This is a genomic window from Microcoleus sp. w1-18aA5 (assembly GCF_036701705.1).
Classification (GTDB): domain Bacteria; phylum Cyanobacteriota; class Cyanobacteriia; order Cyanobacteriales; family Microcoleaceae; genus Microcoleus.
In genome coordinates this window covers 1-57,671 of the sequence record NZ_JAUPTE010000040.1, presented here as the reverse complement: position 1 = coordinate 57,671, position 57,671 = coordinate 1, and the positions used below count along the sequence as shown (strand labels likewise).

Here is a 57,671-nt window from a genome sequence, read left to right as displayed (position 1 = left end):
GCAGTGTGGCAGTCAAACCAAGAAGATCGGTAGCGCCGTCTGTTGTTGAGTTGGGCACAGAGCGTGGTTTAGCCAAAGGTTTAATTGATTGCGATTCTGCGACTCTGGAAATCATGGAAGAGAACTGTTTTATTCCTGTGGCTAAGATGGAGTTGGTGAGCGATAAATCTCAGTTGGAGTCAAGTTTTTGGGATGGAAAAGAGTGCAGTTCTGTGGAATTTCCCACTGTGCGAATTGCGTTCGATCGCCTGAACATTAGCCAGCACCGCTGTTTGATCGAAATGCTGTACTGTCGGCCGGCCCAGTGGCAGCGCCAGGAAACTCCCGGAGAATGCCGAGCGCTGTGGCTATTGTTGAGAATTGCTTTGAAACCGAGGGCTGTTTTTGAGAGGAATAGGTCAGTTAGACCGATCGCAGTTTCGCAACTTTAGCCATATCTCGCTGTTATATCCTGATTAAAACATCACAGTATGAATATTGGGGTAACATAAAGTTAGTTATTTTTCTCTAAATTACCCAATCCATGAAACTTAACTCATCTTTGTTTTATAAAGCGGTTTTGGTGGCAAATTTGCTCCTAGCATCTGTCACCGGTGTGAGTGTCGGTGTTCAAGCCGAAACCAAAAACCATCCTGAGAATTATCGCTCTAAATGCAGTTTTTACGGACAGAATCACCGACAAGCACAAACAATAGGCCGTTCAGTCAAGCAGAATCCCAACAAAATTACAATTGTCTGGGATGATGGGTTCACAACTAATCTAAAGTTTTCAAAAGATGGTGTTTGGGAATCAATGCCATCTCGATCGAAAGCAGGAATATAGGAGTTACGCATTGACAGAATAACAAAATAGTGAATTGATAAATATATGTCGTCTACTTTCTAGGTATCGGACAATCAGAGAAATCACGCTTACCCTCCACAGCGCAATGCAATCTAGACCTATACACCTTATTTTTACTGTCAGAGCCAAAGTTTGGAGGTTGTAGCAGGTTATCAGAAATATTGGGAGACGTTTCACATTCAGGGTGTGAATCGCTTTTTATTGAGAGAGCGATATGAACCGAAAGATTTATTCAAGATAATAGAGAAAATTATTAATTTGATAGGAGGAATACTAAGTGTAGACGATACTGTTATAGAAAAGATTTACAGCGATCCGAAAAATGCCGAGTTAATCAGTTATTTTTGGTCATGAAAAGCGAATAAAACAATTATTGGCTTGAATTTAATTGCTCTATATTACAGCGATATTAATGGTAACTCAGTGCCAATAAATTATAGAACATATAACAAAAAGGAGGGGAAAACAAAAAACGATTATTTGAGAGAGATGGTAAGTGAAATAATAAGCTGGGGAGTCAAGCCAAGAATAGTGACAGGAGACAGTTGGTATTCAGGAGTAGAAAACTTAAAATTTCTAAAAAACAAGACATTGGGTTTTCTATTCGGAATGGAAAAAAACAGAACTGTCTCAAATGAGCCGCATAAGTATTGCCAAGTAAGGAATCTGGTAATTCCAGAGTCAGGATTGAGAACTCATCTGAAAGAATTTGGATTTGTCAAGTTGTTTAGGAAAGACTTTAAAAAAGAAGACTCTAGACATTCTATCTTGTATCTTCCCGATGAGGAAAAAATTAAAAATATAACTAGAAATGAATTTATGATAATTCATGATACTCATTGGGGAATTGAAACCTTTCATTGAGCCATAAAACAAGTCTGTGGAATTTGTCGGTTCATGGCTAGAGATACTCACGCAATCAAGACTCACATCTTTTGTTCCCTTCAAGCTTTTGTTAGGCTGGAGTTTATGCGCGTTGAAAAAATAATTAGCAATTGGTATGAAGTACAACGGAATCTATTTACTTTAGTTGTAAGTGAGCATATTTTTGCTAATCTTAATAGTAATGGCACGATCGGCAACTTATAGATAAGGTTTTTTGTCAATGCGTAACTCCTAGAGTCATAATAAATTATTTAATATGCTGCGTGATTACACAATCATTCTGCCTATTCAGGACGGCGAATGTCTGAGGGGTGAAACCCTCAGACATTCGCCCACAGCCTCAAAAAATCCACACTACACTGTGCTAAATTCATTAAAAACTATGAACCCTAGTCTAGGAATAAACATCGCCGGCTACATTAACGGCGAATTTGGTATAGGAGAAGGTGTCAGAGCTAATATCAGGGCTGCAGAAGCCGCCGGGATTCCCTTCGCCATAAACAATTTTACCCGCAGTCCTCACCGCAAACAAGACACTACATATCAAAACTTTAGCCAAGACAATCCCCATCCCGTAAACTTAATTCAAGTCAACGCCGATCAAGTTGCAGCCTTTATCAAACATACAGGTTCCACCTATTTTGAAAACAAATACAATATCGGCTTTTGGGCCTGGGAACTTCCCGCATTTCCCCCAGAATGGCAGCCAGCATTTAATCACTTTCACGAAATATGGACTTACAGCAACTATTGCGCCGAGGCAATTTCTGCACTTGCGCCAATTCCCGTCATCAAAATCATGCCCAGTATTGCTCTTCCCGCACCTTCCCTGAACAGAGAAGCACTGAATTTACCGAAAAATAAATTTATTTTCTTGTTTGTATTCGACTTTTCCAGTCGCATTGAGCGCAAAAATACTTTAGCGACAATTCAAGCATTTAAACAAGCTTTTGGCGAAGATGACCGCCTCTTGTTGATTATCAAATCTTCTAATTCAAACAAACACTTAGAGGAGCAAAAATTATTAAAATCGGCCATAGCTAATTCTTCAAATATCAAACATCTAGACGGGTATTTGTCCAAAAATAAACTTAACGGTTTGCTGTATAATTGCGACTGTTATGTATCCCTGCACCGCTGCGAAGGGTTTGGCTTAACAATGGCTGAAGCCATGTTTTACGGGAAACCCGTAATTGCCACCGGCTATTCATCAAATACAGAATTTATGAATGTCGGCAATAGCTATTTAGTCAAGTATAAGTTAATCCCAATTGAGCAAGATTGCGGGCCTTACAAAAAAGGCAATGTTTGGGCCGAAGCGGATGTGGAACACGCTGCTGATTTAATGCGGTACGTTTTTAACAATCACCGGGAAGCTCAACAAGTGGGAGCGATAGCCGCTGAGGAAATTAAGACTTTACTCAACCCGCAAGTTACTGGTAATAAAATTAGAAAACGTCTCGAATATATTGCCGAGATTACCGATAACTTTCAAAGCATACCTTTGTCAGGAACATCCAAAGCGAAGTCTGCCAAAATTAGGGCTAACTTGCCACAATCAAAGCAACAAAGTCAATCAAAAGGAGAGCTGCCAAACGAGCAGCCGAAGGTTAGCATTTGCATTCCGACATACAACGGAGAAGCATTTATTGGGGAAGCAATTCAAAGTGCTTTGGCCCAAACATACCCTAACATAGAACTGATCATATCCGATGACGGCTCCACAGACCGCACAATTGCGATCGCCCAATCATTCCAATTACAAACCTCAGTCGATTTCCGCATCGTACTGCACCGCAACTACGGTTTATCACAAAACTGGAATTTTTGCATCTCTCAAGCAAAAGGTCAATACATTAAATTTCTCTTTCAAGACGACTTGCTCGCACCAGAATGTATTGAAAAAATGGTCGCACTCGCCCAAGAAAATCCCAAAATAGGTATGGTTTTCTCCCCGCGTGGCATCACCATAGCTGAAGATGAATCTAACCCGATTTTGCGGAGAGCTTCCCAATCAATTAAAGATTTGCATAAAAGCTGGTCGAATTTAAAATCTATTCAGCTAGGAAAAGAATTACTGGCAGATACTAACTGCTTGAGCAACCCCATAAACAAAATTGGCGAACCGAGTACCGTCTTAATTGCCGCGCGAATCTTTGAAGAAATAGGATTATTTGATTCGGGATTATCTCAGTATGTAGACTTAGATATGTGGTGGCGAATCATGGGAAACTATCACATCGGATTTGTAGATGAAAAACTGTCCTCACTGCGGATTCATCCCGAACAACAAACTTGGAAAAACTTCGCGGCTGGGGAAAATCATAAGGATGTAGTAAGATTTTACAAAAAACTACTAAATAGTCCTGATTACAGTTTCCTGGATCAACAAATCAAACAGACAATCCGCCATAAGTTGGCATTGAGAACCCAGCCGAGTTTATCGGAATTGTCACCACTCCTTGATCAATACAATAAATTTCCCTCAAAACAGCCTCTTCTCGCGCTGCGCCCATACCGCCAGCAGCTAGCTGAATATTGGCTGAATTTGCCAGCGGAAAAATTAGAAACTGCTTACTCGAAAGACATGGGTAAAGCTCATAAATTGCTACGAGATAGCGCCCTCAAAAATGAAAGTTTAACTGAGTCAGAACAAAGTTTTGTTCAGCAGTTATCATCGAAACTTGCTGAAGGAGGAGAAATTGCCGAGAAGATGCAATATCTCCTCGCAGCGATGCTGTACCGCGACGCTTATCAGTTGCCACTTGAATATAACAATGCAGCGATTCCCAAGTGGTTTTTTGACGATTTTCTGAAATTTATATTTCAGTCTCCCGGTTATTTTAAACAAAACTGGGAAGTAGAAAGGTACTCTGAATATTTCCAGCAGTTAATCAATTACGTCGCTGCTAATATCGCCAGTTTTCCCAATTCAGAAGTTTGGCGTTATTTGGCGACTTTTATTGCGAAAAATGTTAGATTCCAAACTTTGTATTTGAGCGAGGTCAATCTGCTCAATATATTGAGTCAGCGAGCTGATATTGTGGAATTTTATTTAAAAAATATCGGCTGTCAAATAGAATGGAATTTTCCTCAGAAAGAACCTGAAAGAACTAAAATCCGAGTTGGCTTTTTGCTGGATAAAATTAGTGATGAATCCGAGACTCGTGCAGCAATTCCGAGTTTTGAATATTTAGACAGAAGCAAGTTTGAAATTATCGTGTACTATTTCCAGGTACAAGACGAGCGACTGGGGAAATATTGCGAAAATTGCGCCGACAAACTGGTGCAACTGTCAGAAGATTTGCCCAATCAAGTTCGAGAAATGCGATCGCACGATTTAGATATTCTGCTAATCTGCACCAATACTACCGACACTTCTCAACCAAGCGCCCTTCTGTGCCTGCACCGACTAGCGCGGGTGCAAATAGCTACCGGTGCATCAAACCCCGCAACCACCGGAAGCCGAAATATCGATTATTTCATTGCTGGGGATTTGACATTGCCCGCAGGTGCAGCAGCAGAGTATCGCGAAAAATTAATTACTTTAAAAGGGTCGGGAGTTTGTTTAAGCTATACTGTAGGATCAGCACCTGCCACAGTTGAACCGACTCGCAGGAGTTGGGGAGCCACTGAGGAATCTGTAGTGTTCATGTCCGGCGCTCCAGCTTTGACAATTATCCCAGAATTGAGAGAAACTTGGGCAAAAATTATTGCTGCCGTACCGAATTCTATTTTAGTTTTGTATCCCTTTAGTTCCCGCAATGGAAACTATCCGACGGTGCCTTTTTACAACCAAATTCGATCGCTCTTTGCCGAATTTGGGATTGACAAAAAGCGCTTAGTTGTGATCAAGGCGCTGCCATCTCGCACCGATTGCATAAAATGTCTGGAATTGGCTGATATATATTTAGACTCCTATCCATACAGCAGTGGCTGCTCCTTAGCAGAACCCCTGTTGGTGGGGTTGCCTGTAGTGGTAAGAAAAGGGCAAACAACTCGATCGCGACAATCAGCCGCCGTGCTCGAAGAACTGCTACTTCCGGAACTGGTAGCAGACAGCGAGAACTCTTATTTAGATCTGAGCACAGCACTGGGAACCAACCCAGAACTGCGCCGCCACTACCGCGAGCGAATCCAGCAAAAAATGGCGGCAAACCCCAAATATCTCGACATTCGCGCTTGCTCGACCCAACTCGAAACACTCTTTGAAAGACTATTCCGAGAGTGAAGGAAGAAGGAAGTTCAGCAACTAAGCAGTGTACGGGATTTAACGGATAGATGTTGAGGGAAGATTTTCCCACTCTCCCACTCTCGCATCCCGTTACCATTCTGAGCCCCGCGGGGAACCCCTCGCTAGGCAGAGCGTCAAGAAATAGACGGCAATAGCGCTAGCCCACTGACGGTCTGCTATCATCGGGAAATCGAGGGGTTAGTGGTTGTCGCTCTTTTCCTGCCACAGCTAAATTAAAAGGGGAAGCGCAAGTCAGTTGGAGATAAAAAAATGACAGGACTTTTTCAAATAGGCGATAAATTACTGCAAGCTCAGGATATGCCATCGCTCCTGAAGCGGTATCAGTTGATGCCACAATTCTTGCGGGGTGTAATAGTAGACCAAGCGATCGCATCCTTTAGTTGCAGCGACGAAGAACGCCAATCCGCCGTCCTTGACTTTCTGGCACAACACCAACTGACAGCCCCGGAAGCCAAAGAAGCTTGGCTGCGCGGTCAAAATATGACGGAAGAAGAACTTCAAGAGATGGCCGTTAGGCCCTTGCTGATCGAAAAATTTAAGCAAGCCACTTGGAGACCTAAAGTAGATAATTATTTTTTAACCCGCAAAGCCAGCCTAGACCACGTAGTCTATTCCCTGGTACGCACCAAAAATCCAGCACTGGCAAACGAACTTTACTTTCGCATCCTCGAAGGGGAACAAACCTTTGCTGAAGTGGCCCGCGACTATTCCGAAGGGCCCGAGTCCAAGTCAGGCGGCTTGTTGGGCCCAGTACCCCTCTCGCAGCCCCACCCGGCAATCAGCAAACTTTTGTCCGTCAGCCAGCCAAATCAACTCTGGACGCCGCGTCCTCTGGCAGAATGGATGGTAATTATTCGACTAGAAAAGTTCATGCCGGCCCAGCTCGATGAATCGATGCGGCTGCACTTGATTAACGAACTCTTTGAAAGCTGGCTCGCCGAACAGATATCGCAAATAGGCCCGCTACAGCCCCTCTCCTCCGTGTCTTCAATATCATGACAATCCAGCAATTGGGTCAGGGGCCCCCGGATTTATCCGTGGAGACTTGAAAAAGCGTAGCATCCTGACAAAAACCCCCTGGATTAATCTGTTGATTCAATCTAAAATCTAAAATCTAAAATCTAAAATTGGATGACTTCTTCCGCTGTTTCCCTCTCCCAAATTCAGGATTTCCTAGCTCAAACACCTCCCTTTGACCGACTGTCAGAGACGGCTCTGACAGCCTTGGTGGCTAAATGCCAACTCCTCGGCTACCGGACGGGGCAACCCCTGTTTGAACGGGAAAAAATGCCGACTCAAGTGGCAATTATCTATCAAGGCCAGGCCCGGCTGCTGGGCTTTGACCAGCGCTCGCAGCGCCACGTAAGTTTACGCTTGGTGCAGTCGAAGGAAATCCTGGGCTGGGCTGGCTTGCTCAGGGGAGTTCCCTGCGAAACGGCGATTGCTTCTACAGATGTGATCGCGATCGTCCTACCTGCTGAAGATTTCCTGAGCGTACTAGAAAAACAGCCGACCTTTGGAGAAGCCTTTCGCGAACACTGTTCGTTGAGCGAAGTATTTGAACTGTTGAGCCTGGAATTGCAGCGCCAAGCCGACGGCACTTCCAATCTCAAGGAACTCACCCTGCAAGCTTGGCAAGATGCGACAGTTGTCAACGTGCCAAACGGCAACAAAAAAACTCAAGACATCGCCAAAGAGCTAGATGCCGATCGAATTTGGCTTGTCAGCAGCGGCGTCTTGGGCGACTTTCCCACCGGCAGCCGCTTCTCTGTGGAAAACGCAGCCAAATCCTTAAAAGTAGAAGGCCGCCTCGGCGCCCGCTTGGTAGGCTTCCGGGAACCCCCAGAACCCCAACCCGAAACAGACTCATTAAATGGCTCGACAGATACAGTAGGCCCAGGGCAGAATCCGCCCAACGGAACATCGATCACGGTTATAGACGCCCCCGATCGTCCCCCAGAACCCGCAAGCGGTCAACCAAAGGATGCCGGGAGATACCCAGTTTTCCGCGCCAAAGGGCAGATTGAGGCCCCGCTTGCTTGCTTCCAAATGTTGAGCAAGTATTTCGGCCTCAAGTTTCGTCGAGATATCATCCGCAAAGTTCTAGAAAATCAGTTAAAAACCGCTGGTTCTATCAGTATGCAAGCCTGCGGGGCGATCGCCCAAAGCATCGGCCTCACGCCCCAATTGGCGCAAGTGCCCGCAGAAGCAATCAACCGCATCAAAGCCCCCGTAATGATTAAATGGCAAGATAGCTTTGCCATTATTTACAGCATCACCGAGCAAGAATTGGTGATGGCCACGCCCGAACAGGGGCTGATGCGGAAGCGGATACCTCAGTTTAAAGAAATCTGGGGCGAACAGGGAGAAGTCCTGCTCCTGCAAGCTCCGCAAGTCGAACAAAAAGAGCAGTTCAGCTTCTGGTGGTTTGTGCCGGCGCTGATGGAACACAAGACAGTGTTTTTTGAGGTGTTGCTCGCTTCGTTTTTTGTACAGTTATTTGGTCTTGCCAACCCATTAATCAGCCAAATAATTATTGATAAAGTCTTAGGTCAGCGCAGCATTGACACCTTGGATATTTTGGGAGCATTTCTGTTAGGTGTTGCCCTGTTTGAAGGACTGCTCAACGGTTTGCGTACCTTTTTGTTTATAGATACCTCAAACCGCATCGATGTCAAATTGAGTGCAGAAGTCATCGACCACTTGCTGCGGCTGCCCCAAAATTACTTTGACAATCGGCGCGTGGGAGATCTGGTTTATAAATTCAGCATGATGGGCCAGATTCGGGAATTCATGACGAGCACAGCTCTGACAGTAGTTCTTGATGCGGTATTTTCGGTGGTTTACGTCGCCGTGATGCTCTCCTACAGCGTGCAGCTAACGTTTGTATCTTTGGCAGTGGTACCGATACTGGGGCTGATGATTATTCTAATCAATCCGCTGGTGCTGCGCCTGATCAAACAAAGAAATATGCGTTTTGCTGACTCTCAATCTTATCTAGTGGAAGTAGTCAGCGGGATTCAAACTGTTAAAGCTCAAAATATTGAATTGAAATCCCGCTGGGAGTGGTCGAGCCGCTACGCAAAATACATTACAGCCAGTTTTAAAACAATTATCACGGGAACTGCGGCCGGTACTATTAGCAGCTTTTTAAACCAGGTGGGTAACTTAGCTCAGTTGTGGGTGGGAGCTTATTTGGTACTGGGAAATGAGATTACTTTGGGTCAGTTGATTGCTTTCCGAATTATTTCCGGGAACGTGACTGGTTCGCTGCTGCGTTTTGTGAGCGTCTGGCAGAGTTTCCAAGAAGTCTCGATGTCGATCGATATGCTTAAGGATGTGGTCGATACGCCGACGGAAACCAGCGATGAAGACCGGAGCAATATCCCGCTGCCGGCAATTCAAGGGCAGGTTACCTATGAGGAGGTTTCCTTCCGATTCCTGGAGAGCGGGGCACTGCAATTGGCTAATGTTAATTTGGAATTTCCCGCTGGCAGTTTTGTGGGAATTGTGGGGGGAAGCGGTTCGGGTAAAAGTACGGCGATGAAGCTGTTACAGCGTCTTTATCCGCCGTTGTCGGGCCGGATTTTTATTGACGGCTATGACATTGCCAAGGTGGAATTATATTCGCTCCGCAGCCAACTTGGGGTGGTGCTGCAAGATACTTTGCTGTTTAACTGTACTGTACAGGAAAATATTGCTCTGAGCAATCCCGATGCGAGTACGGATGAGATTGTGCGAGCTGCAAAATTAGCGGTAGCTCACGATTTTATTATGGGCTTGCCTGCTGGCTACAATACGATAGTCGGAGAGCGGGGTTCGTCGCTTTCTGGGGGTCAAAGGCAGCGTTTGGCGATCGCCCGCACGATTTTGCAAAACCCGAAACTGCTGATTTTGGACGAAGCTACAAGCGCCCTCGACTACCATTCAGAGCGCCAAGTTTGTAATAACTTAGCAGAAGCTTTCGCCGGCCGCACGGTATTTTTCATTACTCACCGCCTGACTACCATCCAAAACGCTGATGTAATTATTATGATGGATCAAGGTTCTGTAGTCGAGCGGGGAACTCATAAAGAATTAATGGCTCTTAAAGGGCGTTACTACTGCCTCTTCCAACAACAAGAGTCATCGAATACCTGATCTCTAACAACTCACAACTGATCACTAACGCTTAACAACTGAGAACTAACAAATGGCTATGAAATCGTTAATACTTTCTGAGCAACCAGTCATTCTCGAAAAACCAGCGATTTGGTCGCACTTGTTTTTGTGGATGATCATGCTGATGACCACTTCGGCTGTAGTTTGGGCTTATTTTGCTAGCGTAGAGCAAGCTGTCCCCGCTGTCGGCCAATTGGAACTCAAAGATGGTGCCAGAGACATCCAAGCACCTGCTACGGGCGCTGTGGTGAGACTTCACGTTGAAAATGGCGATCGCGTGGAAAAAAACCAGCCTCTGCTCACTTTCAACCCCCTTGCACCCAGCGCCGATTTAACATCGATACAGAAAACTAAAGAAGCTCTGGAAAAGGAAAATAAATTTTACGAAGATGTTGTCAACGGCAAAATTCAAGGCGCTGTTCCTTCTAACCTAGAATCAACAATCAAGGACAGACAGAGCCTCACGGCACAAAATCAAGTGCTGCAAGCTTTGATTGACGAACTGTACCTCAATCGGGGAGCTAGCGGAAATTTTGATGCTGCTCAGCAAGGACTTTATGTTAATTATCGATCGGAATTTCTGTCTCGCGTCGCTGCAGCTCAAGGCCAAGTTCAGGAGTTGGAAAAACAACTGAAGCAAGCTCAGGATGCTGAGAAAGCCGCCGGCGATCAAATGATAGTGGCACAGCAACAATTGGGTTTTGCCCAAAACCAATTAAATTATGCTCAGCAGCAGTTAGGTTCTTCGCAAGAGCAAGTAAAATCCGCCCTGGCTCAGAGAGATTTGGCCCAAGAACAGTTAGCGAAATCCCAACAAGTATTGAAGTCGAATCAAAACATTCTAGGCAGACTCGCCCCCCTGGTTGAGGAAGGAGCCATCGCTGAACTGCAAAAAGAACGTCAAGAACAAGATGTTTTCAGAGGCCAAAGCGACGTTCTCAAACAGCAAGATCAAATCAAGCAGCGCGAAGGTGAAATCAACTCTCGCAGGGGCGAAATTAACACGCGCCTTGGTGAAATCAATACGCGCCGAGGCGAAATTAACGCGCGTCAAGGTGACATCCAAAAAATTAGTGCTGACATACAGCGCCAGCAAGGAGAGCAAGCGCGCATTCAGGAGTCCATCGCCCGCGCCCAAGAACAGTTAAAAAACACCAAGGATTCCTGGGCAAAAGAACTTTACAGCAAAATTGCTGAAAACGAGAAACAAATTGCCAGCAGCGATTCTCAGCTAAGCCGCTTCAAAGTGGAAAACCTGAAAAAGTTGTCCGAGGTGAACGCTCAGCTAGAAAAGGCTCAACAAAACCGCGACACTCAAGTGATGAAGGCTCCGGTATCGGGGGTAATCTTTGATTTGAAGCCTTCTACGAAGGAGAAAGCTAAGTTGGATATGGCGAAAGATCCCATATGCCAATCCATTATTAATACGGTGCTGAAACCGGGCGAACCGCGCCCAGCACGCTGCGAAGAAGCTTATTACGAAGCGCAGCAAACTGAAAAGCTGCTCAAAGTTTTGGATGACGACAACGGTCTGCAAGGAGTAGTTTACCTGGAAAACAGCAATGTGGCTCTGGTATTGGATGCTTTGAGACAGAAGCGGGCAAAATTGGAGCAGTATCACGGCAAGCAATTAGACGGAGAAAAGATTGACTGCGAAATAGGTAAAAGTTGCGTTTGTCCAGAGAAGGAAGTTAACAGAGAGAAACTGGGTTTGACGAAATACCAATGCGTGCCTGTGGAAGTGAATGTAGAAGCTTTCCCGGCGATGGAGTTTGGTACTGCTGAGGGTGAAGTGATAGAGATTAGCAGCGATGCTGAGCCTCCTACTGAACTGCGGAAATACTATGCTTTCAAAACCATAATTAAGCTCAAAAATCAGAAGTTTGTTTTGAACAAGGGCAAGGCAAATGAAGTGGAGGTTAACTTGCAGTCGGGAATGTCCGTGAGTTCTAATATCAATATTGGCAAGCGGACTGTTTTGCAGATGTTTATCAACCGATTTACTGGGAAAATGGATACCTTCAAGACTATTAAGTAATTCGGTTAACCGAATTGAACGCGAGGCTTTTAGGCTGTTCGGAAACCCGGTTTCTTGAAGAAACCGGGTTTCTATGTGTTATGTTTTTCAACTTGTTTGTAGTAAGGAATGCAAGTCCCGGCTCAAACTATGAGGAGTGAAGTCTTCACTACAAACTTGATAAAAATTATTTAACCGGGTTTGATATAAAATGGTGATGGCAATCGGTGCGATCGCACTTTCATGAAAAAAATCATCTTATTTACTTTATATCTAATTCCTGTTGTCCTGTTAATCGGATTTGTAGCGAATTTTAGCGTTAACGTTCCCGTTGATGACGAGTGGAGGTTAGCTAGCCTTTTTGAGAAAATAGCTCAGGGAAATGTAACTTTTAACGATTTTTGGGCTTTGCACAGCAACCACCGCATACTTTTTCCGAAAATAATTATTGCGGTGCTGGCTTTTGCTTCCCGATGGAATATTAATTATCAGTTGTGTCTCAGCATAGGTTTGGCTGCGATAACTTTTATTGCTATGTACAAGTTATCCTCGATGCAAGTTAAGAATGTAGGGGATGATTTGTGGCATTTAGCTAATATTTTAACTTGTATTTTGATTTTCTCGCTAGTTCAGCACGAAAACTGGCTTTGGGGATTTCAATTAGCTTGGTTTTTTGTGAATTTATGTTTTGTAGCTGCGGTTTATGCGCTGGTTTCACATCACAAATTATTGCCTAATATTAGAATCTCTATTGCTGCTGTATTCTGCTTTTTTGCGAGTTTTTCGCTCGCTCAAGGCTTGCTGTCTTGGTTGGCGGCGATTCCGGCTGTGGTGGCTTTGGAAGGAAATGCAGCGCAGAAACGAAAAAGACTTATTGTCTGGATGCTGCTCTTTGTGGCAACTTGTGCTGTTTACTCAATAGATTATCATCCGAGTCGGAAAGCAAGTATTATTTCATTGTTGAATAAGCCGTTTGTGGTGATTGATTACTTTTTAAGTTTGCTGGGTTCCCCAATTGTGCGATCGCATGGAATCTCGGCATTGGTAGGATGGCTAATATTTGCAAGCTTTGTATTTTTTGTAGTTTATTTTGGGAAAAAGATTGTATCAAGTTCGGCAGATTCATCTGTGAGTACTGACTCAGAAAAGCAAGTTCAACTCCCGGCGATTCCTTCCTCCCTCGCAATGACAGATAGGAATGATATTGGTGAGAATTATGAGGCTTTACCTTGGCTGTCAATAGGTTTGTTTTCGGTTTTATCGGCTCTGTTTATTACGGCTGGTAGGGCTGAATTTGGGGCAATACAGGCGATCGAATCGTCTAGATATACGACTAATTCAATTTTGCTCTTAATTGCTGTGGTTCAGCTATGGCAATTGTTTGTCCCAGGTAATGATCCCAAAACAAAAGCAACGTTAAAACCTAACTATAAATTTATTTATCGGGTAGTAGCAGGGCTGTTAATTGCTACAATTATTGTTAACTCTCAACAGGCGATCGCCAAAACCAGATCCGCAATTATTTACAAACAAGGCGCTCAAGATTGTTTGCAGTTAATTAACTATCTGGAACCGTCTGATTTTTTCAATAATTCACCGGAAAGCTGTGTGAGGGTGCTGAGCAAAAAAACTTGGCTGGTGAGAGAAGGCGCTGCAATTATCGAAAAAATAGGTTGGCTTAAGTTCGCGAAAAATGTAGAGTTTATTTCTAATACGGAGAAAGTTTACGGTTATTTAGACAAACCTCAAACTAGCGATAAATCCTTGACTGTTAAGCAAAATGATGCTATCAAGGCTGCTGGTTGGGCGGTTTTGCCAGAAAAATTGCAACAGCCGAATATTGTACTGCTATCTGTCGGCGATAAACAATCTTTTTTTGCTAACGCTTATGTAAATTTGGACAGTCCCGACATTGCTAAGAGTTTAAAATCTGAGTTGTACAACAATGCAAGGTGGGCTGTTGATTTGTCGGATAATAATTTGCCGATCGCCCAAACGGAAATTAAAGCTTGGGTGTATAATCCTGTTGACAACAAGTTTGTCCAGTTGCGCGGAGGATGAGGAGTGAAAATTTCTGTGATTATACCGGCCCACAATGAGGAGGGCTGTTTGTACGGTACTGTGCGGGCGCTCGCCCAGACGCTCGATTTAGAAGGCATTCCGCACGAAATTTTGATAGTGAATGACAACAGTGTCGATCGAACTATTGATATTTGCCAGGAGTTGTCAGAGACTTTTCCCACAGTTAGATACATCAACAATCAACCTCCCAACGGTTTCGGATTTGCTGTGCGCCGGGGATTGGCGGAATTTGACGGAGATGCTGCAGCAATTGTGATGGCGGATGCTTCCGACGATCCGATGGATTTGGTAGCAGGATACCGCAAGCTACAAGAAGGATATGATTGCGTTTTTGGTTCCCGCTTTATCAAAGGTGGCTTTGTGGTGGATTATCCACTTCACAAGTTAGCAATTAATCGCTTAGCAAACTGGTTTGTCAAAAGTATTTTCGGCTTGCGGTACAGCGATGTCACCAATGCTTTTAAAATTTACCGAAGAGAAGCAATTGAAGGCGTACAACCGATTTTGAGCCATCATTTTAATTTGACAGTCGAACTGCCTTTAAAAGCAATCGTTCGGGGTTTTTCCTATACGGTGATTCCTCTGAGGTGGTACAACCGGACTGCTGGTATTTCTAAGCTGAAAATCAAAGAGATGGGCAGTCGATATTTGTTTATTGTCTTGTATGTATGGCTGGAAAAACATCTGTCTCGCGGCGACTACCACCGGACTAGAAAGATAGCAAAATTAAAAGTGAATGCCTGAGAGAATTTTAATTGTTGGTGGTGCCGGTTTCATCGGCAGTTGTTTGGCAATTGGCCTGAAGAAACTGCACCCGGAATGGCAAATAATTTGTTTAGATAACCTGCGTCGCCGCGGCTCGGAATTGAATCTGCCTCGGCTTAAAAGTTGCGGGATTCAGTTTGTTTACGGGGATATTCGCACAGCGGCAGATTTAGATCCAGTTGCACTCAATGCTGACTGCATTATAGATTGTGCTGCGGAGCCTTCTGTACTGGCTGGTTTTAGTTCACCTCAGTACGTTTTGCAGACGAATTTACTGGGCACTGTAAATGTTTTGGAGTTGGCGAGACAAACGGGTGCGAGTTTGCTATTTTTGTCTACCAGTCGGGTTTATCCGATCGCCAGTGTCAAATCGGTTAAGCTGTTAGAGTTGCCAAATAGATTTGCGATCGCCCCTGAGCAAACTTTACCCGGTATATCCGAGTTGGGCATATCAGAAGACTTCCCATTAAAAGGACACCGTTCGCTTTACGGAGCAACTAAATTAGCTTCGGAATTGCTGATTGAGGAATACAGGGAATCATACAATGTACCCGCAATTATTAACCGTTGTGGCTTAATTACTGGTGCTTGGCAAATGGGTAAAGTCGATCAGGGAGTTTGCGGTTTGTGGGTGGCGGCCCACTATTTTCAAAAGTCGCTGAGTTATATCGGTTTTGGCGGCAGCGGGAAGCAAGTTAGGGATTTGCTGCACGTTGAAGATTTGTTGAGGTTAGTTAATTATCAATTAGAACATTTTGCTGAATTTGACGGCGAAGTTTTTAATGTTGGCGGCGGTTTGAGCAACAGTCTTTCTTTGTTTGAGACAACTGATTTGTGCCAAAAAATTACCGGGAAATCGATTTCAATTAATCCTGTTTTGGAGGAACGCGCGGGGGATATTCCGATTTTTATTACTGATTCTTCTAGGGTGATGGAGCGCACAGGATGGCGGCCTGTTATTGGGCCGGAAGCGGCTTTGCAGGATATTTATGATTGGATTGCTGCTAATGAGGTGGTTTTAAGTTCGATTTTGTAGGGATTTTTTAACCTCAGATGCAGGGAGATGTGTTGTGCAATTTGGTAATACAACCATTTCTTCTGCGGTAGGGAAACGGCTTTTGGAGTGTCCGGTATTAGGACACGGCATTGCCATTTCCCTACATAAATTTATACATAACCCTATTTTTTAAATCGGACGAGAGCGAATTATATCTCAATTGTTGCCCGATTAAAACATGAGGAATGACCCCTCGCAGATATTGAAGGGGATTCAGCATTCATCCCCAAACTTCTGTCAAATCTAAGACAAACCCAGGCAACACATCTTCACCGGACAAACTAATAGGATTTTCCAAGACTTCTACATCTTGACTTGGCCTGTAAATCTCCACCTTTTTGTTTTTCCGATCTATCAACCAACCCAAACGAGCGCCATTGTTCATATACTCTTTCATCTTGGCTCGCAGCGGTTCCATGTTGTCAGTTTTAGAACGGAGTTCTACCACAAAATCAGGACACAAGGGAATAAAACTTTCTTTTTGTTTTGGGGTGAGCCCATCCCACCTTTCTTGACGCACCCAAGCAGCATCGGGAGAGCGATCGGCTCCATTGGGCAAGTGAAAACCAGTAGAAGAGTCAAATGTCTTTCCCAGTTTAGTTTGGCGGTTCCACAGCCAGAGTTGCCCGTTTAAATCAGAGTTTCTGTATCCTGTTTCGCCTCCGGTTGGTGGATTCACGATTAACTCTCCTTGTGCTGTTCTTTCTAATTGTAATTCTCGGTTGGCGATCGCCAATTCAACGAATTGCTCGTGGGTAACGGTAAGTATTAGTGTCGGCGGAATATTCACAGCAATGGCGCGGGATGTTTGTGTCATCATTTTTTTCCTAAAATTGATGCTTTTTTAGCAAATTTATCCTGATTTTGCCCAGCCCAAACTGCAGGAATACTTGCAATTTTTATTATAACAATTGAAATGATCTAGGGGCGGCGATCGCTTTCCCCGACCATTAATTGTTTGGTTTCGATGCTTTGACAAACATTTGCCCTCCCAAAAACCGCCACAAAAAAGGCAATTTCAAGTAAATTTTTAACAGCAAAGGCGAGGCAGGTCTGCCTTTAGTCGAAAACGGTAAAAATCTAGGTATAATTAAGTCGATTTCAAACCCGACTGTTTGTAACAGCTCTTGCAGCGATAAATGAGTAATTGGTAATTGATGATCGATAAAGTCGTAATACTCTTTGAAAGAATATTTGAAATTTGGTTGGACAACTAAGAGAGAACCCCCTGGCTTAAGGGCCTCAAAGCAAAATGACATAATTTGGATTAGTTCTTCTTTATTACGGAGATGTTCAAAAAAGTTAGAGATAAATATCCGGTCAAATCCTTCGGTAAAAGCAGGTTTATCGTCAAAAGTTAAAACATCAATGTTCAGCACTTTCACATCAGGATTGGCAAATAACTTGGAATCGGGATTGAGGTCAATTAAACATTTTTTTTTAGCACGAATTTGATTGATAAATTCGCAGTAACCGCCGCCAATATCTAAAACGGTTGAGTCTAGAGGAACATAATTTTGTAAGAATTCGTCAATTAAAACTTTCCATAGTGCCACCTTGGCTTGCAGTTGTCGGGAATCAAAGCGGTTGGCATACAACTTTTTGAGATATGTGTCAGTTTTCATAGTAAAATAGCCTAGACTGAGTATGAGTTTATCACTTTCACAGCTAACTATGAATGTTATATCTACCGAAATACCGGAAGTTCTGATCATTGAACCGAAAATTTTCGGAGACGATCGCGGTTTCTTTTTTGAGAGTTTCAATCACAAAGCTTTTGTTGAACAAACAGGCGTTACCGCAGAATTTGTTCAAGACAATCATTCCAAATCTTCTAAAAATGTGCTGCGGGGTTTGCACTACCAAATTCAGCAGCCTCAAGGCAAATTGCTGCGGGTAGTTGCGGGAGCAATATTTGATGTAGCGGTGGATATTAGAAAAAGTTCGCCGACTTTTGGGCAGTGGGTTGGCTGTTTAGTGAGTGCAGAAAATAAACGGCAATTTTGGGTGCCGGCGGGATTTGCTCACGGTTTTTTAGTGGTTTCCGAGACGGCTGAAGTTTTGTACAAAACTACAGATTATTACGCACCGGCACACGAGCGGTGTATCCTATGGAATGACCCGGATTTGGCGATCGACTGGCCGCTAGATGGTGCCCAACCAATCTTATCAGCTAAAGACCAAGCGGGACAAACTTTGAAAAAAGCTCAAGTGTTTTGATCATGAAAATTTTACTCGCAGGCGGCAGCGGACAGCTAGCTCAAGAATTGCAGCCGATTTTATTATCTGTGGGAGATGTTATTGCGCTCGATCGCACTCGCCTCGACTTATCCCAACCCGAAAGCATCCGTCAAGCAATGGCTGAAATTCAACCGGATTTAGTCATCAATTCGGGTGCTTACACTGCGGTAGACAAAGCCGAAAGTGAGCCAGAATTAGCATATGCAGTCAACGCTATTGCCCCAGGAATTTTTGCCGAAGAATGCGAAAAACAGGGAGCAAGTTTGATTCACTTTTCTACTGATTATGTATTTGATGGCAGCCACGGTTCTGCTTATCTGGAAACAGATTCTACGAATCCACTGGGAACTTACGGCAAGTCGAAATTAGCAGGCGAGGCAGCAATTCTAAAATCGGGAAACCGACATATTATTATTAGAACCGCGTGGGTTTACGGCAACGGTGGCAAAAGTAATTTTGTCAAAACCATGCTGAGGTTGGGAAAGGAAAGGGAAGAAATTCGAGTAGTAGCCGATCAGATCGGAAGTCCTACTTGGACTGGGGATTTAGGTGCGGCGACTTCACAAATTATTCCTCTCCTTGGGCCAGAAACTTTTGGAACATACCAGTACACTAACAGCGGTGTTTGTAGTTGGTACGATTTTGCGATCGCCATTTTTGAGGAAGCAGCACAACTCGGCCTTCCCCTAAAAGTTCAGCGCGTAATACCCATCACCACCGCCGAATATCCAACACCCGCAAAACGTCCGGCTTTTTCTGTCCTCTCTACGGTAAAAATATCAGCACTTCTAGGCACGTATCCTCCCCACTGGCGGCAAGGACTCAGACAAATGCTGGCAAGAGAAGTCAGTCGATTTTAGATTTTAGATTTTAGATTTTAGATTTACTTGCAGCATTGAATCTGGGAGTTTGAACTTTAGTCTAAAATTTAGGGATTCAGGACAATAGGACTTATCCACTGGTGGCCAGAAACCTGGTTTTTTACGAAAATCCTTCGCTGTAGCCTAGAGATTAAATAAAAAACCCGGTTTCTTTGTCGGGAGTGCGTCGCTAAACCTGCCCCATTAATTAAAAATACCCCATGTCTGAATCCATGAAAATCAAGCAACAATATATTTTAATTTCCGCATCAGTTCTCGGAATTCTAATACCAGCATCATATATTTTGTACTTGATATCGCAAGCGGGAGACTTGTCTAATTTTGATTATTGGTGGATGACATGGAATTTTTATTCAGTAGACGGTTTCTCTACAAATCCTTTTAATTGGATATTTCGGGCGAACGAGCATTTTGTCTTTATTCCGGCAATTATTTATGGCTTGAATATAGTTGTCACCCAAGGTTCAAATATTGGTTTGTGTTTAGTTGCCTGGTTCTTGGCTTGGATTCAGTGCCACGTATTAATTGCTCTGCTGCCGTTAAAAATGAGGCGTTTTCCGCTGCAATTTATCTCGCTACTCCTTTGCATTTCTATTTTTAATTTTACTCCGGCGGCGGCTCACAATTGGATGCGGGGATTCAGTGGCGTTCACTGGATAATTGCTAATTTATTTGTGATTTGTTCGATATTTTGTTTGCAATCCTATGTGACAGATTTATTAAAGAAAAGGGAGGCAGAGCCTGGTAACGAGTTGGTAGGGGCGGTGCCCCCGTGCCCGCCCCCGCATTTACAAAATAAGTGGGTAATTGGCAGCATTGTTTTTGGCGTTTTAGGCTGTATTAGTTACAGCACTCCTTTAGGTTTGTGGCCGATATTGTGTGCTGCTGCTGTTGTGCTGCGGTTTCCTCGGCGAATAACTTATTTGTATTTCATTGCTTCGATTGCAGTGATTGGGATTTATTTTTTAACTTATAAAACTCCATCTCATCACCCTTCTTTAACAAAAATCAACCCCCTCAAAACTCTCGAATATATTCCCACTTATCTCGGCGGAATATTTAGCGAAAATATTATTGTTGCTTCAATTATTGGTATAATTGGTTTGATTGCAGCGACGGGTTTTGTTGGTTATTGGCTATTTGTAAAAAAGGTCGATCGCCCGGATTGGCTGCCTTGGCTATCAATCCAACTTTACACGCTGCAAACCGCGTTAATGGCCGCGGTTAGCCGATCGGGATTTGGCGTCGAACAAGCCACAGCTTCCCGCTACGCCACACTCCCAGCCTTGTTTTGGATGAGCACAATTGTGCTGACAGTATTGTGGGTGCGCGAGTGGCAGCCAACACCAAGAATCCAAGGGCGTTGGCTGACACCGCTGTTTGCAGTCGCCACAGTCGCGATTATTTTAATGTACGGGGTGGGAGGCGAAACTGCAATGGCGATCGCCCGCAGAGCAACCTATCAACCGTTAGTAGCATTATCACTGCAACTAGGCATCACCGACGTAACCCTAATTAAAGACCGCGTAGGCAACAAACCCGCCGCTTTTGTCGGCTTAATCGACGCCTTAAAAACTAACAACTTAGTACCATTTAACCGAGACATCAAAAAACACAATTTCTGTGCAGCATTAGACACAAAAATCGACGCAAATTTACTGTCAGCACCCAAAGACGGAGTACCCGGATATTTTGATACAGCCACCAAACTTGCACCAACAGCAGCCAGAGTAATTGGCTGGGTAGGAGACCCCGAAAACAATGTAAAATGTATTGCCATTCTCAACCAAGAAAATGTAGTTCGAGGTTTCGCCATGTCAGGATTTCCGCGCCCAGATTTAGTTAAATTGTTTGGCCATTCCTACGAATTTGCAGCTTGGAGAGGATACATTCAAACATCACCAACAGATAAATTATTGACAGCCTATGCCTCCTTTAAAAACCGCAAAGGTTGGGTAGCCTTGCGAAACTCCCAAGTTATCAATAAAAACTAAAAAACTTCTCTTTCGCCTCATCTGCGACCTCTGCGCCCTCTGCGGTTAATAAAAAAATCTCCTTGACAACACAAATTAAATAGAATAGCCCTATGCCAAAACATCTCAGCTTCGTAATCCCAGTTCACAACGAAGAAGCCACCCTCAAATTGCTGTTTGAAAAAATTAAACTTGTCATGTTCCAAACAGAAATTGACAGTTACGAAGTCATTTTCATAGATGACGGTAGCCGCGATTATTCCTGGCAAGAAATCACAGATTTAGCCAGCCAACATCCCAAACTAATTAAAGCGATTAAAATGCGCCGCAACTTTGGCAAATCCGCCGCACTTTCAGCAGGATTTCGCAATGCAGCAGGGATAATTATCTTTACTCTCGATGCTGACCTTCAGGATGATCCCGCTGAAATTCCCAAATTTTTACATCATTTAGAATCTGGATTTGATTTAGTTTCTGGTTGGCGAAAACAGCGAAACGACCCGCTTTCTAAAACTTTACCTTCCAAGCTGTTTAATGCCGTGGCGTGTTTGCTGACTGGGGTGCAAATGCACGATATGAATTGCGGTTTTAAAGCGTATCGTAGGGAAGTTTTGCAGTCGATTAAATTGTACGGAGAATTGCACCGCTACATTCCAGCTTTAGCAAACAATTTAGGGTTTAAAATTGGCGAAGTAGTTGTGGAACATCATCCGCGAAAGCACGGAAAATCTAATTACGGCTGGGAACGTTATGCGCGGGGATTTATTGATTTGTTGACAGTATTAGCCACGACGCACTATTTGCACAAACCAGGTCATTTGTTTGGGGGTTTGGGATTGTGTTTTGGGTTGGTTGGAACTGTTTCGCTGAGTTATTTGATAGTTATTTGGTTTCTGAATTTGGCGGGGATGAATTTTGGGCCGATCGGGAATCGACCTTTGTTATTTTTTGGGATTTTGTGTACAATTCTGTCGGTGCAGTTGATTTCTCTGGGGATTTTAGCTGAGTTGATGGCACGGAATGTGGATGCTGATTATGTGGACAAGCAAATTAGCGAAATTATTGATGATTCAGGTTTTGATATTTAACCGCAGATTAAGGCTGATTAACGCTGATTAACGCTGATAAATCGGCTATTACAATTGCTTCTAGGCAAGCAAAGTCTACCTCTGCTGACTAATCTAAAAGTTAGATGGGGATTTAACAAGTTTTACCAATTACCTATTACCTAATTTTATAGAGTATCCATTTGCCTTGTTTGTCTGCGATTTCCCCTTGAATATTTGGGTGCCAGTCAGTACGAGTCAGGATATAATCTGCCTGATAGTTTCTGGCTACTTTGACTAAATCCGCACTGCTGCGGCGGATAAAAAAGTCATTTCCTCCCCAAATCATTTGCGGGTTTAAGGGGACTCCTAAAACGGTTTCCATGCGATTTTGCCATTCTTTGATGCCTTTTTCGGTAAAGGGGAAGTTCTTGAAGTTGACGACAATCGCTCTTTCGGAGAAAAACTGGAAGTTGGTAACTGAAGGTGGAATTAATACGAGTGAATCGCGGCTGCTAATTTGCGAAAATCGCATAGCTAATTTGCTTAAGTCGTCTCTGGGAACGGCATTGATATTAACTCTTGTTTGAAATACATTTAATAGAGGTTTAGGCAGAATTCCTGCTATTCCAAAAACCAAGGTGGCTGTAGTTATTAAGGCTAATGTGTGAGTTATAGTCTGTTTTATAGATTTAGCAAGGGATGTTTTTTCTAAAATGAATGGGAAGGCGAGAATGGAGAAAAGGACTGGGATGCTAATTATTCGATCGCCCATTATTTCCCATGAATCAGTCACCGGATATATCAAGCTGAAAATTACCGTTCCTGCTGTTAAAATCCACAACAATATATTATCTCGTTTAGTAAATACGTAATTTTTTGTTTGCCAAACTGATAATCCTAAGAAAATGATGCCCCTAAAAGGCAAAGTTAGTACAGCTAACAGCAACAAGCTAATAGCTATTTGTTTTTCTCGGTAAAGTTGCTCGGCCCTCAAAGCAACAGCAATAAATATAATTAATTGAGCGAAAGGTACGGTTCTAGCTAACTGTAGTTTGGCGATAAAAGCTAAAGGATAAACTTCGACAAATACGTAATTTAGAAATAATGCAAAAATTGATGTGCCAACAATTACATAAAAATTAATCTTGTCTTCTTGTGGCAATAAATCGGAATTTTTGATGCACAGCAAGCCACCAATTATGAAACATATAAAGTTGAACCAATTCCCAACATCCCAATTTGACGGGAGGATATGGTGGGGGTTTCGCACTTTCGCGTGAATGTAGACAAACTGGGCGTTGTCGATAGTGTGAGTGCTGGTAGTACCTGTTAATAACATCGGTACGTAAACGATACTTGCCATTGCTGCTAAAAGTGCGATCGCCAAAATCAATGTTTTAAACTTCCGCTGTCTTACAGAGTCAATAACTAAAACGGGAACCATCATCAATCCCGGCAACAAACCCACTAAGAATTGCAGCAAACAACCCAGCCCAAAAAATAAATATCCTGTCAGCCATTTCTGGCGCAAACTAAAGTAAATTCCCCAGATGGCGAAACCCATTGCGAAGGTACTGGGTACTGACTTGGTGGAAAATATCAGCGTGTTACCAACATCTGTAAATGAAGCGGCTATACATAAAAAAGCCATCGCTGCGGCAGGCAGTTTGGAATTAGTATAGATATTGATAATTGCGTAGCAAGCTAGGATAAATGAACCGAAGGATAGGAATTGATAAATAAAATGCGCTAGGGGAATGCTTGTTCCTAAGTTTGCGAGCAAATAAATGATATAGTAATAGTAGTATCTCGGATTGAATTTAACCATTTCCTGAACGTAATAATCATTTTTATACAGTTCAGGATTTAACATAAATTGAATGGGAGGCACTTCTGGGAAGTTGCCTCCAATCGGGAAAAGATAGCCTGTAGCCATCAGGGAACCGATGATGACAAAAGTATACAGAGATAGATTAAAATACCAGTGGGATTTTTGATGTTTTTGCATTGACGGTTCAATTTACCTACTGACAGCCAAATTGTTAATCTCCAGTCGGCATTGGTTTGATAAATCCTGTTTGCTGCTACTCAATACCTCAAGCAGCAGATAAATGGTATTTTTGCCCTCAACTAATAGATTTAAACCGATCGCACTTTTTTGACTATAAGCCATCTCTGCTGAGTCTACTAATTTACCTTCCTTGTCCCACAAAGTCAAGCGCAGGGTAACTCCCGGACATTGTTTGTTAGGTAAATTGAGTTTGCCAGTAACTTTCACTTTGTCTGAGATGGAACCTAAATATAGGAAAGATGTATCGATTTTCTGGCTGTTTTTAATTGGATGAGTTACAATCTTATATAGGTTATCCGATTCTTGACTGACTGAATAATTAGCACTTGTGTAGATTGATTGATGCAAACTAATCCAATCTAACTGCGTGCCTGGTCGATCGACTATTTGCCGCTGCATCGCCTCCAGAGTCCTAACTGCCGTTGCTGTATCAGTCGGCCGAACCCTCCGGTAAACGCTGACAGTCACGCCGTTTTCTAGCTTAAACTGTTCCGGTAGCAATTGGAAATCGCGGGCAATTTCCCAGTTTTGAGTAAAGGCATCGTACACAACTTTAACAACATCTTGTTCGTGCGATCGCAAAACTTGTTCGTCAGTCGGTAACACCTGCTGAAAAGGTGTAGCAACCACCGCATATTGTGACTGCAACAACTCCGGTAGCGGGTAAGTATCGCGCGAGTCAATTTGCGGCCTCCCGATTGTATTTAATTTCCACCAACCCTCCGGCGGGTTTAATTTTCGGTTAGCTTGTCTGAGGATATTAGCATTAAAACTGTTAGAAGCACCGGCAATATAAATTGGTTCTTCATTGGGTGCTAATTTTCGCAGAAACTCTACTAATTTTACAACTTCGTCGTAGTCCGATCGCACTAACGGCGGAAAATTACCCACAAACAGTCTTGGCAAATCAATTTTGAGAGGAATTAACCCGACTGCGGCATTCACAACCAGGTACAAACCCGCTGCGCCCACCATGAAATACCGGACTTTTCCTTTGAGTGTCAGCCAAGTTGTCCAGAAAAATGTGGATAGTCCCAAAAGTGCGATCGGTGTAAGATGAATTGTATAGTGCAAGTAGCCGTAACGCAACACTAACAGCCATTCAATCAGCGACAAAACCCCAAACAACGAAACAAAAATAGCCGCCGCCGGAACCAGGATTCGAGTCAGAATTCCCGCAGAAAAACCAATCAGTACCAGCAGCCAAGTTCCCAACCCGTAAAAATCCGCATAACGAGTTAAAATATCATTTACAGACAAACTCCAAGCGACATACAAATTGCGGTAGTCAACCGTCAGAGCACTGCGAGTAAAATCTCCCGCTACCAACATTAAAATAGTCAAGCTAGTTGCAGCTATCAAACCTAATTTGATGCCGGATTCAAACAATTTTTTCCAACCTTTGTTTTGAATACTTTGAAATAGCAATCCTAAATGACTTGTGGGATGGGCTTCTAGCCCGTCCCGGCTAAAAGCCTGAACCATGTTGATAACTGCTTTGGGATTGCTATACTGTACAATAAACTCGATGAAAGCCTGTAAACTCGCTGCACCAAAAAATGCGATCGCACTATAAGCAAAATGGCGCCGCAACAGAATAGCCGCCGCCAGCAAAAACCCAATTAACGGGATTTTCCACCAAGATTTCAGCTTAACATCCTGCAAATAAACCCAAATTGCCAAGGCTACAAACACACAGCCACCAGTATCCAGATATCCCCGCAGAGTCGGTATCCAACTCATCGGAATTAATAAACTCAGCAGCACAGTAGACCAAAACACCCGGCGGGAATAAACTGGAATTAGCTTTACAGAAATTGCCCCCACCAACAGGCGAAACGGCAGCACATAAATTAGGGATACGCTGAGAATGTAACTCAGCCGAGACTCGCCAAATAAGAGAATAAACGGCACTAACGGCAGAGAAATTAACAGGTTTTTTTCCTTAGATAGCGATTCTATAACTCCGCGCCATGCTTTATCTGGCGAGTCTCGAAATAAATTTGCCGTGTTGACTGTAGCGGTATTGTATCCCGCGTAATCCCACCAATAAAAAGTATGTTCGCTGGATACATAGATTGATGTTACTGTAACTGTTATAAGAACAAGTAAAAACAGGAAAAAACCATCAATTATAAATTTACGAGGCAATTTAAAAGAAACAACATCAAATAATCCCATCAGTCTAGCAACCCTAAATAACTTCTAAACTTCCTCTTTCCCTCTTCCTTCGCGCCCTTTGCGCCTTCGCGGTTCGTTAACTTACTTTAAAACACTACCTTGCAAAAAAAACTCCAACTTTTCTGCATATTGCCGATTTGCGATCGCACTTGGATGAAGGTCATGAGGTAAATTATTATTGGCAGGTATTTTCAAATCAACCGAAATATCCGCCGTAGCAATTCCTTCCTGACTTAACTCCTTCAACATTTTAGCAGAACCCGCATTAATTCCTGCCACAACTAACTTAACACCATTAGCCTCAGCCACACGGTTGAATTCTTCAATAATTACCTTAGAAACCTCATGGCTTCTATACAATCCCTCTTCAAATTGATTGTAATTAACCTCCAAAAAATGGCTTAATGCAGAAACCCGCATCAGGGGGAACTCGCGATATTCAAGTTTTGCCATGCTGTAGGTAAAATTATTTTCTCCATTCAGCCTAGCATCGGGCTGAAATAGAATACCGAGTTTATTCCAAGCAGCCATTTGCTTTCTTCTCGCCCTTAATAAAGTATTGCGACGGTCATGAAATCCCGCATAAGCAATCACCGCAATTTCGGGTTTATTTCCTTGTTTGAGTGCTTCTTTGAATTGAATAAAGGAGTGAAGCGTGCCGTAGCCGTTAACGCCAAAATTAACTATTTCATATTTGGGTAATTTCTCTTGCAGCAACCAAGCATAAGTTTCGCTGTCATTCAATGACCAACCGTAGGTAAAAGAACAGCCCAATATCCAAATTTCAGGTTTCTTTGAGGATGGATTATAAGTATTGAGTGGATGTGTAATTCTTAAACTATTATTGAGGTGAGTCGCATTAAATGAGTAATTGCCATTAAGTGTCACCTTGAATTTACCGGGCAAATGCTTGTAGCCTAGTTCCGAGTCTTTGGTAAAAAAGTTACCTTTTGGTTCGACCGCAACATCAACATTTTCGATTTGCCAGGGTTTGTATCCCGCAACTCGCAAGACCATTTCAGCCGTGGTGGTGGATAAAAAAATTGGAAAAATTAGATATGTTATTAATCTGAAAGCAACATTTTTAGCAAAGTCTTTTTCGCTCATTAACATAATATGAAACGTCAGCCAAAGTATACTAAACTGCCATGCCAGTATTATCTAGTTCATGGATCTAATTTAATTAGATTGAGCGCACCAATATCAGCAACGGGCAAGATGCCCGTTCCACAAGAAAATCTACTTTTTGTGGAACGGGCATCTTGCATGTTAAGCGAGAATAGTGCCACATCTCAGTTTAAACTCACATCTTGCACCAATATCAGCAACGGGCTAGAAGCCCGTTCCACAAAAAATAAACTTGATTGTGGAACGGGCATCTTGCCCGTTCTTAAGAAGAGTGCAAAATATTGGTTTGAGCTAATTGATTAATTCCTAATAACCAGGCTCCTCCTCATACTCAGGAGTCTTAGTTTTCTCAGGGATATTAACCCTAGGAGCCTGGTAAGGCTTCGGTGCCTCATCGTCAGCCCAAGCATCAGCCTCCACATCATCCTCGTACTCGTACTCCACCACCGGCTGCTTCGGGCGAGAAATCTCAGCGCGAGTGTATTGCGGCTTCTCCTCGTACTCCTCCTCTTCGTAATCGTCCTCCTCGCCGCCCCAATTATCCTCTTCGTAATCCTCGTAATCCTCGATGGGCTGCTGTACCTGCACCGCGCGCATCTGCGGCTGGCGAACCGCAGACCGATTCCACTCTAAATCCTCGTCCCAAGGAACTTCCTCCACCGCAGGCGCAGCTACCCGGCTCCGCATTTCCGGTGCAGGTATCCGCACGCCCGGGCCCAATTGATTTCCCGTAGCCACGGGTTTCGGATAATAACCTGCCTCGTCCTCTTCTCGTTCCCAAGGTGCTTGGCCCAAACCAACGCGCTCCAGCAAACCCACACTAAGCTGCCTGAGCCTTTCCTCGGAACCTTCAAACACAATCAAGCGATTCGGGCCACTGCTGACAATTTCTTCAATCCCCAACTCGTAAGTGCTGAGAACTTGGTCGGGGATTTGGGGGATTCCCAGGGAAGCGATAATTATAGAAACTAACTTACCGTCTTCGGGGTCGAACCTAAAGCCCCGCACCCTACCTAAAAGTTCGCCGGTTTCGGTAATAACTTCGCTGTTAATCAAAATGCTGTAGACTTCAACATCAACATCGTCTTCGATCGCGCTCTCATCTTCCACCAACAGCACGTCGCCGATTTCACTGACATTGCTGAGGAACATAAACTTCGGCATTCCAGCGACCGCGAATATATTATCACGCAGACCGATCGCCACAACTTCCCGCCGGTCAATGTCCACCCACAATTGACTAACCACCCCCAAGCGTTTACCTCTGTCGCGGGTGATGACTTGAGTGCCTAGAATATCGGAGCGTTGGCAGATTTGTTCGGATGTCATTCTAACTTTAATCCTGATTTATTAAGTACATATATCACTCAACACGAGCGTTAACATAAACTCCGGGACTACAACTTCAGTCCGATGACTTGAGTATAAGCTCCCCGTGCTTGAGTAACGCCAATTGTACGCTCAGCCGATTGAATCATAGGTCGCCGCAAACTCACAACAATAAACTGGGCTTGTTCAGACTGTCGTTTTATCATTCTAGCTAATCGCTCCACATTTGCCCCATCCAGAAACATATCCACTTCATCAAAAGCGTAGAACGTAGACGGGCGGTAGCGTTGCAGCGCAAAAATAAAACTCAGCGCCGTCAAGGACTTTTCGCCTCCCGACATGGAAGCCAGCCGCTGTACGGGTTTGCCCTTCGGGTGTGCCACCAAATTCAAGCCACTGCTGAAGGGGTCTTCCTGGTCATCTAGCTGGAGATAGCCATCGCCTTCGGAAAGTTCCGCAAAGATAGTCTGGAAGTTCTCGTTAACCGCGTCGAAAGCTTCTTTAAAAGCGCGCCGCCTGAGTGTGGTAAAGTTTTCGATTCTCAACAGCAGTTCAGTGCGTTCTCCTTCCAATGTCGTCAATTTTTGACTTAATTCTTGAAGGCGTTCTTGAGTGCGGTTGTACTCTTCCAAGGCTAGCATATTGACAGGTTCTAAAGCTTGAATGCGTTTGGCGATCGCCTTTACTTCCTGCTGCAATTCCGTCAAATTGGCTTTCTCGACATTTTCAGGAATCGACGGCACGGGATCGGGCATTTCCGCCCGCTGCGCTTCCAATAGAGTGCGGATTGCGCTCAATTGTTCCCGGCGTTCTTGTTGGGTTTCGTGGAGTTTTTGCAACTGCCATTGTAACTGCTGTTTGGCTAAATGCTGTTCTCGCAGTTGAGATTCCGCGCGATCGCGCTCTCCCTTCTGCACGCCCAATTTTTCCTCAATTTCCCCCAAAGCCGCCTTAGCTTCCGCAATTTGCCGATCGAGTTCTAACTGCTGCGAAACAATGCGATCGATCGCATCCGCCCCCGCGTTTTGCTGCACTTGCCATTCCTGCAACTTCTCACTGCCTTCCTTAATTTTGTCTTCCAAACGCCCAAATTGATTTTCCAAGTCTACAAGGCGCTGCTGGACGTTTCTCAGAGCCAATTCTCGCTCTTGCAGTTGCGCTTCTAGAGCGCGCAAACTCGATTGCATTTGCTGCCATTCGCTGTGACTGTTCGACTCTTCCAACTGCGCCAAAGTTTGGCGGTACTGCTGCAATTGAGTTTCCTGTGCGGGCAATTCTCGTTCCAGCAACTGCAATCTCGATCGCGAATTAGTTAATTCCTGTGTATTTTTCGCAATTTGCGATCGCACTTGTTCCTGTTGCGCTTGCAAATTCTTAATTTCTGAATCCAACTGTTCCAAGCGCAACTGATGTTCGCGCAAATTCTGTTTTGCTTCCATCAATTCTTGGCTGCGAGTTTTGACTGCAACAGACGCGCGATCGATCGCAATTTTGCACCGTTCCAAAATCCGCTCAATTTCCTCCAACCTTTCTTGCAGAGATGCGATCGTCCGCGCTTCACTAGCAGCCTCACTAGCCTCAACCGTGCCAAAATGCAAGGTAGATCTGTTACTAGAACTTCCCCCAGTCATCGCCCCGCTAGTTTCCAAAATTTCCCCGTCCAAAGTGACAATCCGGTACTGTCCCAAATAGCGGCGGGCGTCACTGAGGTTGCTAAACACAACCGTACTGCCAAAAACGTAAGCAAAAATCTCCTGATACCGCGAATCGCAGTCAATCAAATTAACAGCCGCATCCACAAACCCAGCCGCGCGCCGCAAATTTTCATTCACCGAATACCTGCCGCCCCTAATCTTATTCAAAGGCAAAAACGTCATCCTTCCCGCCCGTTTTTGTTTCAACAATTCGATCGCAGCAGCAGCCACGCTGTCATCTTCCACCACCATATTTCCCATGCGCCCGCCCGCCGCAATTTCCAGCGCCAACTGATAGCGCGGTTCTACCCTGCCGAGTTGAGCCACCAAGCCGCAAACTCCGCCAATTCCGCTTTGCACGACAATTTTTGCAGTAAATGTTCCCGTCGCTTCTTGCAGTGCTTGAAACTGCACTTCTAGTTTGTCTAATTTGCGCTGTCTTTCCCGCTGTTCTTCCAACAAACGAGTTTGAGTTTCCTGTTGCAGTTGCAATTCTTGTTCGGCTTCGACTAAAATCTGATTCAGCGATTCTACTTGCAAAGATGCCACACCTTTGGTTTCCCCAAGGCGGGATTGCTGCTCTTTTTTCGCGGCAATTTCCTGTTCCAATACTTGCAACGATTGGTTTTGTTCTTGAATTTGACTTTGCAGGCGATCGGCTCTTTCGCCAATGGTAGCTTGTTCTGTACGCTGCGGTTCCAAAGTTTGTTGAATTGTTTCGATTTGGCGGTGCAGTTCCGTTTGCTGCTGCACCCAAACTTCGGCCGTCGAGGCGATCGCATTGGCAACTTCCCGACTTTCATCTAAACTTTGCTGGGCTGCATCTCGCTGTTCCTGCAAATTTCCTATTTGAGACTTAACATAAGATATTTCAATCTCAATTTGCTCCCAACTTTGCCGGAATTGGCGAACCTCTTCCTCGGTTTGTGCTATATTAGCCGCCATCTGCCCAGCAGTTTTTTCCAAATCCTGTTTGCGGTTTTGCAGTTGCCGCCTTTCCGCTTCCTGAGTGGCAATCGTCGCTTGCAAAGCCAACAATTCCGACTCTCCCAAAGCTTTAACGCGGGCATTCAGCGCGTCAAGTTCCGCCGTTGCTTCTTGAATTTGGGTGCTAATTGCTTGCAGTTGTTCCGTGAGAGATGCAGAAGTGCGATCGCCCGCTTCGATTTGTTCGCGCAGTTTCCATTCTTGCTTTTGCAACTGGCGGAATTTCAGCACAATTTCCCACTGTGACTTTTCTTGAAATTCCGCCCGCAATTTTTGATATTTTTCCGCTTTTGTGCGATCGGAAGCAAGTCTATCGCGCTGAGAAATCAGCTCTTTTTCTACAATACTGCTGCGTTCTTCCACCTCTTTAACTTCATCCAACTTCTGCCTAGCTAAAGAGATTTTGCGATCGAACTGAGCCACCCCAGCCAATTCGTCAATGATTTCTCTGCGTTCCTTAGAATTCATCGAAATAATGCTGGTAACGTCTCCTTGTAGCACGACGTTATAGCCTTCGGGATAAATTCGCAAGCGGTTGAGTTGTTCGTGAAGTTGAGTCAGCGTGCAAGGTTGACCGTTAATGTAATAAGTTGAAGTGTAAGTACCTTGGCGAGTTACCCGAAGTTTGCGCGTCACACTCCACTCATCCGGTTTTGGATTTTGGATTTTGGATTTTTTATTAGTAGCGAGTAGTTGTCCGTTGTTGTCTTGAGTTGCTGCGATTTCAATCTCTTCTACGTCTTCAACAGATAACTCATCCGATTTTGGATTTTGGATTTTGGATTTTCGATTGACAGGAGATGATTGTCCGTTGTTGTCTTGAGTTGCGGTAATTTCTATCCCTTCGACTTCTTCAACAGATAGAGGCGATTCTTGATTGAGAGGAGATGATTGTCCGTTGTTGTCTTGAGTTTCGGCAGTTTCTATCCCTTCGACTTCCTCTGCTTCAACAGATAACTCATCCGATTTTGGATTTTGGATTTTGGATTTTCGATTGGCAGATGATTGTCCGTTGTTGTCTTGAGTTTCGACAATTTCTATCCCTTCGACTTCCTTTGCTGCAACAGATAACTCATCTGCTGCATTTTCATCCTCATCTTCATCCCGCGCGAACCATTCCTCCCCCACATCTTCCAGCGCAAAAGTCGCAGTCACACTAGCTTCGATCGTACCGCGTTTGTTTTGGGCGCTATTCACCAAATCCGGCAAACGTTCAGCCCGCATTCCCTTAGAACTCGAAAGTCCGAGACAAAACAGCAAAGCGTCGAGGATGTTGGACTTCCCAGAACCGTTGGGCCCGGAAACCACAGTAAAACCGGGCAGCACGGGAATGGCCGTCGTGCCGCCAAAAGATTTAAAGTTAGTCAGTTCGATCCGTTTAATGTGAACCATATGCTAGGAGTAGCTTTGGCTCTAGGTTGTTGTCACAGGGTAGCACAGGCAATGGGGCGATCGACAATGTGTTAACTTTCTGGCATTGTCGATCGAACCGATATCTTACACCTTTGTCAACAACCGGGTCCGCTTTTACTTAAAAAGATCGTTGACAAAGTTACAACATCTGAGATCCGAGCGAGCGCTACAAATGAACGTAAATTTTGATACAGATAACTTCATGAGACTAGATGGACAATATTTGTGCGGGTAAACCTGAAAGCCTTGCCCCGACTGAAGGTTGGCAAATATAATGCCAAGAATTCCTAATGTTACCCCTAGACATATAAAAACTTTCCGGTAAAATCGAACCAAAATTAATAATGTATAAAGTAACGAAGCGCATTATGGAGGGCAAACCCATTACACCAGCTCAGAACTCATCTAACCTGCCAGCTTCACCTGAAAGCGACGAACAAGTATTGCAAATTTGGGGCCGCCAGCCCCTTAAAGGACACGTCAAAATCAGCGGCGCCAAAAACTCGGCCTTAGTCGTCATGGCAGGAGCCTTGCTCTGCCCAGAGGATTGCCGCCTCCGCAACGTTCCCGGTCTAGTCGATGTCGCCCGGATGGGGCAAATTCTCTCGGCTGTAGGAGTCAAATTACAGCAGAATGGGGACGTTTTAGACATCAACGCCAGCAACCTCATAGACGCTCAAGCCCCCTACGAATTAGTCAGCCAACTGCGGGCGAGCTTCTTCATCATCGGCCCGCTGCTAGCGCGTTTAGGATTTGCCAAAGTACCCTTGCCCGGTGGGTGCGCCATCGGTGCCCGACCCGTTGAACTCCACGTTCGTGGTCTGCAAGCCCTCGGTGCCGAAGTCCACATCGACCACGGCACGGTTCACGCTTACGTCAAAGGGCCAAATCGCCGCCTGAAAGGAGCCAAAATTTATTTGGACTACCCCAGCGTCGGCGCAACAGAAACTTTGATGATGGCGGCGACTCTGGCTGAAGGAGAAACCGTGATTGAAAATGCAGCTCAAGAGCCGGAAGTCGCAGATTTGGCGAATTTCTGCCGCGCCATGGGAGCAAAAATTCAAGGCGCCGGCACGAATACGATCGTCATTTCGGGAGTTCCTAAGCTGCACGCGGTAGACTATTCAATTATTCCCGATCGCATTGAAGCCGGGACATTTTTAGTAGCCGGAGCCATCACTCACTCGGAAATCAGTTTGTCGCCGATAATTCCCGACCACCTGACCGCAGTCATTGCCAAATTAAAGACAATTGGGGCGAAAATTATTGCAGAATCCCCCGACATTTTGCGGATAGTTCCCGGCCAAACTCACTCGGCCACAGACATCGAAACTCTGCCTTATCCCGGTTTCCCCACAGATATGCAAGCTCAGTTTATGGCTTTGCTGACGCTGAGCGAAGGGGACAGCTTGATCAAAGAAACCGTGTTTGAGAACCGCTTGCGCCACGTAGCAGAGCTCAACCGCATGGGCGCGGACATTCGCCTTAAAGGCAATGTAGCGATTGTGCGCGGAGTGTCGCGGCTGTCGGGTGCGCCGGTAGTGGCAACAGATTTGCGGGCTTCGGCGGCGTTAGTGTTAGCGGGACTTGCAGCCGATGGTGTCACCACTATCAGCAGCTTGCAGCACTTAGACCGCGGCTATGAGCAGTTAGAGGTGAAACTGCAAAAATTGGGAGCTAACTTGCGGCGGGTCAAAGAGGGTACAGACCCGGCGACTGCTGAGGCTCCTGTCAATCCCGTGCGATCGGGTTTAAAGTAGTCAGTAGTCAGTTGGCAGTAGTCAGTTGGCAGTGGTAGTGTGTCAAACCCTTTTTGCGTCAGTCTTGTGTTTCTTCGTTAGCAATTCTTCGCTAGTCATTAAGATGAATGACAACTACCAACTACCAACCGCCAACTGCCAACTGACAACTGACAACTGACTAATAACTAAAATGTCGAACATACCGCTCATTGGTTTGAAAGCAGACCAGTTTCGCCACCCGCTAGACTTGGAAGCTACCAGCACTCTCAAACAACTGCCCGGCCTGGATTTGATCGTGCGGCAGTTGCTGGGACAACTTGGCGAACAGTTTTTTATGCTGGAAAATCTGGCTTCCAGCGTCCAAGTCGGCGAAAATCAATTGCCGCACCTGCATCAATTGCTAGTGGATGCCTGCAAAACTCTGGATTTGGAGGTGCCGCAGCTTTATGTCCGCCAGCATCCGATGCCAAATGCTTACACCTTTGCGATGCGGGGAAAACAGCCTTTTGTGGTGATGCACACTTCTCTGATTGATTTGCTCACAGACGAGGAAGTTAAGGCAGTAATTGCTCATGAGTTGGGGCATTTGAAGTGCGAGCACGGAGTTTACCTGACTCTGGCTAATTTAATTGTGTTGGCCGCCGGCCAAATTTCGCCTGTGGGAGCCGTGCTGGCGCAGGGTTTGCAGGCACAAATGTTGGAATGGTTGCGGTGTGCGGAATTTACGTGCGATCGCGCCGCCTTGCTCGCGACTCAAGACCCAAGAGTGGTAGCATCACTGTTGATGAAACTGGCCGGAGGTTCGCCGACTTTAGCTCCCAAACTGAATGTCGATGCGTTTTTGGCGCAGGCGCGATCCTACGACGACCTCAGCAGCACTCAACTGGGAGATATGCTCAAACAAGCTCAGACGGCTCAGTTGTCCCATCCTGTACCAGTATTGCGCGCCAGAGAGATCGATCGCTGGGCAAGTTCAAAAGATTATGAATCTTTGCTTGCAGGAAATCGATCGGTGTGTTATGATGGTGAAACGAAAAAGGGCGGGTGGCGAAATTGGTAGACGCATCAGACTCAAAATCTGACACCGAAAGGTATGAGAGTTCGATTCTCTCCCCGCCCACTGCTAGAAAAGCTTAATAAATTTAGGGTTCCAGATGATAAGTCTGGAACCCTAAATTTATATTGGGCATCGGGCATTGGGCATCGGGCATCGGGCATCGGGCATCGGGCATCGGGCATCGGGCATCGGGCATCGGGCATCGGGAATTGGTCACAACAGTCAACAGTCAACCGTTAACAGTCAACAAATTTTATGGGTGAAATAGCCGCTTTAGGCGCTGCATTTGTCTGGGCTCTATCTTCCACCATCTGGCAGCGAGTAGGACAGCAAATCCCAGCAGTGGTGCTAAACTTGCTCAAAGGTGCGATCGCCCTTTTCATGCTCCTTGCCACTGTACTAATTTTAGGAAAATCTTTACCCGCAATCAACCCTAATATTTTAGCAATGCTGCTGATTAGCGGCGGCCTAGGAATTGGCATCGGAGACACCGCTTTCTTTATCGTATTAAAATATTTAGGCGCGAGGCGAACGCTGCTTTTAGAAACCCTATCTCCCCCTTTAACAGCTTTATTGGGCTTAATATTTTTGCAAGAAAAATTATCGCCCATTGCTTGTACTGGCATTCTTTTAACAATCTGCGGCGTAGCTTGGGTAATTGCCGAACGAACAGCCGAAACAACCTTATCATCAAAACATCTTTGGCAGGGATTAGGTATTAGTTTATTAGGACAAACATCCCACGCCGTTGGAGCAATTTTATCCCGCGCCGCCTTCACTCAAATAGATATTGATCCCCTGTGGACGGCGGCCTTGCGTTTGAGCGGTGGTATGGCAGCCATGCTGTGCTTTTTGAAGCCAACAAACCTTGACAGTTTCAAACAATTAAAATCCTCCAAAATATTAGCTGCCATAATTATGGCAGCTTTTTTAGGAACCTATCTCGGAATTTTCCTGCAACAGACTTCGCTGAAATATGCACCCGCAGCAATCGCTCAAACACTCAGTTCTACCAGTCCCCTATTTATACTGCCTTTAGCCGTGCTGGCGGGCGAAAAAGTCAGCATTCGGGCTGTTTTGGGGGTAGTTGGTGCGATCGGCGGAATCGCCTTATTATTAGGTTTGAAGTGATGAGATGGGAGACAGAAGTGTTGGGGCTTGCTAAAAAATAAAAAAATAGGCGGTTTCGTACTTACTGTCCTTAAATATTAGTTTAAGTATCCAAAAACGGGTCTTCCATACTTAGTATGCTCAAATATAGCAATCCTTGTAGGATTGGTGAATAAGATTTAAAGGAAACGCTCTTAACCCAGACCAAGAGAATAGAAAAGAAAAAAAGTTCGCAAGTGAGAATTTAAGGCTTGACAAATGTGCCGATCGCCATTGTATACTGGCATCGCAATGCTAACCTTCGGCTGGTTGTCTGTCGGCATGGGTTGCTCTGTTTTATTTTACGATCAACTAATCAGGAATTTTAGACAAAGTGATCGATCGCGCCAACCACGACTTCTTGAAGCTGCTACCGCCGGATGCTAAAGTCATTGTTGAAATTGGCTGCGGTACGGGATCGACGGGCGAACAGTACAAGCTGATCAATCCCCATTGTCAGTATATTGGCATTGAATGCGATCGAGAAAAAGCTAAAATAGCAGTCGATCGGCTAAACTGGGTGACGGTAGCCGATATTGAAGAAATTGCCCTCGAAAGTCTCGACATCGCCCCAGGAACCGTGGATTGTTTGGTTTTTGGTGACTTGCTACCCTACCTCAAAAATCCCTGGGAAGTCCTCAAGCAGTACAGTGTTTTGCTGAATCCAGAGGGGCAAATTCTCGCTAGAATCCCTAATGTTCAATACTGGCGGCGGATTGTCAATCTGTTGCGGGGACAGTGGGAGAATCCCGACAACAAGATGCAGCACTGGTTTACCCTAGAAAGTATTAAATCACTATTTGCTCAAGCCGGATTGCAGGTTTACGAATTCCAAGGAAAGGGACACAAAACCGAAAATTTTGTCCACTTTCAGGAATTACTGCATCCAATGGTAAAGGCTTTAGAGCTAACATCGAGCAGTTTTGCTACGGAAACCGGTGCTGAACATTATATCGTGCGATCGACCAAATCTACCGCACCTGCGCGCAGACTGCTGATTCAGACTATCATTATGGCTCCTACAGGGTGCGATCGTGTGCGAGTTTTGGAACCGGACAAATTTAGCGCTACAATTCCCGGTGTCCGCACCGTATCCGGCGTGAAAACAGCAGGATTAATTCCCCCCCTGCCGGAAGAAGAAAAAGTCTTCATTTGGCAGCGGACAATTATGCAATATCCCGGCTATATTCCTCAACTCAAAGAACTGTTGCAACAAGGCTATTTAATAGTAGCTGAAATTGACGACAATCCCATCCGTCGCCGCGAATACGCCGACAATAACTACCTTAGCTATCGCGGCTGTCACTGCGTGCAAACTTCTACGGAACCGCTAGCAAAAATTTTGCGGTCTTACAATCACAATGTTGCTGTATTTCCCAATCAATTAGCCTATTTACCCCCGCCACGAATTTATTCGGCAGAAGATACAGTCACAATTTTTTTTGGTGCACTCAACCGCGAAAAAGATTGGCAGCCGATTATGGCAGCGCTAAATCGAGTTTTAGTCGCACACAAGCACCGGATTAAAGTTAAAGTAATCCACGACCGCAGATTTTTTGAATCCTTGAAAATACAGCAAAAAGAATTTGAACCATTTTGCAGTTACGAACGGTATCAAGAAATAATGTACAGTTGCGATATAGCTTTGCTGCCGCTCGTTTCCAACCCGGTTAACGAAACGAAATCCGACTTAAAGTTTATTGAATGTGCAGCGCGGGGAGTAGCGGTGCTGGCGAGTCCCACTGTTTACGAACATTCGATTGTCGAAGGTGAAACCGGATTGATTTATAGATATGAAAAAGAGTTTGAAACCAAACTAAATTCGCTGATTTCAGACACTTCTATGCGCCGGAAAATAGCCGCGAATGCTTACGAATGGGTGCGGGACAACCGCTTGCTGCGTGGGCACTACCGGCAGCGGCGAGATTGGTACTTACAAATGCGGGACGAGTTGCCACGTTTAAATTCTGAGTTGCGCGATCGCCTGCCGGAGTTATTTGGTGACTAAGTGCGGTAAGATTTATAGGGTTATTGTGCGATCGTTCTGTTTTATTGTTTAATTTCTAATTGTTACTCCACACCAATGCGAATTCTATTCACTATTGCTCACTTTTACAATCCCAGCGGCGACGGGAAACACGCTTCCCAGCGAAATGATCCGCAGCCCCGACTAAATGCTTTAACCGCTTGCGTGACATCGCTGCAAGCCTTGTACGGCAAATCTCAGTCCATGATTGACATTAGCGAATGTGCAACTATCCCAGCAAATCAATCTCAACAGCACGAAATTGACATTGTTGTTTGCACTACTCAAGGTTATCATCTGTTGCCTCAACTGCCAGTGCAGCCCAGATGTTTTATGCACCACGCTACTAAATGCGAACCGCTGCTGTTGGGGTTTGAGTGTCAAGCAGTTTTGCGAGCGTGCCTTAACAAATACGATTATTTCTGTTATTTGGAAGATGATTTAGTTCTGCATGATCCGTGGTTTTTTAGTAAATTAAAGTGGTTTACGCATCACGGAGGAAATGGGAATTTGCTGCAACCTAATCGCTATGAAATAGCGCCTAAAGGCGCGGTTTTTAAAGCATATGTTGATGGTGATTTAGCAGACTCAGCGACTTCTCCGTTTCAAAATGTAGAGGAGCAGCGGCAGTTAATGGGAAAAATCATGGAACAAACAGTCGCTTTTGAGCGGGCTTTGAATCCTCATTCCGGCTGCTATTTTTTGAATGCGGAACAAATGGCACATTGGGCTAAGCAGTCTCATTTTTTGGATAGAGATACTAGCTTTATCGGCCCGCTAGAAAGTGCCGCGACTTTAGGAATTATGCGGACTTTTAGAGTTTACAAGTCAACTCCTTCCTATGCTAACTTTTTGGAGATTCAACATTTTGGAACGAGTTTTCTGAATTTAATTGGTAATAAGGTGAGGGTGCCGGAAGCATAAGGAGTCGCTAGCTTGGGGCGGGTTTTGTGTTAATATTGTCTCCTGTTGGTTCGGATTGTGGACTAGGGCACGCCTCTAAAGGCTTCGGATATATAACAACGCATCAACTGATTATTCTAGGGATGCAAAACATCGCCAATTTTAACTGTGCCGCTGTTAATAATTTTGGCTAAAACTCCAGTTTGCGCGTGACCGAATTCCTGTTGCAGTAAACTGAGTAAGGAAATATCCCGATCGCCTGTTTCTGGATTCACTTCTATATTGACACAGCGACCGATTCGTGCTGTAACTTCTATGCGCGCCGTTCCTAATTGAAACTGTTTTCCGATCAACTCAAATTCTGACCAAGCTGCCATACCTTCTAGCACAATGTTCGGGCGAAATCGGCCCACGTCAATGTTTTGAACAGCAATTTCCGTTAATTGGTCTAATGTGGCTTGACTGAGTAAAGAAATGTGTACTGGTTCTCGATCGGGATAACGAGTTTCGCCACTGGTGTCGCCGACTAAGTGCAAAGGTGCAAACTGCGGGTGTCTCGCTTCTTTTGTGGGTTCAATTGCGGCTAGATATTCTGTGAAAAAACTGCCGATGCGATCGCGCCCCGCTGCTGTGTTTGTTTCTGCGGATAACACTGCAACTCCTTCACGCTTGACTGTTAAAACGGCCGTTTCCGGTTGATAATCACATTCTAAAGCTGCTAACAAAGGCCAATCGTTTTGGACAGCAAAATTTTTTTTGCTCATCCAAGGGACATTTTGGGCGGGCATCTTTGCAGCTTCCAGATTATCTGCAAACATTAAGGCAAAAGCTCGATCGCCCTTAATTCCGTGTCCTGCTGTTAAAGCAAACTCCGACATTTCTTGCGGTGTCAGCCCTTTAATGGGATAAATAAATAACTGTTTTATTGTTGCTAATGTCATAAAAATTTCCCAAGTTAGTAAAATTTTAACTTTCACTCTTGTCCCCCCCCTTACTCAGGAGGGCTAGGGGGGTCGAAGCTAATTCAAAAACCTTAATCAAATTGCTATAAAAACCCGATTAAGCTAGCAATTCATAGCGACGGATATCTGGAGGCCCAACGGCCAAACCGTCTAATTTCTGTACGGCGTCTTGAATGTGAGTTGAACCGAGATGTAGTTCGAGCAAATCTGCACTTTCCCACTCTTCAACAAACGTAAAATCTGTGGGGTCGGCTTGATTTTGCAGGAGCTCGTATTTGATGCAGCCTTTTTCTTTGCGAGTTGGTTCTATAACGCTCAGCAGCAGAGATTTAAGTTCTGCTACTTTGTCGGGAAACGCGACGAGGCGGGCGACTACTCGCAAGGTTGTTTTGGACATAGGAGAAAAAAGTCAGAGATAGGACGATCGAATTTACCGATTTTTATTTGGCAAACTCAACAATACATGATTTTACTTAAAGTAACCTAAACAGGTCGATCGGTCAATCGATTTTAGATTTTAGATTTTAGATTTTAGATTTTAGATTTTAGATTTGAAGCATTGACCCCACGGATAAATTCGGGGGGCAAGTTTCATCGGATACAGTTTTTTTATTTCTCGGTCCTGAGTCTGCGAAGGAATGAATCCGGGGGCGTGTATCCTGGATGCTTTCAGTCAACCGCAGTAAAATCAGTCCAACACGCGCTCAAGTCTCAGAAACCCGGTTTGTTGCCAAATTATTCGTTACCAACTGCAGAGCATCGTATAAACCGGGTTTCTTGAGATATTTTGGCAAATACCGGAGGCACTCAATCTTTGGGATAAAATCGCTTGTTTTCTGTAGAATATTCCCAGGCGAGATCCTCCGGGTCTTTTTCGCGACTCCACTGAGCAAACTCCGGCTTAAGTTTCCACTTGCCGATCGTAGTTGCGTGAACTTTGAACCTGCGGGAGAGTTCCGTCTGGGTAAAAGAGATTTTGGGCTTTTGAGGAGTCTTGGTTGAAGCTATGGGGAATAAATTTGGTTTTTTATCTTGTGCTTTTTCCCGATTTGTGGGAGGCTCTTGAACAGCTATTCCCGCATTAGCTGTTTCGCTTTGATTGACAGGTGGAGCTATTTGAAAATAATACAAAATTCCGCCTTGTTCCGTCACTTCAAAATCTGCGGCAAACTCAGAAGCTCGTTCGTCGAGATACTCTTGAACCTTTTCGCCGGGGAGTTTCGCATTCATCGCCAAATCCAAAGCCGTAACTCGCCCTTGATTTTCCTTGATCAACTTATAGAAAACCGAGTCTAAATGAGCGAGTTTATGTTTTTGCTGCTGGTGGTAGAGTTTGTAAGCCCAAGCAATGCCCGCAGTGGTGGCGATCGCCCAAAACATCCTTCCCGACTCGAAACTGGCAACCGCCGTCAAGGAAATAGGCAAAAGCAGGGTAAGATATCCCCAAATGCTTCCCTTCTTTAGGTTATTGCTGTTTTTGACCATAGTTCCTAAACAGGTACGTAGTTTAGCTTAGTAGAGCGTGTCTGAATGTCGCGAAAGTTTTTCGACAGTCGATATATCGATCGGCCCGCTGACACACCCAAAAACGGATACTGTGCCGCGTACACTCGCCTTGTGGACAATCCCTAATTTTAGACCAAAGTTCCAGCTCCTTTGATTCAATGTCGCAAGTAAATCGAAAATCGAAAATCGAGTGACGCACTCTACGACAAAATCCCAGAATCTACTTTTTTTGCAACCGAGGGTTCATGTACTTTTTTCGCAAACAGATTGCCATCCTGTTGATAGTTGTTGCTTGCTGTACGCTGACGATTAGTTGCAGCGATAGCCGAGCTGTCCAGTGTACTAAATTTACTGAAATTGTCAACAAAGGCAACGCTCTCCTTGAGGTTGATAAAGACAGCAACGATGCTGCAACGACCGACAATTTAGCTAAAAATTTGAACCTGATAGCGAATGAACTTGAGGATCTGCGAATAACAGATTCAACCCTCAAAGAAATTCAGCAGCCATCGGTTAAATCATTCCAGGAAATTAGTCAAGCACTCGGCGACATAAGCAAAAGTCTTCAGGCTGGAAATCTCGCTTCTACAAGTATAGAAGGTCGAGAGCAAATCCAAACCGCTCAAGCAGATATTATTAGAGCCGGCCAACAGGCGAATCAAGCAGCCGCAAATCAAGACGCTTTGACTAGCAAACTGATTAATTATTGTAAGGGCGATCGCTAAAGGCTAAGAGTTTTGATTTGCGAGATGGCCACGCAAACTCCAACAACGCACAGCGGGTGAATGAATTTGAGGAATGCGTCGCCTTCACCTACTATCTACCCCTTTGCAATTACCCAATTTAGTGATGAATTTCTAGATTCAAAATATAGCGACCGAGTTGTACTTTCTCCGACCACAACTCGTATTCTAACCGCAAGTGATCCGGTTCCGGCTTTCCTGTCAGCGTCAAGTTGCGAGTGAAGTTGCGGAGTCGCAACTGTTCGGGAGTGGCCAGCGATTCGCCCTGAAGCCAATAACGGCTCAGGCCGTACATTCCTCGTTCCCAGCAGTGGCGGTAACTGTATTTGCCGTTTCCTTGCATGGTCATAATGACTCGATAAGGGGAAACTTCTAGCCAGAGCAACCGGGGTTTTGTAGTTGGGGGTAAGATTGTAACTTGCTCGGCAGATGCGTCGGAGTCGTCAGAAAATTGGCGATCGAGGATGGCTGGTTCGTGCAACAACAAGTGAAAGCGATCGCGGTCTTTTTGATAAAGCGTACCAGCGGTTTCAACAACTGACCACAATGGTAAATCTGTGGATACCAGCGATAAACTTACAGGCTTGCGGTGATGCGTCAGCATAAACAAAAGTGTAGGAGTTGTTGTGGATCGGGGGGTTTGAGATTTGAGATTTTAAGCTTTAGATTTTAGATTTTAGATTAGCTGGGTTCCAAATTCCGGAGCTTTTGCTTAAAAAAATGAAAAATCTACAACTGGCAATCGAAAATCGAAAATTGTTTAGTCACAATTCAATCATCTGGTCGATAACTCACAGCAGGAGATGAAATCTAAGCATATACACGGATAATATTTGTGAAATTAATGTGAAATTAAAGTGAAATCCGTGCCGTTGCCTCCGCACTCCTGTGTCCTCGATAACTGACAGCAGAGTCTCTGGGCGAGTTTAATCAGGCTTTAAGTTAACCGGACACATTGGGAAAAAACCCGCAGGCCGTACAAAAGACGACTGACTTAGGACTGAGAAAAAGGTAGGATAGCTAACGCCATCCAATCCTAGTTTATCTCAATGCAAGCTGACATTATAACTACTACGCTTCTTGACAAAAGCCAAACTTTAAGCATTCAAAAACCGACCTCGGGCTTGTCGCTGGTGGGGAGGATTCGAGTTCCGGGCGATAAGTCAATTTCTCACCGAGCTTTGATGTTGGGTGCGATCGCCCAAGGTGAAACTACTATTGAGGGACTACTCCTAGGGGAAGACCCCCGCAGCACGGCTAAATGTTTCTCGCTCCTGGGAGCCAAAGTTTCTGAACTCAACGCGGAACGGGTGACAGTCACGGGCGTCGGAATTGGCGAGTTAGAGGAGCCTGTAGAAGTCTTGGACGCTGGCAATTCCGGCACAACGATGCGGCTAATGTTGGGAATTTTAGCGTCTCATCCGGGGCGTTTTTTTGCGGTAACGGGTGACAGTTCTCTGCGATCGCGCCCGATGTCGCGCGTCATTAAACCGCTGCAACTTATGGGATCGCAAATTTGGGGTCGAAAAAGTAATTCTTTAGCTCCCTTAGCGATACTCGGACAGCAGTTAAAACCAATTCACTACCATTCTCCGATCGCCTCGGCTCAAGTTAAATCTTGCATTTTGCTCGCCGGTTTGATGGCGGAGGGAGAAACTACAGTCACAGAACCCGCTCTGTCGCGGGATCACAGCGAACGGATGCTGCGAGCGTTTGGAGCCCAATTGAGCGTCGATCCAGAAACTTGTAGCGTGACAGTTACTGGGCCGACACAACTGCAAGGGCAGAATGTGATTGTACCGGGAGATATTAGTTCGGCGGCATTTTGGCTAGTTGCAGGGGCGATCGTCCCGGGTTCGGAACTCGTAGTCGAAAATGTCGGCGTCAACCCAACTCGTACAGGCATTTTGGAAGCTTTGGAAATGATGGGGGCCGATATTGAACTGCAAAATCAGCGAGAGGCCGCCGGAGAACCTGTAGCGGATATTTTGGTTCGCAGTTCCGGCCAATTGCGGGGATGCACCATTGCGGGCGACTTAATTCCCCGACTGATTGACGAAATCCCGATTTTGGCAGTAGCGGCGATCTTTGCGTCGGGTACTACAATAATTCGAGATGCGGCCGAGTTGCGAGTCAAAGAGAGCGATCGGCTGGCCGTGACCGCTGCCGAACTCAACCGCATGGGAGCCCAAATTTCCGAGTTACCTGACGGTTTAGAAATTACCGGGGGAACTCCTTTGACTGGTGCGGATGTTGACAGCTACACCGACCACAGAATAGCGATGAGTTTGGCGATCGCAGCCCTCAACGCCACAGGTATTACTAACATTCACCGGGCAGAAGCTGCTGCCATTTCCTACCCCGACTTTACCGCCACTTTGCAACAAGTTTGCCATCCAAATTGAGAGCGGGAGAGTGGGAGAGGGAGGAGTGGGAGGAGTGGGAGATAAGGAGAGGGGAGAGTGGGAAGAATCCTCTTTCTTCCTTCTTCCTGACATCCGTTACAGAATCCGTTGCCGAACTTCCCTCTTCCCTCTTCCTTCAACATCCCTTTAAGAATCTTTCCCTACAACTTGTTCTTTTAAAGAATCAATTTCCGTTAACAACTCTTGGCGATTAGAAGCCTTGAGCAGATACCGGTAAACAAACCAACCCGTATATCCCATGCCAATCAACTCAAAAATTGGAGCTACCAAAGGGACATCATTAAGAGCACCTAAAACTCCCAGCATTACCTTAATACTAATACCGCCTGCCAGAATTAAACCAACAGTTATGAGGGGCTTTTGGTAGTCAGCAAAAAAATTAGAGAGATAGACTGGAAGTTCCGACAAAATTGTAATAACTTGGTCTTTAATATCTTGGAACTGACCTGCCGTTGTTTCTGTGGTTGTCACTGTAGTCATGACCCCCGGTTTGTCCTCAACCAGATCTACTGTCACGACTTCAGTGATTGTTTGTGTCTCGTCCGAAAAGTTAGCTTGTGTCATTGAATACTTCCTCCGTTGTCAGGTAAAATTGCAGGCTGTGAATTGCTGCCAGTATAATTGTCCGGCAATTAGCACAGCATCCGCGCTGCAGGGACTAATTGATGAGACTAAGGCAGAGTTTCACAAATTGCAAGCAAAAATAACGATATGACTTGATTTTAAACAATTGCCTTCCCTGCCAAATCGGTCTTTTGACTCATTTTTTCACTTGAGCGAGGTCAATTTGATTCGGGCAAGGGCGTCCTTGTTCAAAGTCGGTGATATTGCCGATCGTGGTTTCGGCGATATTTTTCAAAGCTTCCTCGGTGAAAAAAGCTTGGTGTCCGGTAATCAGGACGTTGGGGAAAGTCAGCAAACGCTGAAATACGTCGTCTTGAATGACGTGATTTGACAAATCCTCAAAAAACAGATCCGTCTCTTGTTCGTAAACATCTAAACCGAGGTATCCAATTATACCAGATTTCAGTCCTTTGGTAACAGCTTTAGTGTCAATCAACTGACCGCGGCTGGTATTGATCAGCATCATCCCTGGTTTCATTTGTTTGATCGCCTCTGCACCGATTAAATGGTAAGTTTCCGGTATCAGCGGACAGTGGAGGCTGACAATATCAGAAGCGGCGAAGAGTTCCGGGAGTGCGACGTATTCCATGCCTAGGGCGAGGCAATCCGGGTTTTGGTAAACATCGTATCCCAGCAGGTGACACCCGAATCCGTGCAGAATTTGGGCAGTAATTGCACCAATTCTGCCTGTTCCGACGATTCCCACCGTTTTGCCGTGGAGATCAAAACCCAACAAGCCGTCTAGGGCGAAATTGCCTTCGCGGACGCGGTTGTAGGCCCGATGGATTCTGCGGTTGAGGGACAAAATCAGAGCGACTGCGTGTTCGGCCACTGCGTAGGGAGAATAAGCCGGAACGCGGAGGAGAGTTAGATTTAAATCCTTCGCTGCTGCTAAATCGACGTGATTGAATCCGGCGGATCTCAGGGCCAGCAAGCGAACGCCTTTTTCGGCAATGCTAAGCAGCGTTTTCGCGTCCAAGGAGTCGTTCACGAACGCGCAGACTGCCGGAAATCCAGCAGCCAAAACGCTGGTTTCCAGGTTCAGACGCGGTTCAAAAAAAACTAAATCGTGTTTGTCGCCGACATTCGCTGCTTCCAGAAATGTGCGATCGTAAGATTTGGTGCTGAATACGGCTACCTTCATGATTTTTGCCTGCAAACCCAGTAATAGTTGGAAATTCTTTCCCGATCAACTCTAAAGTTTACTAGAACGCCGTGGCCCCAAACAACCCACTTTCCATGAGAAATATCGCTTGTGGTTAGTTATGACTACTTTATGTAATGACTAATAAACAATGGTTAATTACCAATCTGGCGGCAAATTGTAATATTCTAGAGTTGATTTATCTGCCAGCAAGTCTTGGGTTTTTCTGTCAATTTTAATCTCGCCATCCGCCAAAACTAACGCCCTTTGAGTCGTTTTCCCGATCCAATTCAAATTGTGGGACGCGATCAAAATTACCTCGATCGGCAATTGAGACAAAACTGACGCCAAGTGACGCCGCCACGAGGGATCTAGTCCGTTGGTCGGCTCGTCTAAGATTAAAATTGCCGGCTCTAATGCTAAAATTGCTGCCAAGGCTGCTAATCTTCTTTGGCCTCCCGAAAGTTCGTGGGCCGAACGGTTGGCGAATTCTACTAAACCAAATTCGTCTAATAGTGATAAAGCTCGATCGCGCGCAACTCCCGGCGGCACTCCATAATTGCGGGGCCCGAACATGACATCCTCTAAAATAGTCGGCATAAATAGCTGGTCATTAGCATCTTGAAAGCAAAATCCAATCTGCCTCCGCGCCTGCGATAAAGTCGCCTCTTCCAACTTTTTTCCCTGCACTCTAATCTCGCCCGATTGAGGCATTTTTAATCCGATCAAGTTTTCGAGCAAAGTGCTTTTACCAGCACCTGTCAGACCGAGTATAGCAACTCTTTCTCCCGGTTGCAAAGTAAAAGAAATCCCCCGCAATATTGGCTTTTGATCGTGATATCCGAATACTAAGTTTTCTACTTCGATTGTTGGCACGGATTTGAGTATAGTCAATTTTTATTTTCCTCTATTTTAGGATTAAGAGTATTTAACCGCAGAGAACACAGAGGGCGCAGAGAGGGGAAGGGAGAAGGCAAAAGGTAGAGGCATGAATGAATCAATTACAAATTACCAATTGCCCGTTCTAAATTACCACTTACCATAAGAAGCTATTGTTAATCCGGCTGCCATTAAAATTGCTACTGTCAGCCAGAGTCGCTCTTTTGGTGTTGATTTTGAGTCAGCAGGTAAAGCTCCTTGATAGCCGCGAATTAGCATGGCTGCGTGTACTCTTTCTGCCCGATCGAGACTTCGCAAATAAAGCGCTCCGATCATGGAAGCGCTGGCGTAGCGCAGCCATCCTCCGGTACCCGATAAGCCCCGGAGTTGGGCAGATATTTTCATGCGGTTGACTTCGGTCAGCAGGATTTCCAAGTATTGTCCCGTTAACAGTACAATCTCTTGCAAACCTGCTGGTAGGGGTAATCCTTTGAGGGCGATTCCGAAACTGTGGGGTGGCAAAGTTAACAGGAAGCTGTTCATAATTAGCAGGCAAATTAGGGAACGCAGCAACAGAAAACTAGCGCGTTCCCAACCTTGGGGCAGGACTAATAAGGAGAGAAAAAGCAATTCTGCTCCCAAAAGTTGCGCGAGGGTTCGCACCGGAGCCCTCAGCCAAAACGACCAAAAAAGTGCGATCGCCCCATAAATTCCCAGCCACAGCCAAGCGCCTGTCTTCAGAAAACCCATGCCAATCACAATTGTGAGAGACACTCGCAACCGAAAAGGTATGGAGAGTTTAGACATCTTTAGGTTTTACCACCAACTGAGCAATCCCAAAAGCCGCGCCGAAGCTGAAGGCAGACCCTAAAAGTCCAGCAATGCTAGTACCAATCGGCTGTTCTTCTAATCCTTTAACTGTGTAATCTGCTAAAGGAGTGGGATTTTCGATTGCCACAGCTTCTTTATCTTTAAAGCCGTATTTTTCGGCTACCGCTTCTAACCCGTCAGGCCAACTTGAAGCAAACAGTGAAAGCACCCCGGAAATTAATAAAACTCCGATTACTGGCACTACCCATTTCTGCAATTGTGGCTGTTGTCCCGGCAGTAAATCCGGCCGCACTTTGACGAGATAAGTTAAAACGCCACCTGTAATTACCCCTTCGCCAATCCCAATTAAAATATGTACGCCTACCATTGCGGGCAATGCGATATTGAGCCCTACTGTTCCAGAAATTGCCAATTGGATCGCCACAGAAATCGAAGCAGCCACGACGCTAAGGGCGGCTGCAATCCCTGCTGCTAGCGGCAAACGATTTCTGGAACCTCCCAAAAGTTGCTGCAATGGCTGCAACAGCCACCAGCCCACCCAAATGCCAACTAGCCCCATGTTAAAAATATTGGCTCCCAGGGCGGTGATGCCCCCGTCGGCAAACAAGACGCTCTGAATTATAAAAACTGTACTCATCGCTAAAGTTGCCGCCCAAGGGTTCCCCAAAACGACGGATGCGAGCGCCCCTCCCAACAAGTGGCCGCTGGTGCCGCCGGCTACGGGAAAGTTGATCATCTGGGCTGCAAACACGAAAGCTGTGGTTAAGCCCATGATTGGGGCTTGTCGGAGTCCAAGACTGGCGCGGGTTCGATTTAGGGCAACTGCAATTGCTGCTGCGCTTGCTATGCCGGTGGCAACGGCTACTGGCGGTGAAAGAAAACCATCAGGTATGTGCATTGATGTATCCCAAACAAGAGAACTTCCAGCCCTTTAGTCAACTATTTTTTACAAAAATTTACCATCCCCTGTGGGGGTATTTCTGCGATCGAGCGATCGGGGGATTGGTGGCGGGCGATCGCTTATTTGATATAGATTACCGCCTCAAAGGCAGAATTTTGAGGATGAGAAATTTTACATTAAATAATCCTGAAGAATTATTCGGATATTTTACCTAGCACCCCCAAATTGAAGCTTTTTGATAAGAATTATCAATATTTGTTTACAGATTCACCTCCACAATTGTATTCACCGTCAAGCTCAAACAAGAATATTAAAAAAATATAAAGAATTCCGTGAAAATCTCTCATTGGTTTTATTCTCAACTCTTGAGAATAAATAGCATTAAGTTTTTGAATACCGCAGCCAGTGAAATTAGCAGATAGCTAGTCACAGCAAAAGTATTGCGTGTTATAGAAACTAAAAAGTGCGAATTATTGCGACTTAATATAGTTAGCAGTAGGTTGGCAGTTATCACTCGCGCCAATGGGCGATCGGCTTTTCCCGCACGGGCTGCATTCTCAAGAAAATCAAAGATCTAATGCAATTATTCTCAACTAATTTTCCGACCAACCTACAGGAGGCCCGCCAGCGGTGCAACACTCAACCCCAGACTCAACTACCGATTTAGTTCCATCGGAATTTCCCAAACAGTTAGATATCGCTCAAGTTTCTATCTACGGGCTGAGTTTTTTATCGGCTGGTATGTTTCTGTTTTTACCTTTAGTCAACCTACTGCATCCCAGCCATTGGCAACGATTGATGGGAACCATTCACGGCTTAGGCGCAATGTTTGCAATGGTAGTGATGGTTTACACGGGACATTTAGCTTTCCCCTTGCTGCGGGGTGCCGGTAAAATCTTGCCGCAAATGCGTACATTAGCCTTTTGGTCATCTATTTTGAGCTTTTTAGCCATAGCTACCGGCAATTGGGCTTATATGCGTTATCGGGCAGGCATGGACTTTGGCGGAGCTCGGGCTTGGCTGAAAGAAAACTCGCCTTTAGGGCAGTATGTTTTGATGGAATATCACGAGTTTAGCGTCCTGTTTACCCTGCCATTAGCAATAGCTTGCACCTGGATTCTGTGGACTTACGGCGATGCAATTTTAGAAAAGCAGAATCGCCCGGTTTTAACCGCAACCTGTGTAGCTTTGATGGCGCTAATGTTTTTTTCAATGGGTGGCATGGTAAGTGGAATTGGCGTTGCAAAAATTCATGCTTTGTAGTCAGCATTGGCCAATTATCAACTATCAATCGATCGACTCTCAACTCTAAACTCTCAATCGATTGACTCTCAGGGCGGACAAGGTGGCACTGACCCTACCCACTATCAACTATCATAGGAGATTTGTGAAATGACCAGACAATTATCCCGCCAAAGTCATGCGGGTGATGAACCTTTTTACGGAAAACTTTGGAGCAAATTAAAACACTTTCCCAAAGGTTTAGCTGAGGGTTCGGCAACTGCGCCTAGCGTTTCGGGCCCGGCAGCAGCAGCAATAGTTAGCGCTGCAATTGGTTGTTTCACAATGATGGTGAGTCACCATTTAGGGGACACATCCAAAGAGATAAACGAAATGCTTTGGAACCTCGGTAGTTGGATTCCGGGAAGCAAGACTAATGATGAATTGTGGGGAAACATCGGCAGCTACACGGGCAAAGAAACTATGTTGCTTGTCGGTTGGCTTGTCAGTTGGCCAATTCTGCATCTGCTGTGGAAAAATCAGCAGATTAAAAGTCGCACCATATTTTTCTGGATGTTTGCTTTGTTAGTTGCTGCGACAGCTATGTCCTGGCATCCTCTCTTCCCCTATTTGCCCTTAACTTAAATAATTCGAGGTTTAATGATGGAAACAAAAAATAAGCCGATCCCAGCCAGGGAGATGCACAAAATAGTTTGGATTAGTATGGGAGTTTTGACTCTTTTCTTTGTGACTTTTCCTATCTCAATGTGGCGCGTCAGCCAAAAAGAAAAGTTTCTCGGTTCCCACGTCAAGTCTTTCACAATGGAGGGGAAAAAACCCGATAATGCTGTTGCTAAGGGGCTGGTCCAACCAGCGATTGCGAGTAGCAGTGCGCTTGCGACTACAAATAATTCCAGTTTAGTTGTTGACAGCCAAAAAAAGCTGCCTGAGAAGTCTCCACAGGTTGTACCTTTCACTAATACGTCTACTGAAACGGCTATTTCGAGTAGCCCTACAGATAAGACTGTCCAAGCTGTACCTGTATCAGCAGGCCAGCAGCAAGTTCAGGCGGTGGATGGAACAAATCAGACAGCAGAAATTACGGATAGCGTAAAACTAGATGAGTTAGCTCTGAAAGTCTACGATCGCATCGATCAAAGTTGGCAAACTAGCCCTACGTTCAATCAAAATCTAGTCTATCGAGTCACTACAAGTCAAGATGGGGCGATCAGCAATTTCGAGCCGCTCAATCAACCAGCCAAGGATTACACCCAAGAAACTCCTTTGCCACATCTGCTCAAATCTCCCGAAACTAGCAGCAACAATGCAGCGCCAGTCGCTAAATTTACTGTAGTGTTTGCTCCTACTGGCACCTTAGAAGTTAACCCCTAACTCACATACAACATCTATATCCGGTAATGTTCGCCATCCACACCTTACTTTTCATTTTTAACTTAAATGTGATATTATAAACAGCGCCCTCTAAGGCATTCTACTTCTAAAACAACAAATGAAAGAACTTGACGAGAAAAAAACCCAGGAACTGCTATGCACCATCATGGAATGGGAACTGGCAGGTGTCGTGCGCTATACCCACTATTCACTAATGGTGACAGGGCCAAACCGGATTCCCATCGTGCAGTTTTTTAAAGCACAAGCCACGGAATCTCTAATCCACGCCCAACAAGCAGGAGAAATTCTCACCGGTTTAGAGGGGCATCCTAGTCAGAAAATTGCTCCCATCGAAGAAACCTACAAACACTCGGTGAAAGACTTGTTAGAAGAAAGTTTAAATCACGAGAAAAAAGCGCTCAAAAAGTATAAATCTTTACTTGAAGTTGTGACAGACTCCAGCGTTTATTTGGAAGAATATGCCCGCAATTTGATTGGGCAAGAAGAATTGCACCAAGTAGAATTGAAAAAAATGCTGCGGGATTATAGTTGATTTAATCATTAGTTAGTTGTTATGGGTTATTGGTTATTGGTTATTTCCACTCACCAATGACCAATACCCCATGCCCATGCCCCATGATTATAAAAAATGAATTTTAGTGAAGCCATACCCACTTTTGTAATTACCCTGCGCGAAGGCGTAGAAGCCGCCTTAGTTGTCGGAATTGTACTAGCTTGCCTCAAAAAAGCCGAGCAAAGTCACCTCAATTCTTGGGTTTATGCAGGTGTCGCAGCCGGCATTGGTGCTAGCGGTATTGTGGGTATTCTCTTCAATGGATTGCTCGCAGCACTATCAACCTCAGAGCAGCCTTACGCACCAGTCATTAAACAGCTATTAGAGGGCGTGTTGGGCATTGTGGCGATCGCAATGCTAAGCTGGATGCTAATTTGGATGACTCAGCAAGCTCGCTTTCTCAAAGCAGAAGTTGAAGGAGCAGTTACAGCAGCTTTAACAGAAAATAGCAATGCCGGCTGGGGCGTATTTGGCTTAATTTTTATTGCGGTACTGCGCGAAGGTTTTGAAACAGTTATATTTGTCAGCGCTCAATTTCAACAAGGTTTAACTCCTGCTTTGGGTGCTTTGGGCGGTTTGACTGGGACCGCAATCATTGGCGCGCTACTGTTCAAATGGGGTGTCAAAATTGATATCCGCCTGTTTTTCAAGTTTATGGGGATTTTGTTGCTGTTAATCGTAGCAGGTTTGGCAGTATCTGCACTCAAACATTTTGACCAAGCCGCTGGGATTTTGTCGCAGATGAATAGCAAATATTCAGCAATTTGTTTTTATTACGATCGCCTCGCACCACTCCACTCTTGTATTTTAGGGCCTCTGGTGTGGAATGCAGCGGAAATTTTGCCCGATCGACAATTTCCAGGAGTGATTCTCAAAGCACTGTTTGGATACAGAGAGCGACTTTATCTCGTCCAAGCGGCGGCTTACACCATATTCTTAGCCACCATCGGCGGTCTTTATTTCCAAAAATTAGGCTCTCAGGCAACTCTTCCCAACCAAAATACTCAGCCAGCTCGATCGGAAACTCGCCCTCAGTAGGTACGCAACTGTTTTTATCGGTTGTTTTGCTGATTCCAGGGCGATAAAAAAAATTAGCCCCACACGCAAAAAATTGACCAAAAACTTTCAGTTTGCGGGATTTATTATTTGACTTTTATATGATACAATTAAAGGGTGCCAACATTGTTTATTTATTTTATAAATAGTCATAATAATATTATTTGATAATACCGTCAATACCCCAAAAAATAGGCCCTACCAATCCAAAAACACAAAAATTTTATCAGCAAAATTAACTAACTTAAAAAAATTACAGTTAACGGTTAACAGGGTTATGTAAAACGCAGACTACCGTTAGGGCGATCCTGTGAAGCCCCAGGCGCACCCTGCAAAAGTTAAGGCTGTTCTTTCCGACCAAAAATCTGTCCCCAGCAAGATTTTTGGTAAACAGTTTTCTGATAAGCGCTCTTAGGGCTTATAATTAGTACAAGAATATTTACAGAGTCCCGAAAGTTCTTAATCAACCTTATAATCCTTAATGAAGCTTAAAATTAAAAAATTGTTCGTTAAAGTTACCTGGAACCCCCAGAAGGCTGTAGGATCTGCCATTCGGTTAGCTGTGAGATAAATAATGATGCCTCGGATACTTGTTATTGATGATGACGCGGCGATCGCCGAACTCGTAGCAGTCAACCTAGAAATGGCTGGCTACGAAGTCACCCAGGCAGAAGACGGCATCAAAGGTCAGGCACTAGCCATACAAATGCTCCCCGACCTGATCATGCTAGACCTCATGCTGCCTAGAGTAGACGGATTCACCGTATGTCAGCGTTTGCGGCGTGACGAGCGCACCTCCGACATTCCCGTCTTGATGTTGACAGCCTTAAGTCAAACTCAAGACAAAGTAGAAGGCTTCAACTCCGGCGCCGACGACTACCTGACCAAACCCTTTGAACTAGAAGAGATGCTAGCCCGAGTGCGAGCTCTACTAAGACGCACAGACCGCATCCCCCAAGCGGCCAAACACTCCGAAATCCTGAATTACGGCCCGCTGACCCTTGTCCCCGAAAGGTTTGAAGCTGTTTGGTACGCTCAGACAGTCAAACTGACCCACCTAGAGTTTGAGTTGCTGCACTGCTTGCTTCAGCGCCACGGCCAGACAGTCTCTCCCAGCGAAATTCTCAAAGAAGTGTGGGGTTACGACCCCGACGACGATATCGAAACTATTCGTGTACACATCAGACACCTGAGAACCAAGATGGAACCCGATCCCCGCCATCCTCGGTACATCAAAACCGTATACGGGGCTGGTTATTGCCTGGAGTTACCCAACAACGAGCAAGTAGCTGAACAAACAAAATCCTCTGCTTGAGCTAGCACGCCAGATGCAACAAGCAGTTAAAAGTTCCGCTAGAAAAGCCTGAGAGCATTTGCTCTCAGGCTTAGTTGTTTGGAGTTTGATATGAATATGTCAACAAGTAGGCATTAACTCTCTTCATTCGGAAAAAAACAATCCCACACCCCCCTCTGACCGCGCGGTTTCATTCTCTTGTAGGGGCTAGCCCCATGTCTGAAACTGTGAAATCGCCTGTGGGGGGCTAGGCACGGGGACACTACCCCTACAAAATCGCGATTTTCGTGAGAACGAAACCGCCCTGCCTCTAACCGTACTTTTAGAGAAGCTTGTCCATAGGAAAGTACCGGATTTCTTTTTCCACCTTGTCTTTTCCGAGAGGATTGGATACCTACTTAAACAATACTCTAGCCATAATACTCTTTAATAATATTATTTATCAATAAATTTAGAGGTATTCCTTTAGCTGCTATTTTGGCTAAGAAGAAGCCAAACTCCGCTCAAGCGCCAAAAACAGTCATAATCGTGATATAACGATGTTTTTTCCTACTGATTTACATACCTGAACTCAAATCAGTGAAAATTTTTCTCAAATACCCCTTGACTAAACTACTAAAATTGTTGATTATCTATATCAATAATCTGCGATCGCTTAAAACTCCCCTGGCATCTTTCTCAAGAGGTAAATCGCCGTGACCAGCATGGCAAAATCCTTCCCAGCCGAAGGAAAATCATTTCCCTGGTGGGTCGGCAACGCCCACTTAATCAACCTTTCCAGCCGTTTGCTCGGTATCCACGTCGCCCACGCCGGCCTCATCGTCTTCTGGGCGGGAGCCTATCCCTATTAGAGCTTTCCCGCTTTAACTCAGAATTGCCCATGTACGAACAAGGCTTAATCCCGTTGCCAAACCTAGCCAGACTCGGCTTGGGCGGGGGTGCGGGAGGCAAAATTGTCGAGACTGATCCGTACTTCGCCATTAGGGCGATTCACCTAATCAGCTCAGCCTTTCTCGGCTTCGGCGGCATCTTTCACCCCCTCAAAGGGCCAGCCACCCTCGAAGCAAGAACTTCTTTCTTTGGCTACACATGGGAAGACGCACACAAAGTGACCACCATCTTGGGCATCCACCTAGTTTTGCTGGGTGTCACTACCTTCTTGTTGGGGGCTAAAGCTATGTATCTCGGTGGTTTATGACTGTCTTTTTCTAATATTTATGTATTGCCACTTTGATTATTTTTGTGGAGTCTGTCCGTAACATTTTCAGAAGGAGTGCATCAAATCAAGCGCTTGTATCCAATTCCTTGTGATTGAAATTTTTTTACTAACGACTACCGCCTCACATTTATAGTGCGCCCGTGCGTTGCTTGTGCTGAAGATGCGAGCGGTTGCACTGACTTTGAACCTAAGACTTGTTTTATCAATGCTTATCCGCAACATTGCTATAAACTTCACAAAAATTACGCAGAAATACCGAAAACAACTTTTTCAGTTCCACTTTTAGCAAAGGGGATAGGTGGCTAGCAGATTACCCTGGACTAAAGGGAGAGTCTAGAGTTATATGGATTATCACGGAAAATATACTTTAGGAGCATCTAAAAAATAGCACGAATAAATAACAGATAATCCATGACCATCCTCGTTCAACTTTTTTATTTTTTCCGACATGAATTTATACAGTGCTAACTCACTCAAAGTCGAACTCAACCAAAGAGGCTGCCGCCTGACTCCCCAGCGAGAAACTATTTTGAGTGTCTTTCAAAATCTACCGCAGGGTAATCATTTAAGTGCGGAAGAATTATACAGGACTTTGCAGAATCAAGGAGAACGAATAGGCTTGTCTACTGTCTACCGAACGCTGCATTTGTTAGCAAGGATAGGAATTTTGCGTGAACTAGAATTAGCAGAAGGACACAAACATTACGAACTGAATTTTCCCGAATTGCACCACCACCATCATCTGGTTTGCATTCAGTGTCACAAAACCTTTGAATTTAGCGATGAATCAATTTTAAAAATTGGCAAAAAGCAAGTTGAAAAAGCTGGGGTAGAACTGCTTGACTGTCAGTTAACTGTGCGTGCTGTTTGTTTGGAAGCGCTGCGGGAGGGATGGCCTTCTTTGGTACCCAGTAATTGGTTGTGTCCCAGATCTGACGGGGTGACAGGTTGCCTGAAAAACAGACTCTGAGGCAATCCTAGACAAATCGCCTCAAAAAAGATAGGGTAA

The 57,671-nt window shown here is 44.9% G+C and carries 45 protein-coding genes, 1 tRNA gene and 2 pseudogenes (1 of these 48 running past the window's edge); 32 read left to right on the top strand and 16 right to left on the bottom strand.

The window, feature by feature from the left end:
• The 10 genes and pseudogenes from Q5691_RS16185 to Q5691_RS16140 all read left to right on the top strand — a co-directional run.
• On the top strand, positions 1-431 hold the end of the coding sequence (locus Q5691_RS16185) for a glycosyltransferase family 2 protein (protein ID WP_333345614.1). Its footprint begins 2,071 nt before the window's first position; the window shows 431 of its 2,502 coding nt (coding positions 2,072-2,502); its start codon lies off the left edge, out of view; it ends in the stop codon at positions 429-431.
• Between the two features lie 92 nt (positions 432-523).
• Positions 524-823 (top strand): hypothetical protein, encoded by a 300-nt coding sequence (locus Q5691_RS16180; RefSeq protein WP_333213909.1) that lies wholly within the window; start codon positions 524-526, stop codon positions 821-823.
• Between the two features lie 65 nt (positions 824-888).
• Positions 889-1,933: pseudogene (locus tag Q5691_RS16175) on the top strand (IS701 family transposase).
• Between the two features lie 178 nt (positions 1,934-2,111).
• The gene (locus Q5691_RS16170) at positions 2,112-5,960 is read left to right on the top strand and encodes a glycosyltransferase (protein WP_333345611.1); all 3,849 of its coding nucleotides are present in this window, start codon (positions 2,112-2,114) and stop codon (positions 5,958-5,960) included.
• Between the two features lie 273 nt (positions 5,961-6,233).
• Entirely contained in the window at positions 6,234-6,983 is a 750-nt protein-coding gene (locus tag Q5691_RS16165) for a peptidylprolyl isomerase (RefSeq protein WP_333213913.1), read from the top strand.
• 132 nt (positions 6,984-7,115) lie between these two features.
• A complete protein-coding gene (locus Q5691_RS16160) occupies positions 7,116-10,124 on the top strand; it encodes a peptidase domain-containing ABC transporter (protein ID WP_333213914.1) in 3,009 nt (1,002 codons plus the stop codon).
• A gap of 58 nt (positions 10,125-10,182) precedes the next feature.
• On the top strand, positions 10,183-12,183 hold the full coding sequence (locus tag Q5691_RS16155; RefSeq protein ID WP_333213916.1) for a chromosome partitioning protein ParA: 2,001 nt from the start codon (positions 10,183-10,185) through the stop codon (positions 12,181-12,183).
• 222 nt (positions 12,184-12,405) lie between these two features.
• Entirely contained in the window at positions 12,406-14,223 is a 1,818-nt protein-coding gene (locus Q5691_RS16150) for a hypothetical protein (RefSeq protein WP_333345608.1), read from the top strand.
• A gap of 3 nt (positions 14,224-14,226) precedes the next feature.
• Entirely contained in the window at positions 14,227-14,988 is a 762-nt protein-coding gene (locus Q5691_RS16145; RefSeq protein ID WP_333213920.1) for a glycosyltransferase family 2 protein, read from the top strand.
• Positions 14,981-16,045, top strand: coding sequence for an NAD-dependent epimerase/dehydratase family protein (locus tag Q5691_RS16140; protein ID WP_333310876.1), 1,065 nt, complete (start codon positions 14,981-14,983; stop codon positions 16,043-16,045). Before Q5691_RS16145 ends, Q5691_RS16140 begins: the two co-directional genes overlap by 8 nt.
• A gap of 241 nt (positions 16,046-16,286) precedes the next feature.
• Here Q5691_RS16140 and Q5691_RS16135 read toward each other — a convergent pair whose 3' ends face one another.
• Together Q5691_RS16135 and Q5691_RS16130 are read right to left on the bottom strand one after the other, a co-directional pair.
• Positions 16,287-16,886, bottom strand: a complete 600-nt coding sequence (locus tag Q5691_RS16135) for a Uma2 family endonuclease (protein WP_333345606.1) — start codon at positions 16,884-16,886, stop codon at positions 16,287-16,289.
• A 130-nt stretch (positions 16,887-17,016) separates the two neighbouring features.
• Positions 17,017-17,691, bottom strand: coding sequence for a methyltransferase domain-containing protein (locus Q5691_RS16130; RefSeq protein WP_333345605.1), 675 nt, complete (start codon positions 17,689-17,691; stop codon positions 17,017-17,019).
• A gap of 49 nt (positions 17,692-17,740) precedes the next feature.
• On the opposite strand from Q5691_RS16130, the gene rfbC reads away from it, so the two are divergent.
• From rfbC to Q5691_RS16110, 4 genes are all read left to right on the top strand, one after another.
• On the top strand, positions 17,741-18,286 hold the full coding sequence (gene rfbC, locus Q5691_RS16125; protein WP_333213928.1) for a dTDP-4-dehydrorhamnose 3,5-epimerase: 546 nt from the start codon (positions 17,741-17,743) through the stop codon (positions 18,284-18,286).
• Positions 18,287-18,288: 2 nt separating this feature from the next.
• Entirely contained in the window at positions 18,289-19,167 is an 879-nt protein-coding gene (gene rfbD, locus Q5691_RS16120; protein WP_333310880.1) for a dTDP-4-dehydrorhamnose reductase, read from the top strand.
• A 221-nt stretch (positions 19,168-19,388) separates the two neighbouring features.
• Entirely contained in the window at positions 19,389-21,182 is a 1,794-nt protein-coding gene (locus Q5691_RS16115; RefSeq protein WP_333345604.1) for a hypothetical protein, read from the top strand.
• Positions 21,183-21,274: 92 nt separating this feature from the next.
• Positions 21,275-22,249, top strand: coding sequence for a glycosyltransferase family 2 protein (locus Q5691_RS16110; protein ID WP_333310884.1), 975 nt, complete (start codon positions 21,275-21,277; stop codon positions 22,247-22,249).
• A 136-nt stretch (positions 22,250-22,385) separates the two neighbouring features.
• Here Q5691_RS16110 and Q5691_RS16105 read toward each other — a convergent pair whose 3' ends face one another.
• From Q5691_RS16105 to smc, 5 genes are all read right to left on the bottom strand, one after another.
• Positions 22,386-24,218 carry a DUF6798 domain-containing protein gene (locus Q5691_RS16105; RefSeq protein WP_333310886.1) on the bottom strand — a complete coding sequence of 611 codons (1,833 nt, stop codon included), beginning with the start codon at positions 24,216-24,218 and terminating at the stop codon, positions 22,386-22,388.
• Between the two features lie 12 nt (positions 24,219-24,230).
• Complete coding sequence (locus Q5691_RS16100; RefSeq protein WP_333345602.1) at positions 24,231-26,462, bottom strand: hypothetical protein; 2,232 nt, start codon at positions 26,460-26,462, stop codon at positions 24,231-24,233.
• 81 nt (positions 26,463-26,543) lie between these two features.
• Positions 26,544-27,569: an SGNH/GDSL hydrolase family protein gene (locus Q5691_RS16095; RefSeq protein ID WP_333345600.1), complete on the bottom strand. Its 1,026-nt coding sequence runs from the start codon at positions 27,567-27,569 to the stop codon at positions 26,544-26,546.
• A gap of 327 nt (positions 27,570-27,896) precedes the next feature.
• Complete coding sequence (locus Q5691_RS16090; protein WP_333213942.1) at positions 27,897-28,919, bottom strand: PRC-barrel domain-containing protein; 1,023 nt, start codon at positions 28,917-28,919, stop codon at positions 27,897-27,899.
• A 68-nt stretch (positions 28,920-28,987) separates the two neighbouring features.
• The gene (gene smc, locus Q5691_RS16085; RefSeq protein WP_333345598.1) at positions 28,988-32,992 is read right to left on the bottom strand and encodes a chromosome segregation protein SMC; all 4,005 of its coding nucleotides are present in this window, start codon (positions 32,990-32,992) and stop codon (positions 28,988-28,990) included.
• Positions 32,993-33,357: 365 nt separating this feature from the next.
• Here smc and murA point away from each other — a divergent pair, with 365 nt between their 5' ends.
• The 7 genes from murA to Q5691_RS16050 all read left to right on the top strand — a co-directional run bounded on the left by murA (position 33,358) and on the right by Q5691_RS16050 (position 39,911).
• The gene (gene murA, locus Q5691_RS16080; protein WP_333345596.1) at positions 33,358-34,773 is read left to right on the top strand and encodes a UDP-N-acetylglucosamine 1-carboxyvinyltransferase; all 1,416 of its coding nucleotides are present in this window, start codon (positions 33,358-33,360) and stop codon (positions 34,771-34,773) included.
• Between the two features lie 172 nt (positions 34,774-34,945).
• On the top strand, positions 34,946-35,815 hold the full coding sequence (locus Q5691_RS16075) for a M48 family metallopeptidase (protein WP_333310896.1): 870 nt from the start codon (positions 34,946-34,948) through the stop codon (positions 35,813-35,815).
• A tRNA-Leu gene (locus tag Q5691_RS16070) sits at positions 35,794-35,875 on the top strand. The genes Q5691_RS16075 and Q5691_RS16070 overlap by 22 nt, the downstream gene beginning before the upstream one ends.
• Complete coding sequence (locus Q5691_RS16065; RefSeq protein ID WP_333345594.1) at positions 35,849-36,052, top strand: hypothetical protein; 204 nt, start codon at positions 35,849-35,851, stop codon at positions 36,050-36,052. Before Q5691_RS16070 ends, Q5691_RS16065 begins: the two co-directional genes overlap by 27 nt.
• A gap of 15 nt (positions 36,053-36,067) precedes the next feature.
• A complete protein-coding gene (locus Q5691_RS16060; protein WP_333310900.1) occupies positions 36,068-36,943 on the top strand; it encodes a DMT family transporter in 876 nt (291 codons plus the stop codon).
• A 352-nt stretch (positions 36,944-37,295) separates the two neighbouring features.
• Positions 37,296-38,969 (top strand): methyltransferase domain-containing protein, encoded by a 1,674-nt coding sequence (locus tag Q5691_RS16055; protein WP_333345593.1) that lies wholly within the window; start codon positions 37,296-37,298, stop codon positions 38,967-38,969.
• A gap of 75 nt (positions 38,970-39,044) precedes the next feature.
• Positions 39,045-39,911: a calcium-binding protein gene (locus Q5691_RS16050; RefSeq protein ID WP_333215435.1), complete on the top strand. Its 867-nt coding sequence runs from the start codon at positions 39,045-39,047 to the stop codon at positions 39,909-39,911.
• Between the two features lie 116 nt (positions 39,912-40,027).
• Here Q5691_RS16050 and Q5691_RS16045 read toward each other — a convergent pair whose 3' ends face one another.
• The 3 genes from Q5691_RS16045 to Q5691_RS16035 form a co-directional block, all read right to left on the bottom strand.
• Positions 40,028-40,831 carry an MOSC domain-containing protein gene (locus Q5691_RS16045; protein WP_333345591.1) on the bottom strand — a complete coding sequence of 268 codons (804 nt, stop codon included), beginning with the start codon at positions 40,829-40,831 and terminating at the stop codon, positions 40,028-40,030.
• 118 nt (positions 40,832-40,949) lie between these two features.
• On the bottom strand, positions 40,950-41,249 hold the full coding sequence (locus Q5691_RS16040) for a putative quinol monooxygenase (protein ID WP_333215431.1): 300 nt from the start codon (positions 41,247-41,249) through the stop codon (positions 40,950-40,952).
• A gap of 410 nt (positions 41,250-41,659) precedes the next feature.
• Entirely contained in the window at positions 41,660-42,337 is a 678-nt protein-coding gene (locus Q5691_RS16035) for a hypothetical protein (protein ID WP_333215429.1), read from the bottom strand.
• 266 nt (positions 42,338-42,603) lie between these two features.
• Here Q5691_RS16035 and Q5691_RS16030 point away from each other — a divergent pair, with 266 nt between their 5' ends.
• Positions 42,604-43,083, top strand: a complete 480-nt coding sequence (locus Q5691_RS16030; protein WP_333215427.1) for a hypothetical protein — start codon at positions 42,604-42,606, stop codon at positions 43,081-43,083.
• Between the two features lie 118 nt (positions 43,084-43,201).
• Here Q5691_RS16030 and Q5691_RS16025 read toward each other — a convergent pair whose 3' ends face one another.
• Positions 43,202-43,705: a hypothetical protein gene (locus Q5691_RS16025; protein WP_333081266.1), complete on the bottom strand. Its 504-nt coding sequence runs from the start codon at positions 43,703-43,705 to the stop codon at positions 43,202-43,204.
• Between the two features lie 445 nt (positions 43,706-44,150).
• Between Q5691_RS16025 and aroA the strand changes: the two genes are divergently transcribed.
• Complete coding sequence (gene aroA, locus Q5691_RS16020; RefSeq protein ID WP_333215425.1) at positions 44,151-45,506, top strand: 3-phosphoshikimate 1-carboxyvinyltransferase; 1,356 nt, start codon at positions 44,151-44,153, stop codon at positions 45,504-45,506.
• A 147-nt stretch (positions 45,507-45,653) separates the two neighbouring features.
• On the opposite strand, the gene Q5691_RS16015 is transcribed toward aroA, so the two are convergent.
• From Q5691_RS16015 to Q5691_RS15995, 5 genes are all read right to left on the bottom strand, one after another.
• The gene (locus tag Q5691_RS16015) at positions 45,654-46,091 is read right to left on the bottom strand and encodes a CAAD domain-containing protein (protein ID WP_333215423.1); all 438 of its coding nucleotides are present in this window, start codon (positions 46,089-46,091) and stop codon (positions 45,654-45,656) included.
• Positions 46,092-46,287: 196 nt separating this feature from the next.
• Positions 46,288-47,295: a 2-hydroxyacid dehydrogenase gene (locus Q5691_RS16010; RefSeq protein ID WP_333215421.1), complete on the bottom strand. Its 1,008-nt coding sequence runs from the start codon at positions 47,293-47,295 to the stop codon at positions 46,288-46,290.
• 159 nt (positions 47,296-47,454) lie between these two features.
• A complete protein-coding gene (locus Q5691_RS16005; RefSeq protein ID WP_333215419.1) occupies positions 47,455-48,189 on the bottom strand; it encodes an ABC transporter ATP-binding protein in 735 nt (244 codons plus the stop codon).
• A 135-nt stretch (positions 48,190-48,324) separates the two neighbouring features.
• Positions 48,325-48,981, bottom strand: a complete 657-nt coding sequence (locus tag Q5691_RS16000; RefSeq protein ID WP_333345589.1) for an energy-coupling factor transporter transmembrane protein EcfT — start codon at positions 48,979-48,981, stop codon at positions 48,325-48,327.
• Positions 48,974-49,903, bottom strand: a complete 930-nt coding sequence (locus Q5691_RS15995) for an energy-coupling factor ABC transporter permease (protein WP_333215415.1) — start codon at positions 49,901-49,903, stop codon at positions 48,974-48,976. The genes Q5691_RS16000 and Q5691_RS15995 overlap by 8 nt, the downstream gene beginning before the upstream one ends.
• Positions 49,904-49,905: 2 nt before the next feature.
• On the opposite strand from Q5691_RS15995, the gene Q5691_RS15990 reads away from it, so the two are divergent.
• The 9 genes and pseudogenes from Q5691_RS15990 (at position 49,906) to Q5691_RS15950 (ending at position 57,632) form a co-directional block, all read left to right on the top strand.
• Complete coding sequence (locus Q5691_RS15990; RefSeq protein WP_333345587.1) at positions 49,906-50,121, top strand: hypothetical protein; 216 nt, start codon at positions 49,906-49,908, stop codon at positions 50,119-50,121.
• A 415-nt stretch (positions 50,122-50,536) separates the two neighbouring features.
• Positions 50,537-51,169, top strand: coding sequence for a hypothetical protein (locus Q5691_RS15985; protein WP_333215411.1), 633 nt, complete (start codon positions 50,537-50,539; stop codon positions 51,167-51,169).
• 129 nt (positions 51,170-51,298) lie between these two features.
• Positions 51,299-51,772 (top strand): hypothetical protein, encoded by a 474-nt coding sequence (locus Q5691_RS15980; RefSeq protein WP_333215409.1) that lies wholly within the window; start codon positions 51,299-51,301, stop codon positions 51,770-51,772.
• A gap of 15 nt (positions 51,773-51,787) precedes the next feature.
• Complete coding sequence (locus Q5691_RS15975) at positions 51,788-52,519, top strand: hypothetical protein (protein ID WP_333345585.1); 732 nt, start codon at positions 51,788-51,790, stop codon at positions 52,517-52,519.
• Positions 52,520-52,637: 118 nt separating this feature from the next.
• Positions 52,638-53,072, top strand: coding sequence for a ferritin-like domain-containing protein (locus Q5691_RS15970; protein ID WP_333075906.1), 435 nt, complete (start codon positions 52,638-52,640; stop codon positions 53,070-53,072).
• A 96-nt stretch (positions 53,073-53,168) separates the two neighbouring features.
• Entirely contained in the window at positions 53,169-54,131 is a 963-nt protein-coding gene (locus Q5691_RS15965) for an FTR1 family protein (protein ID WP_333345583.1), read from the top strand.
• A 595-nt stretch (positions 54,132-54,726) separates the two neighbouring features.
• Positions 54,727-55,464 carry a response regulator transcription factor gene (locus Q5691_RS15960; RefSeq protein WP_333215444.1) on the top strand — a complete coding sequence of 246 codons (738 nt, stop codon included), beginning with the start codon at positions 54,727-54,729 and terminating at the stop codon, positions 55,462-55,464.
• A gap of 683 nt (positions 55,465-56,147) precedes the next feature.
• Positions 56,148-56,641 (top strand): annotated as a pseudogene (locus Q5691_RS27720) (hypothetical protein).
• A gap of 469 nt (positions 56,642-57,110) precedes the next feature.
• Positions 57,111-57,632, top strand: coding sequence for a transcriptional repressor (locus Q5691_RS15950; protein WP_333345581.1), 522 nt, complete (start codon positions 57,111-57,113; stop codon positions 57,630-57,632).
• Positions 57,633-57,671 lie beyond the last annotated feature (39 nt).

What these genes read in the sequence shown, in the direction of transcription:
- Q5691_RS16180 (WP_333213909.1), top strand. Translation starts at nt 524, where the DNA reads ATGAAACTTAACTCATCTTTGTTTTATAAAGCGGTTTTGGTGGCAAAT.
- Q5691_RS16170 (WP_333345611.1), top strand. Translation starts at nt 2,112, where the DNA reads ATGAACCCTAGTCTAGGAATAAACATCGCCGGCTACATTAACGGCGAA.
- Q5691_RS16165 (WP_333213913.1), top strand. Translation starts at nt 6,234, where the DNA reads ATGACAGGACTTTTTCAAATAGGCGATAAATTACTGCAAGCTCAGGAT.
- Q5691_RS16160 (WP_333213914.1), top strand. Translation starts at nt 7,116, where the DNA reads ATGACTTCTTCCGCTGTTTCCCTCTCCCAAATTCAGGATTTCCTAGCT.
- Q5691_RS16155 (WP_333213916.1), top strand. Translation starts at nt 10,183, where the DNA reads ATGAAATCGTTAATACTTTCTGAGCAACCAGTCATTCTCGAAAAACCA.
- Q5691_RS16150 (WP_333345608.1), top strand. Translation starts at nt 12,406, where the DNA reads ATGAAAAAAATCATCTTATTTACTTTATATCTAATTCCTGTTGTCCTG.
- Q5691_RS16140 (WP_333310876.1), top strand. Translation starts at nt 14,981, where the DNA reads ATGCCTGAGAGAATTTTAATTGTTGGTGGTGCCGGTTTCATCGGCAGT.
- Q5691_RS16135 (WP_333345606.1), bottom strand. Translation starts at nt 16,886, where the DNA reads ATGATGACACAAACATCCCGCGCCATTGCTGTGAATATTCCGCCGACA.
- Q5691_RS16130 (WP_333345605.1), bottom strand. Translation starts at nt 17,691, where the DNA reads ATGAAAACTGACACATATCTCAAAAAGTTGTATGCCAACCGCTTTGAT.
- rfbC (WP_333213928.1), top strand. Translation starts at nt 17,741, where the DNA reads ATGAATGTTATATCTACCGAAATACCGGAAGTTCTGATCATTGAACCG.
- rfbD (WP_333310880.1), top strand. Translation starts at nt 18,289, where the DNA reads ATGAAAATTTTACTCGCAGGCGGCAGCGGACAGCTAGCTCAAGAATTG.
- Q5691_RS16115 (WP_333345604.1), top strand. Translation starts at nt 19,389, where the DNA reads ATGTCTGAATCCATGAAAATCAAGCAACAATATATTTTAATTTCCGCA.
- Q5691_RS16110 (WP_333310884.1), top strand. Translation starts at nt 21,275, where the DNA reads ATGCCAAAACATCTCAGCTTCGTAATCCCAGTTCACAACGAAGAAGCC.
- Q5691_RS16105 (WP_333310886.1), bottom strand. Translation starts at nt 24,218, where the DNA reads ATGCAAAAACATCAAAAATCCCACTGGTATTTTAATCTATCTCTGTAT.
- Q5691_RS16100 (WP_333345602.1), bottom strand. Translation starts at nt 26,462, where the DNA reads ATGGGATTATTTGATGTTGTTTCTTTTAAATTGCCTCGTAAATTTATA.
- Q5691_RS16095 (WP_333345600.1), bottom strand. Translation starts at nt 27,569, where the DNA reads ATGAGCGAAAAAGACTTTGCTAAAAATGTTGCTTTCAGATTAATAACA.
- Q5691_RS16090 (WP_333213942.1), bottom strand. Translation starts at nt 28,919, where the DNA reads ATGACATCCGAACAAATCTGCCAACGCTCCGATATTCTAGGCACTCAA.
- smc (WP_333345598.1), bottom strand. Translation starts at nt 32,992, where the DNA reads ATGGTTCACATTAAACGGATCGAACTGACTAACTTTAAATCTTTTGGC.
- murA (WP_333345596.1), top strand. Translation starts at nt 33,358, where the DNA reads ATGTATAAAGTAACGAAGCGCATTATGGAGGGCAAACCCATTACACCA.
- Q5691_RS16075 (WP_333310896.1), top strand. Translation starts at nt 34,946, where the DNA reads ATGTCGAACATACCGCTCATTGGTTTGAAAGCAGACCAGTTTCGCCAC.
- Q5691_RS16065 (WP_333345594.1), top strand. Translation starts at nt 35,849, where the DNA reads ATGAGAGTTCGATTCTCTCCCCGCCCACTGCTAGAAAAGCTTAATAAA.
- Q5691_RS16060 (WP_333310900.1), top strand. Translation starts at nt 36,068, where the DNA reads ATGGGTGAAATAGCCGCTTTAGGCGCTGCATTTGTCTGGGCTCTATCT.
- Q5691_RS16050 (WP_333215435.1), top strand. Translation starts at nt 39,045, where the DNA reads ATGCGAATTCTATTCACTATTGCTCACTTTTACAATCCCAGCGGCGAC.
- Q5691_RS16045 (WP_333345591.1), bottom strand. Translation starts at nt 40,831, where the DNA reads ATGACATTAGCAACAATAAAACAGTTATTTATTTATCCCATTAAAGGG.
- Q5691_RS16040 (WP_333215431.1), bottom strand. Translation starts at nt 41,249, where the DNA reads ATGTCCAAAACAACCTTGCGAGTAGTCGCCCGCCTCGTCGCGTTTCCC.
- Q5691_RS16035 (WP_333215429.1), bottom strand. Translation starts at nt 42,337, where the DNA reads ATGGTCAAAAACAGCAATAACCTAAAGAAGGGAAGCATTTGGGGATAT.
- Q5691_RS16030 (WP_333215427.1), top strand. Translation starts at nt 42,604, where the DNA reads ATGTACTTTTTTCGCAAACAGATTGCCATCCTGTTGATAGTTGTTGCT.
- Q5691_RS16025 (WP_333081266.1), bottom strand. Translation starts at nt 43,705, where the DNA reads ATGCTGACGCATCACCGCAAGCCTGTAAGTTTATCGCTGGTATCCACA.
- aroA (WP_333215425.1), top strand. Translation starts at nt 44,151, where the DNA reads ATGCAAGCTGACATTATAACTACTACGCTTCTTGACAAAAGCCAAACT.
- Q5691_RS16015 (WP_333215423.1), bottom strand. Translation starts at nt 46,091, where the DNA reads ATGACACAAGCTAACTTTTCGGACGAGACACAAACAATCACTGAAGTC.
- Q5691_RS16010 (WP_333215421.1), bottom strand. Translation starts at nt 47,295, where the DNA reads ATGAAGGTAGCCGTATTCAGCACCAAATCTTACGATCGCACATTTCTG.
- Q5691_RS16000 (WP_333345589.1), bottom strand. Translation starts at nt 48,981, where the DNA reads ATGTCTAAACTCTCCATACCTTTTCGGTTGCGAGTGTCTCTCACAATT.
- Q5691_RS15995 (WP_333215415.1), bottom strand. Translation starts at nt 49,903, where the DNA reads ATGCACATACCTGATGGTTTTCTTTCACCGCCAGTAGCCGTTGCCACC.
- Q5691_RS15990 (WP_333345587.1), top strand. Translation starts at nt 49,906, where the DNA reads ATGTATCCCAAACAAGAGAACTTCCAGCCCTTTAGTCAACTATTTTTT.
- Q5691_RS15980 (WP_333215409.1), top strand. Translation starts at nt 51,299, where the DNA reads ATGACCAGACAATTATCCCGCCAAAGTCATGCGGGTGATGAACCTTTT.
- Q5691_RS15975 (WP_333345585.1), top strand. Translation starts at nt 51,788, where the DNA reads ATGATGGAAACAAAAAATAAGCCGATCCCAGCCAGGGAGATGCACAAA.
- Q5691_RS15970 (WP_333075906.1), top strand. Translation starts at nt 52,638, where the DNA reads ATGAAAGAACTTGACGAGAAAAAAACCCAGGAACTGCTATGCACCATC.
- Q5691_RS15965 (WP_333345583.1), top strand. Translation starts at nt 53,169, where the DNA reads ATGAATTTTAGTGAAGCCATACCCACTTTTGTAATTACCCTGCGCGAA.
- Q5691_RS15960 (WP_333215444.1), top strand. Translation starts at nt 54,727, where the DNA reads ATGCCTCGGATACTTGTTATTGATGATGACGCGGCGATCGCCGAACTC.
- Q5691_RS15950 (WP_333345581.1), top strand. Translation starts at nt 57,111, where the DNA reads ATGAATTTATACAGTGCTAACTCACTCAAAGTCGAACTCAACCAAAGA.